Origin of the sequence: Yokenella regensburgei (assembly GCF_051486985.1) — a bacterium.
Taxonomy (GTDB): domain Bacteria; phylum Pseudomonadota; class Gammaproteobacteria; order Enterobacterales; family Enterobacteriaceae; genus CBFFRJ01.
The window spans coordinates 115,344-173,014 of record NZ_JAHVDV010000005.1; the positions used below are offsets into that span (position 1 = coordinate 115,344).

Genomic DNA, 57,671 nt, shown 5'->3' on the forward strand with positions numbered 1-57,671 from the left:
TGGAGACCTTCCAGGCGAAAGAGCGTGAAGCCACTGAAAGGCTGCTGACGCTGGACCAGCGCATGAGCGTGGCACAAACGGCGCACAGTCAGTTTGAGCAGGCTTACCAGTTGGTGGTTGCCATCAATGGCCCGCTCCCCCGCAGTGATGCCTGGAACGTTGCCCGTGAACTTCTTCGGGACGGGGTAAACCAGCGCCACCTGGCCGGTGAGGCGCAATCCTTACGGATGCGATTGAATGAGCTGGAGCAGCGTTTACGCGAACAGCAGGATGCCGAGCGGCTGCTGGCAGACTTTTGCAAACGCCAGGGTAAAACCTATGCCATTGATGAGCTTGAAGCACTACACCAGGAGCTGGAAGCGCAAATCGCAGCGCTCTCAGATACGGTTTCTGGTGCAGGCGAACAACGCATGGCGCTGCGCCAGGAGTTGGAGCAGCTGCAATCCCGTATCAAAACCCTGACCCTGCGTGCGCCCGTCTGGCTGGCGGCACAGAACAGCCTCAACCAGCTATGTGAGCAGAGCGCAGAGCAGTTTGAATCCGGCCAGGACGTCACCGAATACCTTCAGCAACTGCTGGAGCGTGAGCGTGAAGGCAGCGTAGAGCGTGACGAGGTAGGTGCACGTAAGCGTGCTGTCGACGACGAGATCGAACGCCTCAGCCAGCCAGGAGGGGCCGAAGATGGACGCCTTAATGCGTTGGCGGAACGTTTTGGCGGCGTGTTGTTGTCCGAAATCTATGATGACGTCAGCCTTGAGGATGCCCCTTACTACTCAGCGCTTTATGGCCCGTCGAGACACGCTATTGTGGTGCCGGATTTATCGCTGGTCTCAGAACAGCTGGAAGGTCTTGAGGACTGCCCGGAAGATCTCTATTTGATTGAAGGCGATCCGCAATCTTTTGATGACAGTGTGTTCGGCGTGGATGAGCTGGAAAAAGCGGTCGTTGTAAAAATTGCTGACAGACAGTGGCGTTATTCACGCTTTCCGTCCGTGCCCCTGTTCGGGCGAGCGGCGCGTGAAAGCCGGATTGAAAGCCTCCATGCGGAGCGTGAAGCGCTGTCTGAGCGTTTTGCGACCCTGTCCTTTGATGTGCAGAAAACCCAGCGTTTACACCAGGCTTTTAGCCGTTTCATCGGGAGCCATCTGGCCGTTGCGTTTGATGCCGATCCAGAAGCCGAGATACGCACGCTCAATAGCCGACGCGGCGAACTGGAGCGGGCCATCACTGCTCACGAGAACGATAATCAGCAAAATCGCACCCAGTTCGAGCAGGCCAAAGAGGGGGTGGCGCTGCTTAACCGACTGCTGCCACGTCTTAGCCTGCTGGCGGATGAAACGCTTGCCGATCGCGTGGATGAAATCCAGGAACGTCTGGATGAAGCTCAGGAAGCGGCCCGCTTTATTCAGCAGTACGGTAATCAGTTGGCGAAGCTGGAGCCGATAGTCTCGGTGCTGCAAAACGATCCTGAGCAGTTCGAACAGTTAAAAGAAGATTATGCGTTATCGCAGCAGGCGCAGCGTGATGCCCGTCAACAGGCCTTCGCGTTAGCCGAAGTGGTCCAGCGTCGTGCTCACTTTAGCTATTCCGATTCTGCCCAGATGCTCAGTGGTAATAACGATCTGAATGAGAAGTTGCGCCAGCGTCTGGAGCAGGCAGAAGCAGAGCGTAGCCGCACCCGTGAAGCGTTGCGTAGTCATGCAGCACAGCTTAGCCAGTACAATCAGGTTATGGCATCACTGAAAAGTTCGTTCGATACGAAGAAAGAGCTGCTGAACGATCTGCAAAAAGAGTTACAGGACATTGGCGTGCGTGCCGACAGTGGTGCGGAAGAGCGAGCGCGCATTCGCCGTGATGAGCTGCATGCGCAACTCTCCGGCAACCGTGCCCGCCGTAATCAACTGGAAAAAGCGCTGACGTTCTGTGAGGCGGAGATGGATAATCTGACCCGTAAACTCCGTCGTCTTGAACGCGACTATCATGAGATGCGCGAGCATGTCGTGACGGCAAAAGCTGGCTGGTGTGCGGTTATGCGCATGGTTAAAGATAATGGCGTTGAACGCCGTCTGCACCGTCGTGAACTTGCTTATCTTTCCGGAGATGAATTGCGTTCCATGTCGGATAAAGCCCTGGGTGCGTTGCGTCTTGCCGTCGCCGATAACGAGCATCTTCGTGATGTCCTGAGGATGTCGGAAGATCCGAAACGGCCTGAGCGCAAAATTCAGTTCTTCGTTGCGGTTTATCAGCATCTTCGTGAGCGTATCCGTCAGGATATTATCCGTACTGACGATCCGGTAGAAGCCATTGAACAGATGGAGATTGAGCTGAGTCGTCTGACGGAAGAGTTGACCTCACGTGAGCAGAAACTGGCCATCAGCTCCCGAAGCGTAGCGAACATTATTCGCAAAACTATCCAGCGTGAGCAGAACCGTATTCGTCAGTTGAACCAGGGTCTGCAAAGCGTCTCCTTTGGTCAGGTCAACAGCGTGCGGCTTAACGTGAACGTGCGGGAAACCCATGCCACCCTGCTGACGGTACTCTCGGAGCAGCATGAACAGCATCAGGATCTGTTTAACAGCAATCGTCTGAGCTTTTCGGAAGCCCTGGCGAAGTTGTATCAGCGCCTGAACCCGCAAATCGATCTGGGCCAGCGGACGCCGCAAACCATCGGGGAAGAGTTACTGGACTACCGTAACTATCTGGAAATGGAAGTGGAAGTAAACCGCGGTTCTGATGGATGGCTTCGTGCAGAATCGGGTGCGCTCTCTACCGGTGAGGCCATTGGTACCGGGATGTCGATTCTGGTGATGGTGGTACAGAGCTGGGAGGATGAAGCACGTCGTCTGCGTGGAAAAGATATTTCGCCCTGCCGACTGCTGTTCCTTGACGAAGCGGCACGTCTTGATGCCCGTTCCATTGCAACGCTGTTCGAGTTGTGCGAACGGCTTGAAATGCAGCTTATCATTGCCGCACCGGAAAATATCAGCCCTGAAAAAGGAACCACCTATAAGCTGGTACGTAAGGTTGTGCACAACAACGAGCACGTACATGTGGTAGGTCTGCGAGGTTTTGCTGCGCAGTTACCAGAAACGTTGCCGGGAACGGCTGACGCATCCTGATAACCTGAGCTCTCTGATGGCGGCAGATATGCCGCCATTTTTTTATCTAAAGAGGTCTGCTCAGCGTGAGTGGGTCTTTAAACTTCTTTACATTTGGTAAGGCAAATGCTTTTTTGTCTTTATATACTTAGAGAAAGAATGAAGTGATGCTGATTTACTGTGAACAGGGGGCAAGGGATGTTGCTTATGAAGTCGTATGGTCGTCGAATGTCTTCGTTGGGTTTATGCCTGACATTCGCACTCGCTCCACTGTTTAGCGCTCAGGCCGATGAGCCTGAAGTGGTGCCGGTTGATAGCTCAGCGACTCAGGGTTTTCAACCGACCGCGTTATCTCAACCGCTGGCGCAGTCTCCTGCGACAGCCATGATGGCAGGGTTAACGCCTTTCCCGAGTGAAAATGCGCCTGCTGAGGCGCGTGCATCTTTGCAGGGGATTCTTCCTGCTAACTGGTCGCCCGTTTACATGAACTCACTTGCGGCGCTTTATGCGGCACGTGAGATGAAACCGTTATGGGACAATCGCGAAGCCGTTCAGGCCTTCCAGCAACAGTTAGCTGAGATTGCCATCGCCGGCTTCCAGCCGCAGTTTACGACCTGGGTTGAGCTACTGACCGACCCTGCCGTTACCGGCATGGCAAGAGACGTAGTGCTTTCAGACGCGATGATGGGCTATCTCAATTATGTTGCCAGTATTCCGGTAAAAGGTAACCGCTGGCTTTACAGTACCAAACCCTATTCGCTGGAAACCCCGCCACTCTCGGTTATCAATCAGTGGCAACTGGCCCTGGATAATGGCGAGCTCGCCTCTTTTATTGCCAGTCTCGCACCGCAGCATCCCCAGTATGAGGTGATGCATAAGTCATTGCTGGCTTTAGTGGCCGACACCACCCCCTGGCCACAGCTGACCGGAACGGCATCCTTAAGGCCGGGTCAATGGAGCATTGATGTCCCGGCATTGCGTGAGATTTTGCAACGTAGCGGGATGATGGAAGCGCATCCGCATATTGCCCTGCCAGGCGATAACGACAGCGCGAACGTTGTCAGTCCTTCAGCTATTGCGGTTGAAGAGACAAAACCAGCCGTACCCGCGCCGGTAACGCAAGGTAAGAAAAAACCTGCTGTGGCTGCGGTACGCAGTGAATACGATCGTACGCTGGTAGAAGCAGTAAAACGCTTTCAGAGTGCACAGGGCCTGCATGCAGACGGTGTCATCGGGACAGCCACGCGTGACTGGCTCAATGTTACCCCAGCCCAGCGTGCGGGCTTGCTGGCGCTGAACATTCAGCGCCTGCGCTTGCTTCCCGGCAAGCTCTCAACGGGCATTATGGTTAATATTCCGCAATATTCGCTGGTCTATTACCTGAATGGTAATGAGGTGCTGGCATCAAAAGTCATTGTCGGTCGCCCGGATCGTAAAACGCCCATGATGAGCAGCGCGCTGAATAATGTGGTTGTTAACCCGCCCTGGAACGTCCCGCCAACGCTTGCGCGCAAAGATATTTTACCAAAAGTCTGGAATGACCCCGGGTACCTTGAACGTCACAACTATACGGTTCTGCGGGGCTGGAACAGCAAAGAGGCGATTGACCCCTGGATGGTCGACTGGGCGACGATTACCCCGTCTAACATGCCGTTTCGTTTCCAGCAGGCCCCAGGCGCGCACAACTCGCTTGGGCGTTATAAGTTCAATATGCCGAGCTCTGACGCGATTTACCTGCATGACACACCAAACCACGCCCTCTTTCAAAAGGAGGCTCGTGCGCTTAGCTCTGGCTGCGTGAGGGTGAATAAATCCTCTGAGCTTGCCAATATGTTATTACAGGATGCAGGCTGGAATGACACTCGCATTTCTGACGCATTAAAAGGGGGAGATACCCGTTACGTTAATATTCGCCAGAATATTCCGGTCAATCTCTATTACCTGACTGCTTTTGTTGGTGCGGACGGACGCACGCAATATCGTACAGATATTTACAATTATGATTTACCGGCTCGTTCGGGGGCGAAAATCCTGGCGAAGGCGGAACAATTAATCAGATAAATGAAGACGTTCTGAAAACATCGTTGTCGTCATAACCAGGAAATACGGACGGGATCTGTCCAAACGCCCGTATTTCCTGGTGTCTGGCTGCCTTGACGCAGGCGTTATTGCCCGGTAAGGTGCCTTTCGTGCCTAATAATGTGCATAAAATACGATCACTTTGCTTTCTTGAAGACCTGAATATCATGGACAAATTTGACGCTAATCGCCGCAAATTGTTGGCATTAGGTGGTATTGCCCTTGGTGCAGCCATCTTACCTCAACGTGCATTTGCAACCCTATCAACGCCACGCCCACGTATTTTAACGCTGAATAATCTTCACACCGGCGAAACTATTAAGGCCGAGTTTTTCGATGGTAAGGGCTATATTCAGGATGAATTAGCAAAACTGAACCATTTTTTCCGTGACTACCGCGCGAACAAAATAAAAACCATCGATCCTAAATTGTTTGATCAGCTTTTCCGCCTGCAGGGTCTGCTGGGAACGCGTAAGCCGGTACAACTGATTTCAGGGTATCGCTCCATTGATACCAACAATGAACTCCGTGCCCATAGCCGTGGGGTCGCCAAAAAAAGCTACCACACCAAAGGTCAGGCGATGGATTTTCATATTGAAGGGATTTCTCTGAGCAATGTTCGCAAAGCTGCGTTATCTATGCGCGCGGGTGGTGTAGGATATTACCCCAGCAGTGACTTTGTGCATATTGATACCGGGCCGTTACGGCACTGGTAATTCTCAGACGGAAAAACAGGAGCAGTATGAACTATCGTATTATTCCGGTGACGGCATTCTCGCAGAATTGTTCGTTAATCTGGTGTGAAGAAACCCGGCAGGCTGCCGTGGTCGATCCCGGCGGCGATGCAGAACGCATCATAAAAGAAGTCGATGCTTCCGGCGTAACCTTGACACAGATTTTGCTCACGCATGGTCATCTGGATCATGTGGGAGCAGCCGCTGAACTGGCGCAACACTACGGTGTGCCTGTTATCGGTCCGGAAAAAGAAGATGAGTTCTGGTTACAAGGCTTGCCCGCGCAGAGTCGCATGTTTGGTCTGGATGACTGCCAGCCTTTAACCCCCGATCGCTGGCTGAACGAAGGGGATGAGGTGAGCGTTGGCAATGTTAAATTGCAGGTGCTGCATTGCCCCGGTCACACGCCCGGCCATGTGGTTTTCTTCGATGCGCTCTCACGCTTACTGATTTCCGGCGACGTCATATTTAAAGGTGGCGTCGGGCGCAGTGATTTTCCGAAAGGCGATCACCGGCAATTGATTGATTCCATCCGGGTTAAGCTGCTGCCGCTGGGTGATGATGTGACCTTTGTGCCCGGACATGGCCCCATATCAACGCTGGGTCATGAGCGTTTGCATAATCCCTTCCTGCAGGATGAACTCCCTGTCTGGTAAATAAAAAAAGCCGCGAAAGCGGCTTTTTTATGATCACCCTGACTCAAAGCACGGCGACAATGGCTTCACATAACGGTGCCATATTATCTGGCGTCATTCCGGCGACATTGACGCGCCCCGACGCGACAGCGTACACCCCGAACTCTTCCCGCAGACGCAGAACCTGCTCTTTCGTCAGACCGCTGAACGAGAACATGCCGTTCTGTTTAGTGATAAAGCTGAAATCGCGGTTTGCACCTTTATCCTGCAGAGTATTTACGAACAGCAAACGCATACGCTGAATGCGCTGACGCATATCCGTCAGCTCCTGTTCCCAGATAGCGCGCAGAGCATCATTGCCAAGGATGGTCGCCACCACAGAAGCGCCGTGTGCGGGTGGGTTGGAGTAGTTCGCACGAATGGTCGCTTTCATCTGGCTGAAAGCGCGGTCGGCGGTTTCACTATTGGCTGTGACCAGTGTGCAGGCGCCGACACGTTCATTATAAAGGCCAAAGTTTTTAGAGAAGGAGCTGGCGACAATCAGTTCTTCATGAAGCGCAGCAAAGGCACGTAACCCTTCCGCATCCTCTTCCAGGCCACGAGCGAAACCCTGATAGGCAAAGTCAAAGAGCGGGAGCCAGCCTTTTTCTACTGACAGTCTGGCCAGCGTTTCCCACTGCTCCAGCGTCGGGTCGATCCCGGTAGGGTTATGGCAGCAACCGTGGAACAGGACCACGTCCCCTGCGACAGCACCTTCAAGGCTTGCCAGCATGCCATCAAAATCAAGCGCATGGTGTTGCGCATCGTAATAGGCGTAATCGCACACTTCCAGACCCGCGGAATTGAACACGCCTTTATGGTTTGGCCAGCTCGGATTACTTACCCACACGCGCTTAGCTGAAGTATTTTTGGCCAGGAAATCAGCCGCGACACGCAAACCGCCCGTGCCACCTGGTGTCTGTGCCGTACGGGCGCGTTTGTCACTGATAATGGCGCTGCCCTTTCCGAACAGCAGTTCCTGGGTGCAACGACCAAATTCAGGAATACCGTCTATGCCGAGGTAATTCTTGGTGGTTTCATTTTCCAGCAGATATTGTTCAGCTTTTTTTACGCTGGTCAGAACAGGGGTTTTGCCGGTTTCGTCTTTATAGACACCAATACCCAGGTTGATTTTGGTTGGACGTTCATCGGCGCGAAACAGATCGGCTAAACCCAGAATAGGGTCAGCCGGGGCAGCGGTTATAATCTCAAACATGACAAGGTTCCATTGTGATGACAGAAGGGAGGTCCGCTATCAGGGTAACGGGAGAACCAGTGATTGCCAACCGTTTGCAATAAAAAGCGTGCGTCTTTTTGCACGACAGAAGGTTGTTCTTCCATAAAGCAAAAAACAGGGCCGAAGCCCTGTTTATCATGCATATAATAACGAGGTATGCTGATTAGAACTGGTAAGTTACACCCAGAGTTACGTTATCGGAGGTACCAACCCAGGAGTAGTACTGGCTGTCTTTGTCATCCAGCAGGTTGATACGGTAGTCGCCGTATACGTTGAAGTTTTTGTTGAAGTAGTAGTACGCACCAACGGTCACGTATTTAGCCAGGTCGTTGGAAACGGTGTTGCCGTTGTTATCCAGGCCCAGTGCTTTGCCGGTGGACTGAACGTAAGATACGGACGGACGCAGGCCGAAGTCGAACTGGTACTGTGCGATAACTTCGAAGTTCTGAGTTTTGTTAGCAACAGATTTGTCGTCGTTAACTCTGTTACCAAGGATGCTGGTGTTACGGGTTTCTGCGTAAACAGTTGCCAGGTAGACGTTGTTCGCATCATATTTTGCACCAACAGCCCAGCTCTCTGCTTTCTCGCCTTTGCCGTCGTCTTTCTGGTATTTGGTACGGTTAGCGGTGCTGTATGCGCCGATCACGCCGAAGCCTTCACCGAACTCATAGCCCAGGGAGGTACCGAAACCGTCGCCGTTGCCACGTTCGATGTCGTCGCTACGATCGTTTTTGCCCTGATACTGCAGCGCCAGGCTCAGACCATCAGCCAGACCGAAGAAGTTGCTGTTACGGTAGGTCAGAACACCGGTAGAACGGCTGGTCATGTAGTTATCGGTGTTACCGCCACCCCAGGTTTCGCCGGAGAAGGACGGAGACATATCGGTGTAAGATTCTACATCGTAAACCACGCCGTAGTTACGGCCGTAGTCCAGAGAGCCCGCGTCAGTTACTTTGATACCAGCGAATGCCAGACGGGTAACGTTGTCCTGGTTGCCTTCAGCTTTGCCCGCTTTGGTACGGTATTCCCATTGGCCGTAACCGGTAACATCGCTGTTTACCTGAGTTTCGCCTTTGAAGCCGATCTGACCGTAAGAGGAGTCCTGGTTAGTAGTGCTATCGCCGGAGGTGGTGAAGCCGTGCTCACCAACAACTTTCCCGTACAGGTCCAGTTTGTTGCCGTTTTTATTGTAAACTTCAGCAGCATTTGCTGCGCCAGCTACCAGCAGGGCAGGGATGACCACTGCCAGGATATTGCGCTTCATCATTATTTATTACCCTCATTGGTTTTTTTGAACACCTGCCACTGCCTCCAATAAATTCCGTCAATAATAATTTACGGAACTATTGATGAGAGTTTGGTGTCTTTCTGTGTCTGAGAGGCATCTTTCCATTCATATAATCGTTTCGCTAGCCTGAAAGTGCTACAAATGTCTTAAAGAAGTAACAGAAAGCAATATTATGTAATAATTTATGAATTTTAAGGAACTTTGTGAACCAACTCAAAGTTCAGAGACAATCGTCGATAAAAACAGCCATTCTTATCCTATTTATATGAATTACTTATAATTAATAAAGATAACGGGATTTCTTATTCAAGAATCGTTCTCAACAAGCTTTTGCTTATGACGAGGTTCAGCCATCTGGATTGCTGTGTATATTTTATCCAAATGTGCTATTCGATGAGGAAAAACTAATCCGCAAGAAAGGTGGGGGTTATTTTTTGTTCAGGAATGTTTCAACGACAGGCAGGTAAATTCAGGTCAACATGGTAACGCGGAGTCAGTATGGCAAAGGCAAATGAAGAAACCATGACAGTGGAGTAAAAAGGCCAGCACCGGCTGGCCTTTATGTTTTTAGAAAGTGGCGCTACGCGGAGTTCGCGGGAAGGGAATTACGTCACGGACGTTCTGCACGCCGGTCACATAGGCAATGAGACGTTCAAAACCAAGCCCAAACCCGGAATGCGGCACGGTGCCATAGCGACGAAGATCGCGATACCACCAATAATCTTCTTTATTCAGGCCCATTTCCGCCATACGTGCATCCAGCACATCCAGACGCTCTTCACGTTGAGAACCACCGATGATTTCACCAATTCCCGGCGCAAGAACATCCATTGCGGCGACGGTCTTTCCATCATCGTTGAGACGCATATAGAAAGCTTTGATCTCTTTTGGATAGTTTTTCACCACAACCGGTGCTTTAAAATGTTTCTCAGCAAGGTAGCGTTCATGTTCGGAAGAGAGATCAACGCCCCAGTAAACCGGATTTTCAAACGACTGACCGCAGTTTTCAAGGATAGTGATGGCATCGGTGTAATCGACCTGAGCAAAATCCGCTGCAACAAAGCGTTCAAGACGAGCGATAGCATCTTTGTCGACACGTTCAGCGAAGAACTTAAGATCGTCCATACGTTCTGTCAGCACCGCGTTAAAGGCGTATTTCAGCATGGCTTCTGCCAGACGGGCGTTATCTTCCAGATCGGCAAAGGCGACTTCCGGTTCCAGCATCCAGAACTCAGCGAGATGGCGGCTGGTATTGGAGTTTTCGGCGCGGAAGGTTGGGCCAAAGGTGTAAATTTTCGACAACGCACAGGCATAGGTTTCGCCGTTCAGCTGACCGGAAACGGTCAGGAAAGACTCTTTACCAAAGAAATCTTTGTCAAAATCGACTTTGCCCTGTGGATTACGCGGCAGGTTTTCCAGATCCAGCGTCGACACGCGGAACATCTCGCCAGCCCCTTCGGTATCGGAAGCGGTAATAAGTGGGGTCGAAACCCAGAAGAAGCCCTGCTCGTCGAAGAAGCGGTGCAAAGCCTGCGCCAGCGTATGGCGAACACGCGCAACGGCACCAATCATGTTGGTGCGCGGACGCAGGTGAGCCACTTCACGCAGGTACTCAATGCTGTGACGTTTAGCCGCCATCGGATAGGTATCCGGATCTTCAACCCAACCGGTCACTTCGACTTTTGTCGCCTGGATTTCCAGGTTCTGGCCTTCACCAGGCGATTCCACCACAACACCCGTAACAACGACGGAGCAACCGGTAGTCAGGCGCAGTACGTCTTCATTGTAATTGGGCAGAGAATTATTAATAACGGCCTGTACAGGATCAAAGCAGGAACCGTCGTAAACGGCGAGGAAGGAGATGCCAGCTTTTGAATCTCGGCGGGTGCGCACCCATCCACGTACGGTGACTTCTTGGTCAACGGCAACGCGGCTATGGATGACGTCGGCTACAGGCACAACGCTCATAATATTCTCTCTGTTAATTGTCTGGAAAAAATAACCATTTATCCGCCCGTAAAAGGGGGGATACCTATGTTACCTGGCGAGCGCCATCAGACAAGCAGAATTAACAGTGGAAGAGGAGATTTCGGAAATTAAAGGGGAAGTTAGCCGTTTAAGGCGTCGGGTATCCCGTGCCGCCACCTAAAATGCAGGACGCCACACAAGTTATCATTGACTCAGGCACGGTGTGGGGGAGGTCGGCTGAATTAATCAATGCAGCAGAGAGCAAGGAATTATCCTGAAGAGCATCACATCAGGTGATGCCCTTCAGGGTGGTGTTCAGGCAGGCAGTTTCAGCTGGCTTTTTTGATTTGCGGCAGGTCGAAGGCCTCGCGCAGCGCACGGACAAAGGCTTTATCATGACAGATGGTTTTACCTGGGCTGTCAGACAATTTCGCGACCGGCTTACCATTACACTCCACCAGCTTGATGACAATGTTCAGCGGTTTAACGTCCGGGATGTCGCAAGTGAGGCGGGTTCCAATCCCAAAACCGAGTTTCACCCGTGTGGCAAAGTGGCAATAGAGATCAAGCGCTTTATTGAGATCCAGGTTATCAGAGAAAATCAGGGTCTTCGACAAGGGGTCGATACCGAGCTTTTCATAATGGGCAATGGCTTTTTCACCCCATTCAACCGGATCTCCGGAGTCATGGCGTAAACCCTGATAACGCTGAGCAAATTCAGGACCGAAGTCGCGCAGGAAGGCGTCCATAGTAATACAGTCGGTGAGAGCGATACCCAGTTGTGTCGGGTACTCATCAAGCCAGGCTGCCAGTGCTGCACGCTGGCTGGTCGCAAGTTCAGGGCTTATCTGCTGATGTGCCTGGAACCATTCGTGCGCCTGGGTGCCCATCGGCGTTAAGGCGAGGCGACGCGCTAAATCGTAGTTGCTGGTGCCAATAAACCACGGCTCCTGTTGAAGGCGAGCGACAATCGCGTGCTGCACCCCGGCAGAGAAGCGACGACGGGTACCAAAATCCATCAGACGGAAGCCTGACATATCCAGGTTGTCTGTTCGGGCGGCAAAATCTGCCAGTTTTGTCTCAAGGTGCACAAGCGCCTGCTGAATACCGGCTTCGGGAGAACGATAACGGTGAACCAGCTCGCTGATGACCGCAAGCAAAGGCACTTCCCACATGATCACTTCACGCCAGGGGCCCGAGAGGCGAATGTGCAACTTACCATTATCATTAGTCACAACCACCTGACGCGGGTCATAGCGGAAGTCACGTAACCAGTTGAGATAATCAGGCTTAAAGAAGGGCAGCCCGGACAACCACTGGTACTCGTCCTCCTGCAGGCGCAAATGCTGCATCGCCTCGACTTCTTCCTGAACCGCCTGTGCGTAAATCCCGAGCAGGTCGTCGCCACGGCAGCGAAACTCCGCCGTTACATGCACATCGAAGTAGTGGTGATACACCGCCTGCTGCATATGCAATTTGTAGGCATCAGTATCCAGCAGTGTCCGCAAAACAGGGTGGGCAAATTGAGTCATGGTGCGCCGTAGCATCCTCTCACAGGAGCGTTTAGTACAATAAACAAAGCAGGTGAAAACTGCCGGAGTATACCCTGTTTATTGATTTATTGAACCCCGATCACACCATATAGCGCTAAACGGGTCGAGCGCATTTTGTGCCGCATGTTAGCCAAATGTAGCAAACATGGTATTTCTGCCTGGAAAGTTAAAGATTCTGCGTGGCGGGATTCTGGCAACAGGAATAGACTGGAGACGTAACCAACAGAAGATGCTAAAGGTTTTTTATGACACAACAGCCACAAGCCAAATACCGCCACGACTACCGTGCGCCGGATTACCTGATTAGCGATATTGACTTGACCTTTGACCTGGATGCCGCAAAAACCGTTGTCACTGCGATAAGTTCCGTCTCCCGCCAGAGCGCCACTGCCGTACCGCTGCGTCTGGATGGTGAAGACCTGACGCTTGTCTCCCTACATATCGATGGCCAGCCCTGGACAGACTATAAAGAAGAAGATAACCAACTGGTCATCGACAATGTGCCGGAACGTTTTACGCTGCAGATTGTGAATGAAATCAGCCCATCGGCAAACACGGCGCTGGAAGGGCTGTATAAATCAGGCGAAGCACTGTGCACACAGTGTGAAGCAGAAGGCTTCCGCCATATCACCTGGTATCTTGATCGTCCGGATGTGCTGGCGCGCTTCACCACCACGCTGATTGCAAACAAAGCGGAGTATCCGTTCCTGCTCTCCAACGGTAACCGTGTCGATCAGGGTGAGCTTGAAAGGGGTCGCCACTGGATGAAGTGGGAAGATCCCTTCCCAAAACCCTGCTATCTGTTTGCGCTGGTTGCCGGTGATTTTGATGTCCTGCGGGATACCTTCACCACCCGTTCCGGGCGTGAAGTCGCGCTGGAGTTGTACGTCGACCGTGGGAACCTGGACCGTGCGCCGTGGGCGATGACCTCGCTGAAAAACTCAATGAAATGGGACGAAGAACGCTTTGGCCTCGAGTACGACCTCGATATCTACATGATTGTCGCCGTCGACTTCTTCAACATGGGCGCGATGGAGAATAAAGGACTGAACGTCTTTAACTCCAAATACGTGCTGGCCCGTACCGATACTGCAACGGATAAAGACTACCTTGATATTGAGCGCGTGATTGGTCATGAGTATTTCCACAACTGGACCGGCAACCGCGTGACTTGCCGCGACTGGTTCCAGCTTAGTCTCAAAGAGGGGCTGACGGTATTCCGTGACCAGGAGTTCAGCTCGGATCTGGGATCTCGAGCAGTCAACCGCATCAGTAATGTCCGCACCATGCGTGGACTGCAGTTTGCCGAAGATGCCAGCCCGATGGCGCATCCGATCCGCCCGGATAAAGTCATCGAGATGAACAACTTCTATACCCTGACGGTGTACGAGAAAGGCGCTGAAATTATCCGCATGATCCACACCCTGCTCGGTGAAGAGAACTTCCAGAAAGGGATGCAGCTCTATTTTGAACGCCATGACGGCAGCGCCGCCACCTGTGATGATTTTGTCCAGGCGATGGAAGATGCGTCAAATATTGATCTTTCCCATTTCCGTCGCTGGTACAGCCAGGCTGGCACCCCGATTGTTACCGTTCATGATGACTATAATCCGGCCACCGAACAGTACACTCTGACCATCAGCCAGCGTACGCCGCCGACGGCCGAGCAGCAGGAGAAGCATCCGCTGCATATTCCGTTCGACATTGAGCTTTATGACAATGAAGGGAAGATAATCCCGCTGCAAAAAGAGGGGCATCCGGTACACCATGTATTGAATGTGACCCAACCCGAGCAGACTTTTGTCTTTGATAACGTCTACTTCCAGCCGGTGCCGTCACTGTTACGCGAGTTCTCTGCGCCGGTGAAACTGGAATATAAATGGAGCGATCAGCAGCTAACGTTCCTGATGCGCCACGCCAGCAACGATTTCTCCCGTTGGGACGCCGCGCAGAGTCTGCTGGCAACCCACATCAAGCTTAACGTTGCCCGTCAGCAGCAGGGACAACCGCTGTCGTTACCCTTGCACGTGGCGGATGCCTTCCGTGCCATTCTGCTTGATGAGCATATCGATCCGGCGCTGGCCGCTGAGATCCTGACGCTCCCCTCGGTCAGCGAAATCGCCGAACTGTTTGATGTCATCGATCCTCTCGCTATTACGACGGTGCGGGAAGCACTGACCCGCACGCTGGCGACAGAACTGGCGGATGAGGTGCTGGCGATTTACAACGCCAACAAGCTCGATGCTTATCGTGTTGAACATGCGGATATCGGCAGGCGCACGTTGCGCAATACCTGTCTGCGCTATATCGCGTTTGGTGATGCACAGCTCGCCGATAAGCTGGTCAGCCAGCAGTATCATAGTGCCGATAACATGACAGATGCACTCGCTGCGCTCTCTGCAGCCGTTGCGGCTCAGTTGCCGTGCCGTGATGCGCTTATGCAGGCCTATGACGACAAATGGCATCAGGACGGTCTGGTCATGGATAAATGGTTGATATTGCAGGCCACAAGCCCGGCAGATAACGTTCTTGAAACGGTTCGCGGCCTGTTGCACCACCGTTCCTTCACCCTCAGTAATCCGAACCGCGTTCGTTCACTGATTGGCGCCTTTGCAGGCAGCAACCCGGCGGCTTTCCATGCGCAGGACGGGAGTGGTTACCAGTTCCTGGTAGAGATGCTTACCGAACTTAACAGTCGTAACCCGCAGGTGGCCTCAAGACTTATTGAGCCGCTGATCCGCCTCAAACGCTACGATGAGAAACGCCAGGCGCTGATGCGTGCCGCCCTGGAAAAACTGAAAGCGCTGGATAATCTTTCCGGCGATCTGTTCGAAAAAATCAGTAAAGCACTGGCGTAATCGTAAACCGGGCAGGCATTGCCGCCTGCCCGGTTTCTTCTCTCGATACCTTACGCCACTTCACGGGCGAAAGGGCTTGTTCAGGCAAGACGCTGGAAGCGGATGGTAACGTGAGCGCTCCGCTAAAGTGACCACGTTCATGGTTACGCCTTATCACCGCTGCGTCCATTGCCTGGTAACACCCAGCGCGAGAGTACGTCTGGCAGAGGGGAACTATTCCTTTAGATACATTATTCGACGTTAAAACGCGAAAAAAGGCATAAAAACAGCTGGCCAGGTAATCGATTGCGTCGAGATAGTCTTTTTTTGCCCCAGGTCAATTCCCTTTCTTCCGGTTATCACAGATAATACGCCCCCGGTTTGCACACCGGGAATCCAGGAGAGTTCATGTACTACCCCTTCGTTCGTAAAGCCCTTTTCCAGCTCGATCCTGAGCGCGCTCATGAGTTTACCTTCCAACAGCTACGTCGTGTATCAGGGACGCCCCTTGAAGCGCTGGTGCGTCAGCGCCTGCCGGAAAAACCGGTGCAGTGTATGGGTCTGACGTTTAAAAACCCGCTCGGACTGGCGGCGGGCCTGGATAAAAACGGAGAATGCATTGAAGCGCTGGGCGCAATGGGTTTTGGCGCTATTGAGATTGGTACGGTAACCCCACGCCCGCAGCCGGGTAATGACAAGCCGCGTATCTTCCGTCTGGTGGAGGCTGAAGGGTTAATCAACCGCATGGGCTTTAATAACCTTGGGGTTGATAATCTTGTTGAGAATGTGAAAAAGAGCCGTTTTGACGGCGTCCTGGGCATTAACATCGGCAAAAATAAAGACACGCCGGTGGAGCAGGGTAAAGATGACTACCTGATTTGCATGGAGAAAATTTATGCCTATGCAGGTTATATCGCTATTAATATTTCATCGCCAAATACCCCTGGGCTGCGCACACTGCAATATGGCGAAGCGCTGGATGAACTGTTAAGCGCGATAAAAACTAAACAGGCGGCGCTTCAACAAATCCACCATAAATATGTGCCCGTCGCCGTGAAAATCGCCCCTGATCTCTGCGAAGCGGAATTGATTCAGGTCGCTGACAGTTTAGTTCGCCACAATATTGATGGCGTCATTGCCACCAATACAACGCTCGAACGCTCTCTGGTTCAGGGAATGAAACATTGCAATGAAACGGGTGGGTTAAGTGGACGCCCATTACAATTAAAGAGTACTGAAATTATTCGCCAGCTCAGCGCGGAATTAAAAGGTCGCTTGCCGGTTATTGGCATAGGGGGCATCGATTCGGTGATTGCCGCACGCGAGAAGCTGGAAGCCGGTGCCTCGCTGGTTCAGATCTATTCCGGGTTTATTTTTAAAGGTCCTCCACTGATTAAAGAAATCGTTACCCACATCTGATCTTTTCTCCCGAATTACCCCGCCAGGGCTTTATTTCAGGCCCTGGTTGATTTATATTCCCTCACTGTTGCTAATTTGTACATTTTAGTCTTTTCTTAATTCTGGTAATAAGCGAAGCGGTAAAAAGGACTTTGGGATTAAGGGATGACCAAGGGCGAGGGGGAACGGTATGCGAATTAAACCTGATGATAATTGGCGTTGGTTTTATGATGATGAGCACGATCGCATGATGCTCGATTTGGCCAATGGCATGATTTTCCGTTCACGTTTTGCCCGTAAGATGCTTACCCCGGATGCGTTCTCTCCCTGCGGATTCTGTGTCGATGACGCAGCCCTCTATTTCTCCTTCGACGAAAAATGTCGGGATCTTATGCTCAGCAACGAGCAGCGCGCTGAACTGGTGCTCAATGCGCTGGTTGCCATCCGCTTTCTGAAACCACAAATGCCAAAAAGCTGGCACTTTATGAGCCACAACGCCCCCTGGTCTCCCGCACCGGGAATGGCTGCCAGCGTTTCGTTAAGTGATACCGGTGAGTCGGTGAATCTGCTGGTGGTGGAGTCCGGTGAAAACGCGGCCCTCTGCTTGCTGGCGCAGCCCGGGGTGGTGATAGCCGGACGCACCATGCAGTTAGGTGACGCAATAAAAGTGATGAATGACCGACTGAAGCCACAACTTCATGTTGATAGCTTCAGCTATGAGCAGGCGGTTTAACCTTTAAGTTTTAAGGACGTTTTCGGCACACAACAGCAGCTCAAAATGGAACCCTCAGCCGACACCGCCGATTGTTTTAACGGCTTGACGTCACCTTCAATAAGCTGAATGCGGCAAGAGCCGCAAATACCCGCCCGACAGGAATAGGGGATGCGGATGCCCTGACTCTCCAGTTGCTCAAGCAGGATCTGCTGATTGTTTCCCCGGAACCGTTTCCCTTCCCAGACAATATCCACTTCGCCTGCGGTCTGCTGTTCGGGTTCGATGGAGCCCACAACCTTACCCGCACCATAGGGTTTGGCCGGCGCGCGATCCAGCACGGCGAGCGCGTCACCAACCCTCACGACACCGCTATTGCGGGCAATTAAATTCTGCCCGAAGTCGACACTGCCGGTATCCGGTGCGGTGCGAAACCGAATTAATGTATTGAGCGGCTCGCCAGAGGGATGTTTCTGCCCGCGCTCCGGGTTAACGGTGGTCAGCACGCAGCGGTTACATGGCTTCACGACATCAAAGATAACCTCACCAATGCGCACCACCCGCCAGCTATCCTCCTCCCACGCCTGAGCGCCCGTAATCACGAGATTAGGGCGGAACTGCTCCATGCTGACACTGGCCGGGCAACGATTTTGCAAATCGCGCAGTGACGCCTCATTGGTTAGCAGGAACGGAAATCCATCGGCAAAAGAGAGCGGTACAGCATCAAAGCGTTTGACGCGCCGCGTCAGCGTCGGGCCAACCCAGCGTAACTGCACCTCGCTGTCAAAAAAGCCGCTCAACCAGCGATTAATGGTCGTTGGCGCAACCAGGGCAGTGAAGTGGTTTCCCCACACCTCGGTGGGTTCGCCCTCTGGTAAAAAATCAGCGAAACGTACCACCGCGCTGGTGCCATCCGGCGCGGTCAGATGCAGACCGTCAGGCAAAGGGGAGGGAATAAAGCGCACCATGTGCGGATACTGCCGCGCTGTAATAAAGGTGCCATCCTGTTTAGTGACCATGAAGATACGGTCAAATGACAGACCACTGCTGTCTGCCAGCGCATGCGTAAGGCCAATACCGCGCATAGATTTAACCGGATGTATAAAAAGACGCGAGAGGGTAGCCACGCCGTTTCCTCTGCCGACGAAAATAAGCCTTCAACTTTATGACATGCACGTCAGATTGGCTATAATGCGCAACAATTTTCTTTAAAGTTAAGTGACCTTATGATTTCTCTGTTTGCCAGTACGGCCCGTGGGCTGGAAGAGCTGTTAAAAACTGAACTTGAAAGCCTTGGCGCCGCAGAGTGTCAGGTGGTTCAGGGGGGCGTCCATTTCCATGGTGACACACGGCTTGTCTACACCAGCCTGATGTGGAGCCGACTGGCCTCGCGCATTATGATGCCCCTCGGCGAGTGCAAGGTTTACAGCGACCTTGATCTCTACCTCGGCGTGCAGGCGATAAACTGGACGGAGATTTTCAACACCGACGCGACCTTCGCCGTACATTTTAGCGGACTGAACGACGAGATACGTAACAGCCAGTACGGTGCTCTGAAGGTTAAAGATGCGATAGTTGACAGCTTTACCCGTAAAAACCTGCCGCGTCCCAATGTCGATCGTGAACAACCGGATCTCCGTATTAATGTCTGGCTGAATAAAGAGACGGCGCATATCTCTCTGGATCTCAGCGGTGAGGGATTACACCTGCGTGGTTACCGCGATCGCACCGGTATCGCGCCGATTAAAGAGAACCTCGCCGCCGCCATCGTAATGCGCTCTGGCTGGCAGCCGGGTACGCCGCTGTTAGATCCCATGTGTGGCTCCGGTACGTTGTTGATCGAAGCTGCAATGTGGGCCACCGACCGTGCGCCGGGTTTGCATCGTGGTCACTGGGGCTTTGGCGGCTGGGCGCAGCATGATGATGCCCTCTGGCAGGAAGTAAAAGCGGAGGCACAGGCCCGCGCACGTAAAGGTCTTGCCGACTACGCGTCTCATTTCTACGGTTCTGATAACGATGCGCGCGTACTGGAGCGCGCTCAGCGTAACGCCCGTCGTGCAGGCATTGCCGATCTGATCACTTTTGAGGTGAAGGATGCGGCGAAGCTCACTAATCCGCTGCCCAAAGGACCTTATGGCACTGTCATCAGTAACCCGCCTTACGGTGAGCGCCTGGAGAGCGAGCCGGCGTTGATTGCCCTGCATAGTCTGCTGGGTCGTACCCTGAAATCGCAGTTCGGCGGCTGGAATCTGTCGCTGTTCAGTGCCTCTGTCGATTTACTTAATTGTCTGCAATTACGCGCGGAGCGCCAGTTCAAAGCCAAGAACGGCCCGCTCGACTGCGTGCAGAAAAACTATCACCTCGCGGAAACCACCGGTGAAGTCCGTGCGCCATCTATGGCGAAGGATTACGCTAACCGTTTACGTAAAAACGTGAAAAAACTGGAAAAATGGGCGCGACAGGAAGGCATTGAATGTTATCGCCTTTATGATGCCGATTTGCCGGATTATAACGTGGCGGTTGACCGCTACGCGGATTGGGTGGTGGTCCAGGAGTATGCTGCGCCAAAAACCATTGATGCGAATAAAGCACGCCAGCGTCTGTTCGATATCATTGCTGCCACCATTGCGGTACTGGAGATTGCACCTAATAAACTGGTGCTGAAAACGCGCGAACGGCAGAAGGGCAGCAGCCAGTATCAGAAGATGAATGAAAAAGGGGAATTCCTCGAGGTCGGTGAGTACAATGCGCGCCTGTGGGTTAACCTGACGGACTATCTTGATACCGGCCTGTTCCTCGATCATCGAATTGCGCGACGTATGCTGGGGCAGATGAGCAAAGGTAAAGATTTCCTGAATCTCTTTGCTTATACCGGTAGCGCCAGCGTGCATGCAGGATTGGGCGGTGCCAAAAGTACCACCACGGTGGATATGTCCCGCACCTATCTTGAATGGGCGGAGCGTAACCTGCGCCTCAATGGACTGAGCGGGCGTGCGCACCGACTGCTTCAGACCGATGTCCTGGGCTGGCTGCGAGATACCAACGAACAGTTCGATCTGATCTTCATCGATCCCCCTACGTTTTCAAACTCGAAGCGTATGGAAGAGTCGTTTGACGTTCAGCGCGATCACCTGGCACTCATGAAAGATCTAAAACGTATGCTGCGTAAAGGCGGCACAATTATGTTCTCCAACAACAAACGCGGTTTTCGCATGGACCTTGAAGGGCTGGCTGAGCTTGGGTTGAAAGCACAAGAAATTACCCAGAAAACGCAATCGCAAGATTTTGCCCGCAACCGTCAAATCCATAACTGCTGGCTGGTTACCTCAGCCTGAAAGGATAAATAGATGTCATTAATTAGTATGCATGGTGCATGGCTGTCCTTCAGCGATGCGCCTCTCCTTGATAATGCAGAACTGCATATCGAAGAAAATGAACGCGTTTGCCTGGTCGGGCGTAACGGCGCGGGCAAGTCGACGCTCATGAAGATCCTTAACCGTGAGCAAGGTCTTGACGATGGTCGCATTGTGTATGAGCAGGATCTGGTGGTGGCGCGTCTGCAGCAGGACCCACCGCGTAACGTTAGCGGCAGCGTTTACGACTTTGTGGCTGAGGGGATTGAAGAGCAGGCTGAATATCTGAAGCGCTATCACGACATCTCCCACCTGGTGATGACCGATCCCAGCGAGAAGAATCTCAGTGAAATGGCGCGGCTTCAGGATTTACTCGATCATCACGGCTTATGGCAACTTGAAAGCCGCATTAATGAGGTGCTGGCGCAATTAGGTCTGGAAGCGGATATGCCTCTGGCATCCCTCTCCGGAGGGTGGCTGCGTAAAGCGGCGCTGGGCCGTGCGCTGGTCAGCGGGCCACGTGTGCTGCTCCTTGATGAACCGACGAACCACCTGGATATTGAAACGATCGACTGGCTGGAAGGGTTCCTGAAAACCTTCAGCGGGACCATCATCTTTATTTCTCACGACCGTTCATTTATTCGCAATATGGCGACGCGCATCGTGGATCTCGACCGCGGTAAGCTTGTGACCTACCCTGGCGATTACGACACTTACCTGCTGGAAAAAGAGGAGAACCTGCGCGTTGAAGAGCTGCAAAACGCTGAGTTCGATCGCAAGCTGGCGCAGGAGGAAGTCTGGATCCGTCAGGGCATCAAAGCGCGTCGCACCCGCAACGAAGGACGTGTTCGTGCGCTTAAAGCCATGCGCCGTGAGCGTAGCGAGCGTCGTGAAGTCATGGGAACGGCGAAGATGCAGGTAGAGGAGGCCACCCGCTCTGGCAAAATCGTTTTTGAAATGGAAAACGTCCATTATCAGGTCGATGGCAAAGTGCTGGTGAAAGGGTTCTCTGCCCAGGTTCAGCGTGGCGATAAAATTGCGCTGATTGGCCCGAACGGCTGCGGTAAGACGACGCTGCTGAAACTCATGCTGGGTCAGTTGCAGGCAGACAGCGGGCGCGTGCACTGTGGTACTAAGCTCGAAGTGGCCTACTTCGACCAGCACCGCGCTGAACTCGATCCCGACAGAACAGTGATGGATAACCTGGCGGAAGGCAAACAGGAAGTGATGGTGAATGGAAAGCCTCGTCATGTGCTGGGCTATCTGCAGGACTTCCTGTTCCACCCGAAACGTGCCATGACGCCAGTACGTGCGTTATCCGGTGGGGAACGAAACCGCCTGCTGCTGGCGCGCCTGTTCCTGAAGCCCAGCAATCTACTGATTCTCGATGAACCGACCAACGATCTGGATGTCGAAACCCTGGAACTGCTTGAGGAGCTGATTGATGGCTATCAGGGTACGGTGATGCTGGTGAGCCATGACCGTCAGTTTGTCGATAACACGGTGACCGAGTGCTGGATTTTTGAAGGCGGCGGTCAGATTGGTCGCTATGTCGGCGGGTATCATGATGCGCGGGGTCAACAGTCGTCGTCGCAGGCATTTAAAGCGCACCCTGCCAAGAAAGAGACAAAGCAACCGGCTGCTAAAGCGGATACTGTCAAACGCGGCGCGAACAAACTAAGCTATAACCTGCAGCGTGAGCTGGAACAACTGCCCCAGAAACTGGAATCCCTGGAAGCAGAGCTGGAAGCATTGCAGGCTCAGGTCGCGGACGGCAACTTCTTCAGCCAGCCTCATGACCACACCCAAAAAGTCTTAGCCGAACTGGCGCAGGCGGAACAAGCGCTGGAGGAGGCGTTTGAACGCTGGGAGTCTCTGGAGGCTCTGAAAAACGGCGCATAATTCAGGGAGCCAGTATGTGCGAACATCATCTTTCCACGCCTCACATTCTTTGTACGCAATGTGATTTGCTGGTGGCGTTACCGGCGTTGCAACATGGCCACAAGGCGGCTTGCCCGCGTTGTGGCACTACACTGACCACGCGCTGGGATGAACCACGGCAACGACCTACGGCGTATGCGCTGGTGGCACTGTTCATGCTGCTGCTCTCGAATCTCTTTCCTTTCGTTAACATGAAAGTTGCCGGGGTTACAAGCGAAGTGACACTGCTGCAGATTCCCGGCGTGATGTTCTCGGAAGATTACGCCAGCCTGGGAACCTTCTTCCTGCTTTTCGTACAATTTGTGCCTGCTTTTTGCCTGGTCACGATTTTACTGTTAGTCAATCGCGTCCCCCTGTCCTTGCGAACAAAAACCTTTCTGGCACGTGTTCTTTTCCAGTTGAGAACCTGGGGAATGGCGGAAATCTTCCTCGCCGGAGTGCTGGTAAGTTTTGTGAAGCTAATGGCTTACGGTGACGTCGGCATCGGCAGCAGTTTTATTCCCTGGTGCCTGTTTTGTCTGCTGCAGCTACGCACGGTGCAGTGCGTGGATCGTCACTGGTTGTGGGATGACTTAGCGCCCGCCCCACCCGTGTCCCGACCGCTGCAGGTAGGGGTGCCTGGGATCCGTCAGGGGCTGAGAAGCTGTCCGTGCTGCACGGCCATTGTTGAAGCGGATGAACCGGTATGCCCACGCTGCCATACGAAAGGGTTTGTACGGCGCAGAAACAGCTTGCAGTGGACGATGGCACTACTGGTTACCTCCATCATGCTGTATCTTCCGGCTAACATCCTGCCAATCATGATAACCGATCTCCTGGGCGACCGGATGCCCTCCACCATCCTGGCCGGAGTCATACTGCTCTGGAGTGAGGGATCTTATCCTGTCGCTCTGGTTATTTTTATCGCCAGTATTATGGTACCCACCCTGAAGATGATCGCCATCGCCTGGCTTTGCTGGGATGCAAAAGGCCATGGCCGTCGGGACAGTGAGCGCATGCATGTTGTCTATGAAATCGTAGAATTTGTGGGGCGCTGGTCGATGATTGATGTGTTTGTCATTGCCGTATTATCGGCACTGGTACGAATGGGCGGACTGATGAACATCTATCCGGCTATTGGGGCGCTGATGTTTGCGTTAGTGGTGATTGTCACCATGTTTGCGGCTATGACGTTCGATCCACGTCTGAGCTGGGACAGAGATCCTGAATCAAGCCATAAGGAGCAGTAAAACATGGAGAATAAAAGTGGGGAGGCCAAGGTGCAGAAAGTAAAGAACTGGTCGCCGGTCTGGATCTTCCCGATCGTGACGGCTCTCATAGGCGCATGGATCCTCTTTTACCATTACAGCCATCAGGGGCCTGAGGTTACGCTCATCACAACCAACGCTGAAGGTATCGTTGGGGGTAAAACCACCATAAAAAGCCGTAGCGTGGATGTGGGTGTGGTTGAAAGTACGACGCTTACCGATGACCTGACGCATGTTGAAATTAAGGCACGCCTGAATACCGGGATGGAGAAACTGCTCCATAACGACTCGGTGTTCTGGGTAGTAAAACCTCAGGTAGGCCGTGAGGGTATTAGCGGACTGGGTACACTGCTCTCCGGCGCCTATATTGAGTTGCAGCCCGGCAAAAAAGGCACCCAGCCGGATAACTATAAGCTGCTGGATTCACCACCGCTTGCACCGCCAGATGCGAAAGGCATCCGTGTGATTCTCGACAGCAAAAAAGCAGGGCAGCTCTCGCCGGGGGATCCGGTGCTGTTCCGCGGCTATCGGGTGGGCTCGGTTGAAACCAGTACCTTTGATACTGAAAAACGCACCATTACCTATCAACTCTTTATCAATGCGCCGAATGACAGGCTGGTAACCAGTAACGTGCGTTTCTGGAAAGACAGCGGTATCGCTGTTGACCTCACTTCAGCAGGCATGCGTGTTGAAATGGGTTCCCTGAGCACCCTGTTTGGGGGCGGTGTAAGCTTTGATGTGCCGGAGGGCAACGAAGCAGGGGAGCCGGTGGCGGAAAAAACGGCGTTTATGCTGTTTGATGACCAGCGGAGCATTCGGGAATCACTCTATACCCAGCACACTGACTATCTGTTGTTCTTCAAAGACTCTATTCGCGGTCTTCAGCCAGGGGCGCCCGTTGAGTTCCGTGGTATCCGACTGGGTACCGTTGAGAAAGTCCCGTACTTCACGCCTGAGATGCGGCAGAAACTGAATGATGATTACCGGATCCCCATCCTGATACGCATTGAGCCGGAACGCATTGCCAATCAGTTTGGTGGCGATGCCAATATCGATAGTCATCTCACTGAGCTGATGAAACGTGGTCTGCGTGCAGCCTTAAAGACTGGCAATATTGTCACCGGCGCGCTGTATGTTGATCTCGACTTCTACCCTAAAGCACCGGTGGTTAACGAAATGCCGGAATTTGGCGGGCACCGTATCATCCCTACAGTGAGTGGCGGCCTTGCACAGATCCAGCAACGGTTGATGGATACGCTCGACAAAATCAATAACCTGCCGCTGAACCCGATGATTTCGCAGGCAACCAATACGCTTTCAGAAACGCAACAAACGATGCGCCGTCTGCAGAAGACGCTCGATAATCTGAACAAACTGACCGCCAGTCAGTCAGTGCAGCAACTGCCTGCTGATATGCAGGGCACCCTGCGAGAACTCAACCGCAGTATGCAAGGCTTCCAGCCAGGCTCCGCGGCGTATAACAAAATGGTTGCTGATATGCAGCGCCTTGATCAGGTCTTGCGCGAGCTGCAACCTGTTCTTAAGACCCTGAATGAGAAGAGCAACGCGCTGGTATTTGAAGCAAAAGGCAAAGACGATCCGCAGCCGAAGAGGGCGAAAGAATGAAGAAAGGAGTAGTAGCACTGCTGGCGGTCTTGCTGACCGCCTGTAGCTCAGGGGATGACAGCAAAAACTACTATCAGCTACCGTCACCTCAATTCACCTCCACAGCCGCGGGCGATGCCCGTGGGCAGCGTTTGCTCTGGGTTGAACAGGTCAGCGTGCCCGATTATCTTGCCGGGAACGGCGTGGTATACCAGACCTCCGATGTGAAATATGTCATCGCGACTAAAAACCTGTGGGCGAGCCCGCTTGATCAACAGCTGCGAACTACGCTGGTGGCCGGTCTCAGTAAACAGCTACCGGGATGGGTTGTTGCTTCACAACCGCTCGGCAGTGTTCAGGACACCCTCAACGTGACGGTGACAGGGTTTCATGGACGCTACGACGGGCGGGTGATTGTCAGTGGCGAATGGTTGTTGAATCATCAGGGTCAGTTAACCAAGCGCCCCTTCCATGTTGAGCTGAAGCAGCAGCAGGATGGCTATGATGAAATGGTTAAAATGCTGGCGCAGGCGTGGCAGCAGGAAGCAGCCAGCATAGCCGGGGAGCTTAAACGCTTACCATAAGTAAAATTAATGCCGCGCTGAGGCCGTCATGCTGGTAAAGGTGGCGGCTTTTTTGTCTCTTTTTCTCATACAGTTACTTGTACTGGCTCACACTTTTTGTACAAACGAATTCTTTTCCAGGTCACATTTATGACACTGGCGTGAATTTTGCGCATTGACGTCAAACTTTATCCAGGGTATTCGTAGCCTGTGGTTGCACGATTTATGACCACTGTTTTCTTTTCCACCAGACCAGAAAAATGAGGGAAACGAGGCATGAAGAGACAAAAACGAGATCGCCTGGAACGGGCACATCAACGTGGATATCAGGCCGGCATTACCGGACGGCCTAAAGAAATGTGTCCTTATCAGACGCTGAATCAAAGGTCCTATTGGCTTGGAGGCTGGCGAGAAGCCATGGAAGACAGGGCCGTTATTGCTTGATTCTGTCTCTTTAGAAAAAGAAACCTCCGCCATGCGGAGGTTTCGCGCGTAGGGCGTCCGGCTATCAGAAAGCGGATGTATCCTGGAACAGACCTACTTTCAGATCGGATGCCGTATAGATTACACGTCCATCAACCAGTACTTCGCCATCTGCCAGACCCATGACCAGACGACGGTTAATGACACGTTTAAAGTGAATGCGGTAGGTGACTTTTTTCGCCGTTGGCAGAATCTGGCCGGTGAATTTCACTTCACCCACACCTAATGCGCGACCTTTACCTTCCGCACCCAGCCAGCCCAGATAAAAACCAACCAGCTGCCACATAGCGTCAAGACCGAGGCAGCCTGGCATCACCGGGTCGCCAATGAAATGGCAGCCGAAGAACCACAGGTCCGGATTGATATCCAGTTCAGCTTCTACATAGCCTTTGTCAAAATTGCCACCGGTTTCGGTCATTTTGACCACACGGTCCATCATCAGCATGCTTGGTGCTGGCAACTGCGGGCCTTTAGCGCCAAACAGCTCTCCGCGACCAGAGGCAAGAAGGTCTTCTTTTGTATAGGATTCGCGTTTATCTACCATGTTCTCAGTAAGCCTTATTGTGAGTTTCGGACGCAGGATAGCTAACACGTGTACGCTGAACAAGTCCGATCAGTTCGGACTGAACCAGCCAAGCCAGCGCAGCGGCCACGGATAACGATGACGTGCATCCTGCTGCGTTGCCTGAGCAATGCGTTCAAGTATCGTCTGCTTCAGCGTAGTCTGTCCTTCTTCATCCCACACTAATTGTGTCAGCAGGGGCAGCGCGTCCATTACATCTTCAATCGCCCAGATTGAGAACTGCCCGGCTTGTACCGCGTCAAGCAGCGACTGGCTAAGGCTGAGATGACGTACATTTGCAACCGGAATGATAACCCCTTGCTTACCATCCAGACCGCGGCTCTGGCAGACAGCAAAAAAGCCTTCAATTTTCTCGTTGAGTCCACCGACAGGCTGTGAACGACCGAACTGATCCACTGAGCCGGTGATGGCAATACTCTGCGTAACCGGTACCTCCGCGAGGGCGCTTATCAGCGCGCACAGTTCAGCCATTGAAGCACTGTCGCCATCAACTTCGCTGTAGGATTGTTCAAAGGTGAGGGACGCGGAGAATGGGATCTGCTGTTCAAGGTCGAGCTCAGACATCAAAAATGCCTGCATAATCATCATGCCTTTCGCATGAATATTGCCGCCCAGTTCAGCTTTGCGTTCAATGTCATTGAATTCACCATCGCCAATATGCACCACACAGCTGATGCGGGACGGCTCGCCAAAGGCGCGCGGATGGCCCGGGAATTCGATAACCGAGAGCGCATTGATCTGTCCAACACGCTCGCCTTCCGTTTCAATGAGGATTTGCTCAAGCAAAATCTCATCCTGCATACGTTCAGCCAGATAACCTTCCCGCCACTCGCGCTGCGTAAGCATGGTAGTAAATTGTTCGGCGCTGAAGTGGTCACTCTCCGTCAGGGCAGCAACCTCCCGCAGCTGGCGCGTAAGCCAGAGGAAACAAAGCGGTAGCGTTTCCTGATCGCCGGTATAACGCACGGCCTCACGAATGAGCAACGGCCAGGCATCGGCGGCAGGAGAGGGGAGACCAGCCTGGTGCGCTATCAGCATTACCCACTGACACCAGAGCGCCATGGTATCCGCATCGATGATTTGCAGGCTGTCTTCATACTCGCTGTAGATGGACTGGGCCGCCAGTTCAGGCTCCATCTCCTGGAAATCTGCCAGTGAATCACGTTCGCCAACCAGAATAACGTTGAGCTCAAGCGGCATGGAGGGTACAGCGACAGGCAGAGGACGAGATTCATCAAATGAAACCCAGTCGAACCGGCGTCGGGCGATCATGGATTTGAGACGCATCCACAGTAATGGCTGGGCCAGAAGCGTGCGCAAAGAGATAACAAGAACGCCCCCGTTCGCCTCATGAACCAGGCCGGGCTGCAACGTTATCTGATTGTTGAACTGACGCACGCAACCAAACAACTGCTCCGCTTCAACCCAATCGGCGATGACCACCTGCTGTTTTCCGGCAAAGCGCGCCAATTGATCCCGTGCGGGTTCAAAAGTAACCGAGGAGCCGCTTACCTGGTAATCACCACCATAGATTTGCGTTGATTCAGGAAGTATATCCTGCACCGCCCCGGCGATAACGGCCAGGTATTCTGCTTCCTCTGGGGCTTTCACCAGCATGAAGCGGCTGTCAGATGACGGGTGCAGCAACTGCTCCAGTGCATACTGTAAACGGGGTTGGGTATCGCCAAGGAAGTAGACGGAGTCGTCGGATAAGTCGGCCTGACTGAATATGTCCTGGTGACTGGCTGTCTCAGGAGTCAGTTCATTCCATTCGAGTTTTGTAATGGTCAAAGTCGTTTTTTTAGTCTGATGTAAAGGGCGGAATTATACCGTAAACGTCTGCACGGCACACACGGATTACACGTTTTCCTCGGGCAGAATTGCTGCGCTTATCTGCAGAATGTGATTTCTTTGCAGCAGACAAGGAAAAAACTGATATTCTGAAGAGAGTTACACGGTAACGCTGAGATCGCAATGAAATATCAACAACTCGAAAACCTTGAAAGCGGCTGGAAATGGAAGTATCTGGTAAAGAAGCACCGGGAAGGTGAGCTTATCACACGATATGTTGAGGCCAGCGCTGCCAAAGATGCTGTCGATTTATTGCTAACCCTCGAGCATGATCCCGTACAGGTGAATGCGTGGATAGAAAAGCATATCAACGCCTCTCTTATTAATCGCATGAAGCAAACCATTCGTGCCAGGCGTAAGCGTCATTTCAATGCTGAACACCAGCACACGCGAAAAAAATCTATCGATCTGGAATTTGTGGTCTGGCAGCGTCTTGCAGGGCTTGCACAACGTCGCGGTAAAACACTTTCCGAAACGGTGGTGCAACTGATTGAAGATGCCGAACATAAAGAAAAATACGCGACGACAATGTCATCGCTAAAGCACGATCTCCAGGCCTTACTGGGCAAAGAGTGAGTCCCATTTACTAAAGACAATAAAAAACCCCGCCAGGCGGGGTTTTTTTTAGACGGTAAAACTTAAGCCTGAGGCTGAGTTACAACGTCTTTGATACCTTTAACTTCGATCTCTACGCGACGGTCCGGCGCCAGGCAATCGATCAGCGCAGGGCGCGCTTTCACGTTGTCACAGGTGCTGCCAGTAACCGGGTTAGATTCACCCATGCCACGTGCGGAGATTTTGTTAGAAGGAATACCTTTAGAGATCAGGTAATCAACCACGGACTGAGCACGTTTCTCGGACAGACCCTGGTTGTAAGCGTCAGAACCGATACGGTCAGTGAAGCCCAGAACAACTACGGAACCGTCTTTCGGATCCAGGTTGCTCAGCTGGCTGTACATCTGATCCAGAGCCTGCTGGCCTTCAGGTTTCAGAGTTGCTTTGTTGAAGTTGAACAGAACGTCAGACTTCAGAGTGAAGTGCTTGGTCTGTACTTCTGGAGCCGGAGCCGGAGCCGGAGCAACAACTGGTGCTACGTCTTCCTGCTGGCCGAAACGGTAGGAAACACCAAGGCTCAGCAGACCGTTATCCTGACGGGTGCCAACGGTGTTAGCATCACCGATGTTGTTAACCCACTGGTATTCCAGACGAGTAGCGATATCGCGGGTCATTGCCCACTCAACACCACCTGCGAAGACCGGAGATACGCCAGTGTCGTGATCTTTGAAGTGAGCGTCTGCAGCAGGAGCATTTGCTTTAGAGTCTGCACGCCATACCATACCACCCAGACGGGTGTAGATGTCCAGATCGTCTGCTACCGGGTAGCTCAGCTTAGCGGTCAGCTGTACGCCTTGAGCTTTAAAAGCGCCGTTTACGGTATCGCCTTTATACTCTTCGCGGCCCAGCCAGTCGTAGCCCATTTCGAAGCCAACATACGGGTTAACCTGATAGCCACCGAACGCGCCAGCACCCAGTTGGTTTTCATGAGTCGGGCCATCGTTAGGAATGAAACCAGTATCATGGAACTGAGACCAGCCCAGTTTACCACCTGCATACCAGGTATTATCTTTCGGTGCGGCCTGCGCTACGGTAGCGAAACCAGCCAGTGCCACTGCAATCGCGATAGCTGTCTTTTTCATTTTTTGCGCCTCGTTATCATCCAAAAATCGCCATGGAAATCTCGGAGAGAAATCACGGTTAAATCCTTCACCGGGGGTCTTGCTCACTTATTACTCAGCAGATATCTTTTCGATATCTTTGGCTTATGCTGAGCACCCCTGGCGATGTAAAGTCTACAACGTAGTTGGAAACTTACAAGTGTGAACTCCGTCAGGCATATGAAAAAAAAGGCTTTGTATACACAATATTTAACAATTCTGCGCAAGCAATCAGCAGTCGAAACGTCAAAAAAAGGGCGCAAACCATGACCTGGCGCGGTATTTAGCTGATAACAATGGAAATGATAACTCAAGTAAATTTAATGCCAGGATTTATCTTATTTTTACTCAATGATACAAATTTGAATGAATTTTTACCCCGGAATGCTGTCTCGCATCCTGATGATCGCGTCTGACCGGACGCATAACAAACCCAATAGCATTACCTTCTTCTGCCGCCTGTGCCAGCTGCTGATGCTCATCCTGCGTCAGTTCATCTGCATGCCACCCAATAACAACACTGTAATTTCCGGTGCGTAAGGCGCGAATCATGGATTCCAGCGTCAGGCTCGGTGAGAGCTGGTTAATCTGCATCACTTTTGTAAGTGGCAATCCCGCAGACTGTACCCATTCGCGGCTCAATTTTTGCTGAGGCGTTAACCAAAGCTGCCAGCGTGACTGTTGACCAAGCTGTTGCAATAAAGGCAATAACAGTAATTGCGTCATTCCGGGCTGGTCTTCGCGATAGACCACTTCACTGATGAGCCCTGTAGAGACATTATGAGCATTCGCGTGAGGCGCGGAAATAAATTGTGTTGAACGATTTGCACGGCTTAGTGAGTGGTACATGATCAACCCAGCCCTAGTAGTTACTGTATGTTTATACAGTAACCCTCAGGCGTTTAAAGATCAACCTCATTTTCTGAAAGAGCCTCGCATTTTTGTGGCCTGATAGAGCGCAGTAATAAAATTCGCTTGCTGAGTGGCGCACACTTCCCTATGTTCCTGAGTAACGGATCCGTTAACTAAGATGCTGTTTTAGACCATGATTTAAAAGGAATAATCATGAAAAGCATATCCTATCAGAGGATCTATTTATCTCAGGAATATCTTGCAACACTGGGGGATATTCGATCCCGCGCCCTTTTCGGGGGATACAGTCTCTCTGTCGATGATGTCGTGTTTGCCATGGTGGCGAATGGAGAGTTGTATCTGCGCATGTGCGAAGAAAGTGCATCTTATACAGTGAAACGACAATCACCGTTGCTGACGTATAAAAAGCGTGGACGTCAGGTGTCACTTAACTATTATTTTGTGGATGAACATCTCTGGCACGACAGAGCCATGCTGGTCCGGCTCTCCTCATATTCCCTGAATGCCGCGCGCTCAGAAGCACAGCAGAAAAGAGCGGTTCTGCGCTTAAAGGATTTACCCAACCTCACCTTTCAGCTTGAGACCTTACTTTGCGAAGCAGGGGTCAGGGACCCGACGATGTTACGCATGTTGGGGGCAAAAGCATGCTGGTTACGCATGAAAAAGAGGAACAAAAATCTGGGTGTTAAAGTGTTACTGGCCCTCGAAGGGGCCATCTTTGGCATGCATGAAGCGGCGCTGCCTGCATGCCGGCGAAAGGAACTTATCGACTGGTTCAATACGCTCGACAGCAAAGCATGGGAGCCGCGTTAAACCAGCTGCTGACGTAAGTAACACATTTCCGGTAACAGGGATATCAGTAAGCCAATCTGTTGCAATACCAGAGGCTCTTTGCTGTCAGGCCTGGGCTCAAGATGCTTAATTCGCCGTGAGAGGTCTGCCAGCGTTAACTGCACGCGCTCCTCATCGGCAGGCTGATGATGGAGCGCATCGTCCACGTAACAGACAGCATCGTCCAGCAGCCGAAGAATTGCCGGGTGCGTTAGCTGTTCCCGATGAGCCCCAAGGGCAGAAATATAACTGATAAAAGTATGGTTCAGGCACAGCAAGCGGAAGGCAACATCGCGCTGCTCGGCAGAGGTTCCCGGTTCTGACGCCATATTGGAGACAACAGAAGCCAGTTCTGCATCGCGGTTGTAGGCGCTACGACGGGCAATACGATAAGCCAGACGGTTATCCCGTCCCTGGTGGTACTGCTCCAGAATGGCATCGAGGTAGCGACAGTTGGCATTTACGGCCTGTTCCGTGACCCGCTTAAGGTTACGAAAACGCCAGTCGGGCCAGATAAAACTCACCGCCGCCCAGGCAATCGCACACCCTATCAACGTATCGATAACGCGAGGTATGGCAACTTCAAATCCTTCGCCAAGCAAGTTAAAGCACAGTAAAACCAGAAGGGTGATGAACATCGTTGCCTGAGCATACTGCACAAGGCGAAAAGCAAAAAAGAGCACACCTGTAATAACGATGAGGATGAGTTGCCCTTCGAGCGAGGGGACGAAATAGAGTACCGGCAAACCCAGCGCGACACCGGCCAGCGTACCAATGATGCGTAGCGTCAGGCGATGCCGTGTGGCGTTATAGTTGGGCTGACATACAAACAGGCTGGTGAGCAATATCCAGTAGCCATGATGCAAACCCAGGGCCTGGATAACCCCATAACCCACGCACAATACAACAGACATACGTACCGCATGGCGGAATAGCGCCGATTCCGGCGTCAGATTGCTGCGTAAACGTAAGCAGATGTCGCTCAGTCCGTGCAGACTATCATCCGCCAGCAGGTTCTCGGTTTCATTTGACGCAGAGATGTGCGCCTGCCCGGACTCAATTGTGGCAAGTTGGGCATCTATAGCCCGCAGGTTGTCCAGCAGAAAACCCAGCGCTTTAAGCTGTTCATGCGATGTTGTACCACCGGCGCGGATCCTGTCCAGAGCGGCATCGAGATGAACAAAGGCACGCTCAAAACGCGTGTCGTGCTGGTAAGGCGTACGCAGCAGAATGGCCCGTGCCAGGTGAGCGCAGGCCAGCGACTGTTGCGATATCAACCGCTGAAAACGAAACATGACGTCGCTGTAGCGAAAATGCTCACGTAGCGCCTGGTACTGAATATGCGACGAACTGGCACGTTCGTGAATATCCTGAGCGACAAAATAGTAGCGCAGCGTTCTGCGGGTTCCGCGCTGGCCTCTGTCACCGCGAAGGCGCGTCAGTAGTGAGGCTTTAGTCTGATTCAGCGTCGTGACCAACTGACCATTCGCCAGCGCCAGTTCATATAAGGGTGCCTGACTTTCATCCTCCAGGTCAGGATCAAACAGGCGGGATTTGAGCTCAAGGTAATGCGAAAGCTGTTCATAACAGCGCGCCAGGTTGTCCTGCAGGGGACGGATAGGAAAAACCAGATGGCCTGCCAGAGTGAGCAGGTTAAACCAGACGGCGCCTGCAAGAAGCAGCAAAGGCTGCTGATACCAGATGCTATAAAGTGACGTCCCAAGCATAGTGTAGATGGCAATCAGTAGCGCGCCAAAAGCAATGGTGGCGTAACGCTGGCCCAGCCCTCCCAGCAAAATAAACCCGATCGTGGACAGGACAAGTCCAGGAGCAAACAGCCAGGGCCAGGGGAAAAGTAACTCGACTGAGGCCGACGCAATAAAAAAAGAGATCAGGGTGATAATGAGATTACGCAACCGCCCGGTGAGTCTGTCATCGAGGTCAGCCAGCGCGGCTGCAACCACACCAAGCGTCAGTGGGATGGTTAGCTTAACATCGCCCACAAGCCAGGGCAGGGCTGCAGCCCCACACAGAGCGATAAAAATGCGCACGTTATACAGCCAGGCACTGTTCCATGTATACCGGCGCAGAAGGGGACTTAACATAAACACAACATCCTGTTAAGGAAAACGCCGACGGGCGTTGGCTTCACGCGCGGCGCGAGCGACCTCGACGGAGACCACGCGACGTCCTACGGGCCAGAGAGCAATGGCGGCGATTTTGAAATTCGCCACCCCTACCGGGATGCCAATGAGGGTAATGCACTGCGTGATACCTGCCACAATGTGCATGATGCATAACCACCAGCCGAACAGCACAAACCACACCAGATTGAGCACGGTTCCGCCGGCATTGCGCAATGAACTTTTGCCTTCGGGATCAAGTTCGTCAACATGGATAGCTTCGTTGCCCCAGGGAACCAACGACAGCCGGGTGATTTCCCAGCAGGAGCGGGTCAGGGGAAGTGTAATAACCAGCATGACGCTAAAAACAGTGGCTATCAGCCAGCCCAGTGTGGTTGCAAATCCGCCAAGCACAAAATTCAGAATATTCAAAACGGTACGCATAATACCTCGCTGTAATCCATCCACTGAATGTTTTGGTCAATTGTAATGATTTTTTAAACTGGAGCACGTTTTCTCTGGCGGTTACACTGAGAATCACAGTCAGCTGAGAAACGATGTGTGATGGAACTAAAAGCAACTTCATTAGGAAAACGTCTGGCGCAGCATCCTTACGATCGCATTGCACTACTCCATGCCGGGGTGAAAGTTTCCGGCGATAAGCATGAATATTTGATTCCCTTCAACCAGTTACTTTCCATAGCGTGTAAGCGTGGGCTGGTCTGGGGAGAGCTCGAATTTGTGCTGGCGAATGATAAAGTAGTCCGTCTGCACGGTACGGAGTGGGCCGAAACCCAACGTTTCTATCAACATCTTGATGAACGCTGGCAAAGCTGGAGCGCAGAAATGAGCGACGTAGCGGCCGGTGTGCTCAGTGCGCAACTGGAGGCCATTACCGCCCGGGTTAATCACGGCGGCTGGCTGACGCGTTCCCGACTGGCCGGGTTAAAACAAGAAATTATCGAAGCGTTTGATGCGCTGCCTGTACCGCAACGCCGCCTTGTCTCTTTCGATAACTGCCGTGAGCTCTGGCAGCAGTGCCAGGCATGGTTGCAGGATACTGAAGCGCGTCGGGCTGAGCATAACCAGGCATGGACAGCGAAGATGCTCGCGGAGTATGCCCCTTTTTTCAATGATATTGAATCTTCCCCTCTTAACCCCGCCCAGGCGCGGGCGGTGGTCAACGGAGAGCGTTCCCTGTTGGTACTTGCCGGGGCTGGCAGCGGAAAAACCTCCGTGCTGGTCGCTCGCGCAGGCTGGCTGCTGGCCCGCGGTGAAGCCTCTCCCGAACAGATATTGCTGCTGGCCTTTGGGCGAAAAGCCGCACGTGAGATGGATGACCGTATCCGTGAACGCCTGCATACCGAGGACATTACGGCGCGTACCTTCCATGCGCTTGCGTTGTCCATTATCCAGCAGGGTGGGAAAAAAGCGCCCACCATCAGTGAACTGGAAAGTAATACCTCAGCGAGGGAGGCTTTACTGACCAGCACATGGCAGAGACAGTGCGCTGAGAAAAAATCTCAGGCCAATGGCTGGCGGCAGTGGCTCAGTGAAGAGTTAGACTGGGCGTTGCCGGAGGGAGATTTCTGGAATGATAAAAAGGTGCAGAAGCGTATTGCGGGGCGCCTGGATCGCTGGATAAGCCTCATCCGTATGCATGGCGCAGGTCAGGCAGAGATGATTGAAGCGGCGCCGGAGTCCATTCGTGCCCTTTTCAGCAAACGTATTAAGCTGCTGTCCCCGCTACTGAAAGCCTGGAAAGCGGCCCTGAAAGCGGAAAACGCAGTGGATTTCCCCGGATTAATTCACCAGGCCGTGGCGGTGCTGGAAAAAGGACGCTTTGTAAGTCCCTGGAAACATATCCTGGTGGATGAATTTCAGGATATCTCTCCACAGCGTGCGGCGCTGCTTGCGGCATTACGTCGGCAGAATTCAGAAACCACCTTGTTTGCTGTCGGGGATGACTGGCAGGCCATCTACCGCTTCAGTGGGGCGCAGCTTTCGCTCACGACCGCGTTTCACGATGCTTTCGGGGAAGGGGATCTCTGCGCGCTGGATACTACCTATCGCTTCAATGGTCGGATTGGCGAAGTCGCCAACGGATTTATCCAGCAGAACCCGCACCAACTGGCGAAGCCGTTAAACAGCATCAGGGCGGGCGACAAGAATGCGGTGATGTTACTGGCGGATGACCAACTGGATGCGCTGTTTGACAAGCTCAGCGGGTTTGCCACCCCCGACGATCGCATTCTGGTGCTGGCGCGTTATCACCATAGTAAGCCGGTCAGTCTCGACAAAGCCGCAACGCGCTGGCCCAGGTTAAATCTTGATTTTATGACCATTCATGCCAGTAAAGGGCAGCAGGCGGAATATGTCATTGTGCTCGGTCTTCATGACGGGCAGGATGGTTTCCCGGCTCCCGCGCGCGAGTCACTGATTGAAAAAGCCCTGCTGCCCGTGCCGGAAGATTTCCCTGATGCGGAAGAGCGACGTTTACTTTATGTGGCGCTGACGCGGGCCAAAAAGCGCGTATGGGTACTCTTTGATAAGGCAAACCCCTCGCGATTTGTTGAGGCATTAAAAAAGCAGAATGTTCAGGTAGCCCGAAAGCCATGAGAGCAGGCGGCATTGCCGCCTGATAACGCTTATTTAAGACGTTCAGCAAGGTAGCGCTGATAATCCGGAATCAGGATCTCAACACTGTCATTGAAGTGGGGCGACTGAATAATAAAATCTGCCGTTGAGAGGTTGGTGGCAACCGGAATATTCCAGACGGTTGCAAGACGCAGCAGCGCTTTGACATCGGGATCGTGCGGCACCGCATTTAGCGGATCCCAGAAGAAAATCAGCACATCAATTTTTCCCTCAGAGATAAGGGCGCCCACTTGCTGGTCGCCGCCCATCGGGCCACTCAGCATGGCGTTGACGGTAAGGCCGGTAGCACGCTGGATAAGATTCCCCGTCGTGCCCGTTGCGTAGAGCTCATGTTGTGCCAGTTGAGCCTGATGACGTTCAACCCAGGACATCAACATCTGTTTGCAGTGATCGTGCGCCACCAGCGCAATGTGCTTGCGCACCGGTAAAGAGCGTGTAGTGAGTTCCATGATTAACTTCCGTTATTTAATTTCGCTACAGATTACTGGAAGCGCCTGATGCTGCAAGAGAAGTCGACGAAAAAAAAGGGAGGTCGGGGATTCTGTTAACTGGCGCACATTCAGGACGGTGGCTGTTGCCTGATCCATTGCATAAAGCGATCCCGTGTGGCGGGGTCAGCCTGTTGATACCAGTATCTGAGTCGCTGTTCGGTCAGGTTTTGGGATTGCGCAGGCGGCATATCAAGCTCAGAAATGCCCGACAGCAGGGTACTGTCATCAGCCGTTGTGGTTGAAAATTGTGCAAGGGAGGCATACTTGCCGGCGTTATTATAGCCTTCTGCTGCTCTCTCGTAGTCCCCCTCTTTCAGGGGCGAATTGATGTCAAGGATATCGAGCTTAACGGGAATGGGCGTTGCGTTGCCATCCAGTAATGCCATATGCGGAGTAGCATTAAATCGTTCGGCCTCTTTTTGAGAGTCCAGTAATGGCAGGCTGAAATTGACCTGTCCGATGTGCTGCGTATTAAAGGTGGCAATCAATGCCACGGATGTAAAAAGGCGTGATTCATGATCGCGGGTACTAATCGTTTTTTCGACCCGGAAAACGACCTGATGCACTCCTTCTTCAAGTTCAATGCTCTCCGCGCCGCGTAATAACGAACTGGACACTTTTTTGCCATCCAGGACCAGCAGATCCACCTCGCCAGATAACCTCAGCGTGGTTGCCAGCAGTGGAATGGGTAAGAAAGCAATCATCATCACGACCGCACACCCGCCTCTCATTTCGCGCTCCTGTTTACGTGCCTTGCGGATAACCGGAACCTTCAGGTTTTAGCTCGTTATTACTATACAGAGATAACCAGGCGGAACGCTCTCATGCTTATGTATGGATAAATGGTTGCAACGGCATGTTTGGCGTACACTTTCAAAAACCGTAGGAGGAAACATGAAAGAGACAGACATCGCTGAAATCCTTACCACGACCCATACCATTGCTCTGGTCGGCGCGAGTGACAAACCTGACAGGCCGAGCTACCGCGTGATGAAATACCTTCTTGACCAGGGTTATCACGTCATCCCTGTTTCGCCAAAAGTGGCAGGAAGCACGTTGCTGGGACAAAAGGGGTACGCCACCCTCGCGGATGTGCCGGAAAAGGTCGATATGGTGGATGTGTTTCGTCATTCAGAAGCCGCCTGGGGTGTGGCGCAGGAGGCGATTGCCATTGGCGCGAAAACCCTCTGGCTGCAGTTGGGTGTGATAAACGAACAGGCAGCGGTTTTAGCCAGTGAGGCGGGAATGAAAGTGGTAATGGACCGGTGCCCGGCTATTGAGATACCGAGACTGGGGCTGACTAAATAAAAAACACCCCGCGATGCGGGGTGCTGTTAATGGCGGAGGCGAGGGGCCTGAAGTTGCTTACGAATGGATCGTGAGAGCTCGTCCATTGAGGATTGCTCAGGGTGTTCATCCGCGGTTTCACGCGTCAGCTGTGCTTCAGCGAGATAGGTATGGACTGGCTCGCCGTCATCCCCTTCCATAATCACATGGTACCAGGGCGCTGCGCGTAGTTCATCGTTCACCGCCACTTCATCAACCGGCGGTTCATCCAGAGAGTACTCTGCATCAATATCAAGCACGACGCCCAAATAACCCAGCAACGAGTGACGTACCTGCTGACCAATGCCGAATTTGCTGGCTATCATAGTCACCTCCTTAAAACAGTTACCTACATTGATATGTGGGCAACGTTCCAGAAATCAAGTTACATGACGCGACAGGCAAACCCTTTAAGATACAGCCCTTCCGGGTAAGGGGCGATCACCGGGTGATCGGCGGCCTGACGGAACTGCTCTATAAATTGTACATCACGACCAGCATCTATTGCGGCATCAGCGATAATTTTCTGGAACAGATCGGTCGTCATCAGCCCGGAGCAGGAGAAGGTCATCAACACGCCGCCGGGGTTGAGAAGTTGGATTGCCAGCATGTTAATGTCTTTATAACCGCGGCAGGCACCCTGAAGCTGACTTTTGTTTTCAACAAATTTTGGCGGGTCCATCACAATGACATCAAAGGTCTCACCCTGATCACGATATTTACGCAGTAACTTAAACACATCATCACGAACGAACTCCGCTTTGCTGAGGTCGAGCTGGTTAAGTTCGACATTCTTTTTCGCTACGTCCAGCGCTTCCTGTGAGGTATCAACACTCACAACCTGACGGCAGTTTCCCATCAGGGCAGAGACAGCAAAACCGCCGGTATAAGAGAAGCAGTTGAGGACACGTTTGTCGGCGACATAGCGACGGGTAGCGAGACGGCTGTCCCGCTGATCGAGGTAGTAACCAGTCTTGTGACCCGCCTGGATATCGACGTACAGCTTCATGCCATTTTCTTCAATGGGCAACAGTGTCGGCGGCAATTCACCCAGAACCGGACCTTGCGTGAGCTCCATACCCTCTTTTTTACGCACGGCAACGTCACTGCGATCATAAATTGAACAGGCCGGATAGAGCGCCTGCAGCGCCGATAAAAGCGCAGGGCGCTGATATTCCGCGCCCGCGCTCAGAAGCTGTAGCACCAGAAAATTACCAAAACGGTCGATTGTCACCCCAGGTAAGCCATCCGATTCGCCCGCGACGAGACGATAGCTGTCAAGGCCATCACGCTGCGCCAGCCAGTCACGCCAGGTCTGCGCCTGCTCAATACGGCGGGTAAAGAAATCGATGTCAATCGCTTCGTTTTTATCGAAAGTCCAGACACGAGCACGGATTTGCGAAGCAGGCGAGAAAGCGCCGCGCGCCAGCCATTTGCCCTGGGCATCCACGATATCAACGGTTTCACCCAGGCTGGCTTTCCCTTCCATACGGGCGACAGCGCCAGAGAAAACCCACGGGTGGCGGCGCAGCAGCGATTTTTCGCGGCCTTTGGTCAAAATTAAACGTGCACTCATAGTTAATTATTCAGCTAAACGGGAGAAATTGGGCGCTATTGTCAGGGGTTCATGCTGTAATTGCAACGCACCACGTATTAATCTGAATGTTCACTTTCAAAAACCACAACCCCAAGCGTGCCGGCAATTGCGCTGACGTTGCTGTCACCGTGTCGGATCCAGTTCTTGATATAGTCAATGAGATTTTTATCTCCGGAAGCATCCCAGAGGTTCAGGTAGCCCACCGCTTTCCAGCGCTGAATTTCTCGGAAAAAAACATGTTCACACAGATAATAAGAGACGCCGTGGATGTGCTTTAAACTGGCTCGGTCCCAGATGCGGGTAATGCTTTTCAGTTCAAGCATCGTGATATTGTCATTGATAAACTGCAGGATGGCGGAGGCAGGAATATTTTTCGGCACATCCCTGAGTACCTCCTGAAGATAGCCAAAGACCCGTGTGTTGTTCTCATTTATCGTGGGGTGATGGGCGAGTGGCAATGAGTTCCAGTGGTCCTGAATATAGTAGAGGTTACTCATTGCAGCCGCTTCACAGATAGCCTCTTCAAACCAGTGGTGTTTATGAACGTTCGCTCTGTCATACCGGCAATATGCGTGGCACAGCATGTGGGTAAACTGATACATGATCATCCCCCAGTTTGTGGCATCCGTGATATTGAGACAAACACGGTAATTATCTTTTTCTTTAATGATGAACTGAGGCGAAAAAACCATTGGGCAGGAGGAGCGCATTGCATTGGTCAGAATAATATTTTTCTCCAGCCCGTAGCCCACCATTTCGGCAAAGGTACGGTAGGTTTCGGCGAGTATAACGTCCAACACCTCTGCCTCAATGCCATGCCACTGCCTGATATCGCTTACAGCAATGCGGATGTGCGCCATTTATCTTCCTGTAGAGTAAAGGGTTAACAAGAGTCCATCTGAAAACGATTACGTGGTACATAGCACCCGTGATGCCTGAGTCATAATGTCACACGGAAATTGCTTATCCTCAAACGAATCAGAAGCTTAGTCTTGTTTTTGTCGCCAGAGGTACAGTTTACTAAAATTAACAGTACTAAAGGCTAACACAGAAGCAAAACCACAAAAATAAGGGGGATTTATGACCAGCACCGCACCATCTTGCACAATCTGTTGGGTACATGGGCGTGTTCAGGGGGTGGGATTTCGCTACAGCACACAACATGAGGCACAACGCCTGGGCTTGACGGGGTACGCCCGGAATATGGATGACGGGAGTGTCGAAGTGGTTGCCTGCGGACATCAGGAAAGGGTTGATCAACTGATTACATGGTTAAAGGCGGGCGGGCCACGCAGTGCCAGAGTTGAGCGAGTTCTTACCGAACCGCATCAACCCGACAGTAAGTGGTCAAATTTCAGTATCCGCTACTAAATACACTTTACCGGCTTAGGCAGGCCAGCAATTTTGGTCGCCTGCTTTGCCGGCCCTTTTGGAAAGAGGCGATACAAATATCGACTGTTGCCTTTCTCTTCACCAAACTTATTGGCCATCGCTTTTACCAGCATACGTATGGCTGGCGACGTATTAAATTCCAGATAGAAATCGCGGACAAAGCGCACCACTTCCCAGTGCTCTACAGAAAGGGTAATGCCTTCGTTTTCAGCGATAGCCAGCGCCAGCCCATCACTCCAGAGCGTAGTATCTTTCAGATAGCCTTCGCTATCGGTCTCTATTTCTTTGCCTTCAAAAATCATGATGTATCGCAATGTTAGTCAGTCACGGCGAGGCAGTGTAACAAAAAACAAAGCCCCGCTTAAGCGGGGCCTGGAAGTGATGTCCTAAGAGGATCAATCTCGGCTGGCGAAGCCAAGGATACTCAACAGGCTGACAAAAATGTTGTAGATAGAGACATACAGGCTGACGGTGGCGCGGATGTAATTGGTCTCGCCGCCGTTAATGATATTACTGGTTTCATACAGGATGGCACCTGTTGAAATCAGGATAAACACCGCGCTGATAGCAAGGTGCAGGGCAGGCAACTGCAGGAAGATGTTCGCTACCATCCCGATAAGCACAACCACGATGCCCGCCATCAGCATACCGCCGAGGAAAGACATGTCTTTACGGGTAGTCAGAACATAAGCCGAGCAGCAGAAGAACACCAACGCGGTGCCACCAAGTGCCAGCGCAATCACATCCCCCATACCGGCGGAGAGATAGGCATTCAGAATGGGGCCCAGGATGTAGCCAAGGAAGCCCGTAAACGCAAAGGCCGAAACAATACCGATGGGCTGATTAGCAGTTTTATAGGTCAGGAACATCAGACCATACATTCCCACCAGCGTCAGGATCAGTCCGGGCGAAGGCAGCGCCAGCAGCGTGCTTGCCGTGGCGGTGATAGCAGAAAACGCCAGGGTCAGGCTAAGAAGAAAATAGGTGTTACGCAGCACTTTATGGGTGCTAAGCAACGATGTACGGTCGCGCGAGGAGGTAATTATACGATCCATGAGGCACTCTCTTTAAATAATGTCATATGTGCAGAGGATAGAAAATCCCGGTTTCCTTACCTAGCTGTTTTACCCATCTTTACTCTGAATACTTCCCGGTTAACATAGTTATTTATCCTGCATTTTTAACAAATATCGATACTAGCGCGCATTTGTTAAAAATAACCCTACCTGTGTCTTATATGTAGCTGAAAAATATTGCCCTGACCTGAATTGGCAGCTAAGAGTGTAAGCGCACCGTCATCATAAAAAACCTTCAGGGCGTAGGATATGAAATCACATACTTTGACGCATGTAGCACTGAGCCTGTTTTTAATCAGTGGGTTAGGGAGTGCCACTTACTCTTTTGCGGCCAGCGTACCACCGGGTACTGTACTGGCCGCGCAGCAGGAACTGGTTCGTAATAATGGAAGTGAGCCTGCATCACTGGATCCACATAAAGTAGAAAGCGATGTTGAATTCACTATTATCAGTGATTTATTCGATGGGCTTGTTGCGGTAAAAAATGATGGCTCAATTGAGCCCCGACTCGCACAAGCATGGGAAAACAAAGACAATACGGTCTGGATTTTTCATCTTCGTCCAAAGGTGACCTGGTCAGATGGTACTGCCATTACCGCTAAAGATTTCGCCTGGAGTTGGCAGCGGCTGGTGGATCCTAAAACGGCATCGCCCTATGCGAGCTATCCGGGAAACATGCATATCGAGAACGCCCGCGAGATTGCGCTTGGTAGTAAACCTGCTGAGAGCCTGGGTGTAAAAGCGCTGGATGACAACACCCTGGAAATTCGTCTGACGCAGCCTAACGCTGCCTTTCTGGCCATGCTCGCGCACCCTTCGATGGTGCCTGTCGACAGGATCCTTATCAATCGCTTTGCTGAGAAATGGACGAAACCGGAACATATTGTCACCAGTGGCGCATACAAACTGAGTGAGTGGGTGGTAAATGAAAAAATTGTCGCCCAGCGCAATACGCGTTACTGGAACAATAAAGACACCATCATTAATAAAGTAACCTACCTGCCGATTACCTCAGAAACCGCTGACGTAAACCGTTTCAGGGCGGGTGAAATTGATGTCACCTACAGTGTGCCAGTGAATCAGTTTGCCCAGTTGAAAGCGACCCTGGGCGACCAGATGAAAGTGCTGCCGTTGCTCTCAACCTATTACTATGAACTCAATACCACCCGGCCTCCATTTAATGATGCGCGGGTCAGGCTGGCGCTGAACATGGCGCTCGACAAAGATATCATTGCACAGAAGGTGATGGCGCAAGGGCAACGCCCCGCCTGGTTAATCAGCCAGCCTGAGATCGGCGGCATCACATTGACCGCCCCGGAGTATGCCTCATGGCCACGCGAAAAGCGTATTGACGAGGCCAGGAAACTGCTGAACGAGGCCGGGTATAACGATGCCCATCCCCTGTCGTTTTCTCTGCTCTATAACACAATGGAGACGCATCAGCGGCTGGCCATTGCCGTCAGTTCGATGTGGAAGAAAAATCTGGGAGTAGAGGCAAAACTGCAAAATCAGGAATGGAAAACCATGCTGGATACCATGCATACCGGCAACTTTGATGCCGTCCGATATTCCTGGATTGCGGATTACGATGATGCTGCCACCTTTTTAAATAACTTCCGCACCGACGATAGCGAAAACACGTCGAAGTACAGTAACCCTGCCTATGACGACGCGCTCCGGAATGCGGCTAAAGCCGGGGATGTCACTGAACGCGGCCGCTTTTATCAGCAGGCGGAGGATATACTGGCGAAAGATGTTCCGGCCATTCCGCTCTATCACTACGTTCGTGCACATCTTGTGAAACCCTGGGTAGGGGGATTTGCGCCCGATCGGCTGGGATATTTCTTTACCAAAGATCTTTATATCAAAAAACATGAGCAGTAAGGTGAGGTGAAAAGTGCTGGTTTAATAGTCAATTTGTTTTAATTTCAGACGATTAAATCACATTTGTCTGTTTTTCAGGCAAACGGTGCATAACGGGCTTTACAGACGTCATCGGGATGTTTATAGTGCGCCTCATTCCGGAAGTGTGGCCGAGCGGTTGAAGGCACCGGTCTTGAAAACCGGCGACCCGAAAGGGTTCCAGAGTTCGAATCTCTGCGCTTCCGCCAGATTAAACAAGGGGTTACCGAAAGGTAACCCCTTTGTTTTTTGGCCTCTTGGTATGGTGTAGGTATATTCACTTGGTATATTTTCCGACCCTCCATCCTCATTCTTCCTCTGTATCACTCAAAAATGGCAGGTCCAGCGACGGAGAAATTTTTATTTTCCTATCGTAAACCAGCACCTGACTCTCTGTTTTGTGACCACTGAATAACTGCTTATCTTTACCAGATCCTTCGTAGTCTGAAATAGCCTTAGCTTTAACGTCATGGTAAGTACCCGGTATGGTTTTACCCAGGGAAACTTCCGCAGCTTTCTTCGCTTTATTCCACCAGTTGTTAAAAGTTTTACGGTTGAGTTTCCCTCCATCCGGTCCAGCGATTACCAGTCCATTGGACCGATCACCGGGTAGCCACTGGAACAGCTTTTGAAGAAGTTCAGCCAAGTTGGCGTGGAGTGCCGGGAGGAATACTATCAGGAGATTGGTGAGAAAAAGGCTCATAAATTGGGGGCCAAGAGGTTACAACAGTTGCTTGAGTAAATGGGGCTTGATCGTGTATCACCGAAATATTTATATAGATGAACATCAAATGCATACTGATATATCATCAATATGGGATTGATGAATATAATTTTTCTTACTTCTATACAAAAGACATTTATCAAACAAATATAATGAAATTAATAACTCACTGAAAGCATTGGGTTAATAAAAAATATAAATGAGAGTATGATTCGTGAATACTTTATAATATTAAGAATAAGCATAAATTTTAGTTATGATGTGGCTCTGCTTTTAATGATTCAGGTAGGGTTATTCCTAATTTCAGGTTGTACATAACTAACGGTTTTCTCGCGATAATATGAAGGAATATAATAAATTGTCTCACTAATTTTTTACTCAATGATGATAATGTGGCATTAAGTTGCCTGAAAGTAGGAGGGACTTTGCGATCTAATCGAACAAAACCACATATATTTCGACTGACAAATTCAGTGGGGGCTTGTGGTACCAACGAGGTAAAAGAAGTTAAAAATCTACAGTTAATGTTAGATGCTGCAGGTTATACCTTGAGTACAGGACGGCCATTACCCCTGACGGGACACTGTTCAACTGATATTATTGAAGCAATACGCTGGTATCAGTCGCTATTAAGAATGTTTCCAACAGGGCGTGTATAACCCACTGACATCTGGTTTGTGGAGGCAATGCGCAATGCCTCAAGCACTGAATGGCGACCTAAGCATAGTGGCGGTATCTTGACAGTGAAGGAAGGGCAGTTGACTTTCGACTATGAAGGTGCTGATTATATCACTGCGGTGGAACCTTTTCGACAACCTGCTCGTATGCCGTGGTTCTCTCGTATTTTACACAACCCTACCAATAACTCTGGTGTAACGTTAGGACGTGGTTTTGATATGAAGAAGCGAAGTGCTGGCGAAATACTCTCAATTCTAAGACAGGACGGGATTGAGGAGTATAAAGCGCAGCTTTGTGCTCTGGCATCACATCTATCAGGACGCGAGGCTGATATTTTTATTGAAGTTTATGGCCCATTGGTAGGGGAGATTAGCCATTATCAACAGGTCAGGCTTTTTGAGTTATCATATGCTGAAAAAGTCAGTTACGCTCAACACCTTTATCTAAAATTTTCAGCAAAAGTGCCATCACCTCCATCATGGGATAGTATAGACCAGAAAATTAAAGATACTTTTGTTGATACACTATTCCAGGGGAATGTTACAGCGAGTGATATGGTAGCAGTAATGGCTAAAAATGGCAGTAAACAAGATATTATTACATATCTGAATAATGATATTTATCAAAAGAATGATCCTCGTCGGTTAACTTTACGGTTGAATTACTTAAAATGAAAATAATATTTTTATTAGCTTTCCTGTTAGCATTTCAGTTTAGTGCGCTAGCTGACTCACTTCCAATATTGAAAAATAAAGCGGTTGAAAATTGTGTCGCAAAATATGGTGAGGAAGATGATGAATGTCTTGGTTCTCTGAATGATAAGACAAACAATGAACTACAAAGCATCTATAATGAAAAGTTTCATGAGTTAGAGAAAGCTGATTATACAAAATGGTGGATGGGAACTAAGGAGCAAAAACAGAATATGTTATCTGCTTTCAAAAAAAGTCAAGATGAATGGATTCAATATAGAGATAATTTTTGCCAAGTGCTAACAACAAGTGAGCAGGGTGGTCATGCTTTTGGTGAAGTGATGTTGAGTTGTCTGATTAATATGAATAATAACAGGATTACAGAGATAAAAAACATCAATCCTTAGAATATTCTATTTTCATTACACGGAGATGTTTTTATCTTCCGCTATTATTCAGGCATGATTCTATACAGAAAAGTTCATGGATAAAAGATTATAAAATATAACGGGGTTAAATATGCATCTTGCTTTTTTCTTATTTGAATTGTCTATTCTAGATGAAATGAATGAAGGTTTATTAATGCTATTCTCAACAGAACATTAAAAATCAAGCACGGCCTTTGTGCATTTTTATCACCAGAGTAATGATTTCAGCATCAATTTTTTTGCAGTGGCTTTCCTATAAAGTATTCGTTCATTTATTAAGCCTGGACTTCCTGACGATTTAGCAGCGGTGTTAGCTGTTGAGTGACTTACAGGATTGAACTCACTAATAAAACTACTCAAAAGACATTGTCTTTTCTTATCTGGTCTGCGCAGCGTAGTATGTGCGGATCTATATTTTTTTTATTTCATATGCAAATGCATCATCATCACGTAGCTTACGATATCCTGCTCTAAACGCCTTTATTGATGGATGGTTTTTGAATTCTTCAACCGTATTAAAATATGCTAATAAATCACTGTTGTCTACCTATGCTTTCCTCATATATACCTCGTTAATAAATAGTAGATATAGTTTTATGTTAAGTTATATAGAGAAAGTGTCAAATTAATGAGTAGGTTAAATATTTTATTTCTACTTTGGTAGCATAAAAGAATTCAGGATGTTTTTACTTATTATTGTCGTGTTTTAAGATGCAGCTTTTAGATTGGTGTCGATTTCAGACACGTTTTTTATTGCTGCCTCATTTTCTTTTATTCTTTTATATACCTTTCGCGGTTTATCGATCTGGACACTGTTTTTAGTATTAGGAACAGCATTATTTTTCTTCTTCGTGCTAAAAACAAATGCATCTGTGTACTGATCTGCTCCCCATTCATTAACACACGCCGATGTAAGTAATGTCTTCATAAGCCACATGAGGTCATCCCCATGAAAAAGCTTTTTTCCGAGGAACAGATCATCAGTATCCTCCGCGAGGCTGAAGCCGGGCTTTCTGCCCGTGAGCTTTGCCGCAAGCACGCCATTTCCGACGCCACCTTTTACACCTGGCGTAAGACGTATGGCGGTATGGAGGTGCCCGAGGTTAAGCGACTGAAGTCGCTTGAGGAAGAGAACGCCAGACTCAGGACGCTGCTTGCCGAAACCATGCTGGATAAGGAGGCACTTCAGGTGGCTCTGGCGCACGTACTGACGACAGGCCAGAAGCGGGAAGCCGTTGAGTTTATGTGTGATGCGACCGGTCTGACGCAACGTCGTGTCTGCAGGCTTACAGGTTTATCCCTGTCGACCTGCCGCTATGAGGCTCAGCGTCTGGCGGCTGATGCATATTTATCAGGGCGTATCACTTAACTGGCACCCGAACGAAGGCGTTTTGGTTACCGGCGCATCTGGCAGTTATTACGTAGGGAGGGGCTTCACGGCAACCACAAGCGGGTATACCGCATTTACCACCTTAACGGCCTGAGTGTGAAGCGCAGACGACGTCGTAAGGGTCTGGCTACTGAGCGGCTTTCGCTTGTCCGGCCGGATGTGCCGAACCAGACCTGGTCGATGGATTTTGTCATGGATGCACTTGCCAGCGGCCGCCGGATTAAGTGCCTGACTTGTGTGGATGATTTCACGAAGAAGCGTCTGACGATCAGCGTTACTTTCGGGATTTCAGGCGTTCAGGTCACGCGTATTCCAGACAGTATCGCGCTCTTTCGTGGCTGCCCGTCGGCAATAAGAACCGATCAGGGCCCGGAATTTACCTGCCGTGCGCTCGGTCAATGGGCCTTTGAGCATAGTGTGGAGCTGCGGCTTATCCAGCCAGGTAAACCAACGCAGAACGGATCTCCATAAAATGTCGGATTTTTTCGGATGTAGCAACACGTCCTCGAACAATCGATTTTGACAACATATTGTTTATTAATGATAAAATGAACGATTTCTGACATTTTCGGACATCAATTTGCGGGCTGCGCTTCCGCCAGATTAAACAAAGGGCTTACCATCAGGTAAGTCCTTTGTTTTTCTGGCAAAGCAAATCTAATCCCCTTGCTACAGGCGTAGCGAACGCAGCTGCAGCACAACATTTTTCTCCCACTACGCTACATCTACTTAAGTATATAACGCGCAACGAGCCTTCAGTCGGACACCGCCTCTTGCTATTACCTGTTAGCTTCGTCCCTTCGCCCGACGCCCGGAGAAAACTCGCTATACTCATCCAACGCGTCCCGTACGCTCTGCGCTAACCAACCATGATGAGTCTGATGAAAACCCTTTATCTGAGCCTGCTTTGCCTCATTTTTCTGGCGATATTTTTAAGCCTTGCCCTTTCACTACACCAGCGGGAATCCCTGGCGCAGGATGGATGGTGGTCTGCCAGACGTGATTCCACAGGCATGGCGCCGGATGCACGGCGTTACGCCAGTCAGGCCGTTGTCCAGATCTATGCGGCCCCCACCTGGGGCTGGAAGGGGGTAGTGGCGGTGCACCCGTGGATAATCTTCAAACGTGCCGGTGAAACCGACTATAGCCGCTATGAAGTAATTAGCTGGGGAGCAGGGCAAAAAGTGCGACGAAACCAGAACACCCCGGACGGTTACTGGTACGGGGCAAAGCCGCGCCTGCTGGTGGAACATCGCGGGGCCGCTGCCGGGGCCATGATCCCTAAGATAGAAGCGGCTATCGCCTCTTACCCCTGGCCTGAGACTTATCGCGCCTGGCCGGGCCCGAACAGTAATACTTTTATCGCCCATATCGGGCGCGAAGTTCCGGAGCTGAGACTGGATATGCCTGCCAATGCGCCAGGAAAAGATTTTCGGGGGCTGCTCAATCCTGTCGGTTTACCACCCTCCGGGCGAGGGATCCAGGTTTCGCTGCTGGGCGTCGCGGGCTTCACGCTGGGGAGAGAGGAGGGGCTTGAGCTCAACATCCTCAGTGTAAATATCGGTGTGAGCTTTTCACCGCTACGCCTGCGTCTGCCATTTATTGGCGGGCTTGGTGGGGATAATTTACAAAAAAACAGCGCTCCGGATGCGGAATAGGGACGTTGTTGCTGAATGGGCCACGCGATTCGCCGCCCATTCAGAGGGGAGCCAGACTCAGCCGCGCCCCACGAAAGGCATCGTGGTGGCCATTACGGTGATAAACTGCACGTTAGTATCGAGCGGCACGCCGGCCATATAGACCACGCTGTTCGCCACCTGCGAGACATCCATCATCGCCTCCACCATCACCTCCCCGTTGGCCTGTTTTACCCCTTTCGCCATTCGCTGAGAAAGTTCGGTATGGGCATTCCCAATATCTATCTGACCACAGGCAATGCCATATTTACGCCCATCGAGCGAAATGCTTTTAGTCAGGCCGGTCACGCCATGTTTCGTGGCTGTGTAAGCCGCAGAATCCGGGCGGGGGGCATGCGCCGAAATCGAACCATTGTTTATGATGCGCCCGCCCTGTGGAGATTGCTCCTTCATCAGACGGAAGGCACCCTGAGCGCAAAGGAACATCCCTGTCAGATTGACGTCAACGACCGCGGTCCATTTTTCATAGCTCAGCTCCTCGAAAGGGATACCCGGAAAGTTGGTGCCTGCATTGTTAAAGAGCACATCAAGATGACCACATTTTTCTTTGATTCGGTTAAACAATGCCGCTACGGATTCAGGGTCGGTGACATCGGTGGGAACCACCATCGACTGCTCACCGCCGCCGAGCGCCGATACCGTTTCCAGCATGGGCTCAAGACGTCGCCCGGCCAGGACGATAAAATATCCCGCGTGAGAGAGCGCAATGGCTGTCGCTCTGCCTATCCCGCTGCCCGCGCCGGTCACCAGCGCAATCTTTGTTGAAGCGAACATAGTTACATCCTTTGTTATTCAGTGATTTCAAATGCCCCACTCAGGGGGCTTAGCTTGTCAGGCTGGCATCAGGACGCTGCCCACTCAGCGCCTGGGCAAGGCTTGCCAGCACCATTTCACCCATCGCGGTTCGCGTTTCGACCGTAGCGCTGGCACGATGTGCCTGCAGCACCACATTATCCATGCCACAAAGCGGGGCCGGAACGTTTGGCTCGTCAACAAACACGTCCAGTCCCGCCCCCTGAATCTTACCTGACACCAGGGCTTGTACCAGATCCGGCTCATTAACCAGTTTTCCCCGGGCAATGTTTATCAAAAAGCCCTGTTCCCCGAGCGCCGCCAGTACAGGGGCGTTAACAATGCCTTCCGCTTTGTCGGCAGAGGCGGAGAGGATCAGCGCGTCACTCTTACCTGCCAGCTCCTGCAGATCGGCGATAAAGGGGTAATCCAAATCGGCCATAGCATGGAGATCGGTGTAAGCAATCGGGCAACCGAAGGCTGACGCGCGAGTCGCTATCGCACGTCCCACTCGGCCCATCCCCACGATGCCGATACGCATTCCGCTAAAGCGGCGGGAGAGGGGAATGGCGCCAGGATGGGGGTTCTTCGCCCACTCACCGTTACGTACCACGCGGTCGCCCGAGCAAATACCACGGCAGGTGGCAATCAGCAGGCCAATGGCGAGATCTGCAACATCTTCTGTCAGGGCGCCGAGGGTAGCGGTGACGTGGATCTTACGCTTGCGTGCATACTCAAGGTCGACAGCGTCTACGCCTACGCCGTTGATGGCGACCACTTCCAGCGCCGGAAGTTGTTCCATTAAGGCATTGCTGATGCCGGTATGTCCTCCTGAAACCACGCCGCGAATACTGTTACCGTACTCCTTAATAAAGGCTGCTTTGTCTTCTATTTCAAAATAGCGGTGAACGGTATAAAGCGCGTTTAGTTTCTCGCTGATGGCGGGAATAAGAATGGGATTTAACTGCAGGATGCTGGGTTTCATAACAATATGTCCATAGTTGCGGCCAGGCGTGGCAGGCTAATGTTTTCGTTGTGCTGAACAGGAGAGGCGAATTAACTCAGCCGTCTCTCAAGTATTTCAATTGAGATATTTTGCGGCCCACGGATAAAACAACCGCGCACGCCGGGACGAATCGTAACGGGCTCCTGCGTGAAGACTACCCCTCTGCTTTTCAGGGTACTGGCGACTTCATCAAGGTTGTCCACGGTCAAACCAAAATGGTCCAGACCCTGGTAGGGAGGCAAAGGGGGTGGAGCAACGCCGTCACCGTCAGTGACGGGGGCAATAAATATGTTTATCCCCGCGAGGCGAATATCGACTTTTCCGGAGTGACGGATGATCCGGGCATCCAGGCAACGTTCGAACCATTCGGCGGTTGCTTCAGGATCCGGACTGCGTAACTGCAAATGATCCCAGGTAAATTCAGACACAGTTTCCTCTCTTTTGATAATGCCAGCCCGGGCGACCAACCCGCTACACGCGGCGTGAAGGCTGCTCAGGCCTGGTTGTAACACTCACGCAAGACCGCAAACGGCACGGGTTCCGGCGTGGTTAATCCATTTCAATACGCGACAAAGGCCCCAGCAGGAAGGAGTAAGCAAATGCACCAATCAGGCACATGATGCCCATCATATTGAGCGCCCAGAAAAACTGCCCGGTGACATGAAGAATATAACCAATCATGATAGGGGTGGTGACGCCGGCAATATTCGCCGCAAGGCTGGTGATACTGCTGGTTAATCCAATATATTGCCGGGGCGCTATTTCTGAAACCGCGGCCCATGACGAGGAACCTACGCCCTGCGCAAAGAAAGAGATAGTTAAAATAACAATTATCAGTTCATTGGAGGTCACGAAATTTACTAATAAAATGGAAGAGCCAAGTAGCGTCCCAATAATCAAAGGCGCTTTACGGGCAACCGACATAGAGTAGCCACGGCGAATAAAGAAGTCAGAGAAAAAGCCTGCCAGCAATATTCCTGCGGTGGCGCCAATAAACGGCAGCGCCTGGAATATACCGACTTTGATCATCGTCATCTGACGCTCTTCCACAAGATAGGTCATAAACCAGGTGGTAAAGAACACCAGAATCGCGTTATTACAGAACTTACCCAGGCAGATAGCCAGGATCTGACGATGTTTGAGCAATCTGAGCGCGTTTTTCCAGTCAAAACGATCGCGCTCTTTTTTGCCAACAAGACCACCACCTTCCTGAATATGTTTTAATTCAGCTTCGTTAACCGCACGGTGATTTAAAGGGTCGCGATACCAGATGTACCATAAAATACCAAACAGTACCCCTGCGCCACCGGTCAGATAAAAGGCGGAGCGCCAGCCAAATCCATTGGCAATCCAAAGTAAAAGACCGGTAAATAAAGGGGTGCCGATATACTGCCCCATCACATACACGCTGGTGGCAAAACCACGTTCGGTAGTGGGGAACCACATGGTGACGGCCCGGGCGTTTGACGGAAAAGCGGGTGCTTCCAGCGCGCCAATCGCCAGGCGCGAGCCGAACAGCATAGTAAAGCCGCTGGCAATACCCTGTGTCATGGTGGCTAACGACCAGGTTATCAGTGAAAAAGCATAGGCAATACGGGAACCCAGTACGTCAGCGATAATGCCACCGGGCACAAGTGCAATAGCGTAGGTAAGGCCAAATGCCGCAAATATTTGCCCCATTTGTACTTTATCCAGTGCCAGATCTTTACTGATGAATGGGGCTAAAATACCCAGGCTCGATCGATCAACGAAATTGATAATTGTCGCGAACAGGATCAGCGCTAGCATGTAATAGCGAATACGTGTGGCTTTTTTTTGTGGAACTACTCTGGCATCTATTGATGCCTCGGTAAGTTCTTGTTGTTGAATGCTATTCATATTTTTGTCCTTCATGCATTTGTAGGTATACGTAATAATTACCAACCGGTACCACGGGTGTTAATTATTTTGTAAGGTGTCTTCTCGACCAGGTGCCCATAGAGTTTTGTGAGCAACGGTTCTGTTAATAAAAAATCCAATGCGTTTTTCAGGCCGGTTATTAAAACCGTAAAACACCCTTTATTTTTTATGCTGTACCGCTGCGTGCTATTTTGCATTTCTTATTGGGCATCAATTTGTCAGGCTTCACTGCATATGACCATTGATAAAAGTGACGTTAGAATATCGTTTTGCCAGGATCAATCTTGATTAAAATAATCAATACTCATCTTTGCATTACAGATTAAGGAGTGTGACGCAATAGCAAAAGATCGCATTTATTTATTGACAGGCAAAAATAATAGGGAATGAAAGTTTCGCACCCTCCGGTAAAACGTCCCGGAGGAAGGGAAAGGGGAGTGAAACTTCCCCGCGTTAGGCTAAAGGGGCAATTTTGCGATCTGTCTATCAGTTGATTTGCAAAATCAATCTTGATAGGCCAAAAATGCATATATAGAGTTATTTGATTCGCTTTGATTTTTCTTAAGGTGCCCTGAAGGGGGCCGCACTCCGCGCTCATCAGAAAGCTAACCGGACAGACTTATGCAACCAAAGACGACCCACTCCCCCTGGCTTACGCTGGACGAGGTTCAGGCCTATCTCGGCGTCAGGGCGCAAACCATTTATGCCTACGTCAGCAGGGGGCTGATCGCTTCCCATCCGGACCCGCAAAATACCCGACGCAGCCTGTACAGCGCAGAAAACATACAGAGCCTGAAGCAGAAGAAGCAGCAGGGACGCAAACGAGAGACTCTCGCGGTAAATACGCTGTTTGGCACTGAACCCAGCATCCCGACCGCTATTTCGACCTTTGCAAAAGGGCATCTGTACTACCGGGGCAGAGATGTTATCGCTTTTTCAGAGCAGGCGACGCTGGAGGAGACGGCGCGCCTGCTCTGGAGCGCGGAGAGTGACGCAGGGTTTTCCGTCCCGACCAGGGACTATCCACCTGCCGCACCTGAGCGTTCTCATGCCTTTATCGCGCTGGCGACGGCAACAGCGACCGGACACTCAACTCATGGCCGCACCGCCAGAGTATTGCATGCTGAAGCCGCCACACTGGTGGGGCATCTGGCTGCGACCTTTGGTGCGCAAAATCATCCGGCGCTGTTGATTCATGAGCGTCTGGCCCTTGGTTGGGGAGTGAACGAGGAGGTGGCCGATATTTTACGCAGAGCAATGGTTCTGCTGGCCGATCATGAACTGACCAGTTCGGCGTTTGCGGCGAGGATCGCCGCCTCAAACGGAGCCTCCCTTCCTGCCTGCCTGCTGACCGGACTGGCGACCTTTACCGGGCCGCTGCATGGCGATGCCACTCAGCGCGTAAGAGCCCTGTTTGATGAGGTCGAGCGGTCCAGCGCCGATCAGGTGGTCAACCGCTATCTCTCCTCCGCCATTCCCATTCCGGGCTTCGGTCACCACCTCTACCCGGACGGTGACCCACGGGCAGGTGCCCTGCTTGCACAATTCACTCCGCCGGAGGAGATTGCGAAATTTATTGAGAAAGTGATCACCCTGACCGGGCTGCTGCCCAACATCGATGTGGTGCTGGCGGCGCTGGTCACGCGTTATCGCCTGTTGGGTGATGCAGCCTTCGCGCTCTTCTCCATCGCCCGCAGTGTGGGACTACTGGCGCATGCTATGGAGCAGATCAACACGGGTAAAGTTATCCGCCCGCGTGGCCGCTACGTTGGTCCTGCGCTTGAACTCCCCTGACGCCTGCAACCGCCGCGCAGAGCGTGCTGTCACTTCTGCGCGCGGCTTCGCAGCAAACCTTCACAAATATGTCACACTTTCTTTTCCCCTATCAGGATGAGGATGTCAGGATGAAGCTTTCACTTTGGGCGCTTGCCGCAGCTGCTACGTTACCTTTTGCTGCCGGGACTGAGGCGCAAACCACGCCAGCGGGTTATCAGCTTGAGCAAGTGCTGATCATGAGCCGGCATAACCTGCGCGCACCGCTGGCTAATAACGGCAGCGTTCTCGAACAATCGACAGCCCGACAGTGGCCTGAATGGGATGTACCCGGCGGGCAGCTCACCACCAAAGGCGGGGTACTGGAAGTCTACATGGGCCATTACCTGCGTGAATGGCTTGTAGAGAATAAGCTGGTAACATCCGGTGAATGCCCGGCACCGGGTGCCGTTTACGCCTATGCCAACAGCCTGCAACGCACGGTGGCCACCGCGCAATTCTTTATCACCGGCGCGTTTCCCGGCTGCGATGTGCCCGTTCATCACCAGGAAAAAATGGGCACCATGGATCCGACGTTTAATCCGGTGATAACTGACGGGTCGGCAGCGTTCAGCGAGCAGGCGGTGAAGGCAATGGAGACGCAGCGCCAGAAGGATGCGCTTGATGAAAGTTATCAGTTGCTGGAAAAGATTACCCAGTTTGATCAGTCTCCCTCCTGCAAAGAAAAACAGGTTTGCGACCTGACCAGCGGCAAAGAGGTATTCAGTGCGAAAGTGCAGCAGGAACCTGGCGTATCGGGGCCGCTGAAGGTCGGTAACTCGCTGGTGGATGCCTTTACGTTGCAGTATTACGAAGGTTTTCCACTGGACCAGGTGGCCTGGGGCGAAATCAAATCTGACCAGCAGTGGCGCGTGCTGTCGAAGCTGAAAAATAGCTATCAGGATGCGCTCTTCACTTCACCCGCCGTGGCGCAAAATGTGGCGAAACCGCTGGTGAAATATATCGATAAAACCCTGGTGAGCGAGGCGGCGAAGGCAGCGAAAGTGACCCTGCTGGTCGGGCACGACTCCAACATTGCATCGCTACTGACGGCGCTGGACTTTGCTCCTTATCAGTTGCATGACCAGTATGAGCGTACGCCGATAGGGGGCAAAATTGTGTTTCAGCGCTGGAATGATCCAACGGCGAAACGTGAGCTCATGAAGATTGAGTACGTTTACCAGAGTAGCGAGCAACTGCGTAATGCAAACCCGTTGACGCTAAAAGAGCCTGCCCAGCGCGTGACCCTGGCACTGAAAGGGTGTCCGGTAGACGATAACGGTTTTTGCCCGCTGGAGAAATTTAATGCGCTGTTAAACGCGGCGGCGAAATAAAAAAAAGCCCCCGCTCAAGCGGGGGCGTGTC

General features: G+C 51.6%; 47 protein-coding genes, 1 tRNA gene and 5 pseudogenes (1 of these 53 only partly in view). 27 read left to right on the plus strand and 26 right to left on the minus strand.

What is annotated here, in order from left to right; translation table 11 throughout:
• From mukB to KXR87_RS05800, 4 genes are all read left to right on the plus strand, one after another.
• Positions 1 to 3,119 carry the 3' portion of a chromosome partition protein MukB gene (gene mukB, locus KXR87_RS05785; protein ID WP_437431313.1) on the plus strand. 1,330 nt of this gene lie to the left of the window's left edge, so the window shows 3,119 of its 4,449 coding nt (coding positions 1,331-4,449); its start codon lies off the left edge, out of view; its stop codon occupies positions 3,117 to 3,119.
• A gap of 177 nt (positions 3,120 to 3,296) precedes the next feature.
• Positions 3,297 to 5,159 (plus strand): L,D-transpeptidase, encoded by a 1,863-nt coding sequence (ldtD, locus tag KXR87_RS05790; protein WP_437431314.1) that lies wholly within the window; start codon positions 3,297 to 3,299, stop codon positions 5,157 to 5,159.
• A gap of 185 nt (positions 5,160 to 5,344) precedes the next feature.
• A complete protein-coding gene (locus KXR87_RS05795) occupies positions 5,345 to 5,893 on the plus strand; it encodes a DUF882 domain-containing protein (protein WP_437431315.1) in 549 nt (182 codons plus the stop codon).
• Positions 5,894 to 5,919: 26 nt separating this feature from the next.
• Positions 5,920 to 6,567: an MBL fold metallo-hydrolase gene (locus tag KXR87_RS05800; RefSeq protein ID WP_437431316.1), complete on the plus strand. Its 648-nt coding sequence runs from the start codon at positions 5,920 to 5,922 to the stop codon at positions 6,565 to 6,567.
• 43 nt (positions 6,568 to 6,610) lie between these two features.
• Here the strand turns inward: KXR87_RS05800 and KXR87_RS05805 are convergent, their stop codons facing one another.
• The 4 genes from KXR87_RS05805 to pncB form a co-directional block, all read right to left on the minus strand.
• Positions 6,611 to 7,801 carry an amino acid aminotransferase gene (locus KXR87_RS05805; RefSeq protein ID WP_437431317.1) on the minus strand — a complete coding sequence of 397 codons (1,191 nt, stop codon included), beginning with the start codon at positions 7,799 to 7,801 and terminating at the stop codon, positions 6,611 to 6,613.
• A gap of 184 nt (positions 7,802 to 7,985) precedes the next feature.
• Complete coding sequence (locus KXR87_RS05810) at positions 7,986 to 9,089, minus strand: porin (protein ID WP_437431318.1); 1,104 nt, start codon at positions 9,087 to 9,089, stop codon at positions 7,986 to 7,988.
• A gap of 588 nt (positions 9,090 to 9,677) precedes the next feature.
• Positions 9,678 to 11,078, minus strand: a complete 1,401-nt coding sequence (gene asnS / locus KXR87_RS05815; RefSeq protein ID WP_437431319.1) for an asparagine--tRNA ligase — start codon at positions 11,076 to 11,078, stop codon at positions 9,678 to 9,680.
• 329 nt (positions 11,079 to 11,407) lie between these two features.
• Positions 11,408 to 12,610 carry a nicotinate phosphoribosyltransferase gene (gene pncB / locus KXR87_RS05820; protein WP_437431320.1) on the minus strand — a complete coding sequence of 401 codons (1,203 nt, stop codon included), beginning with the start codon at positions 12,608 to 12,610 and terminating at the stop codon, positions 11,408 to 11,410.
• Positions 12,611 to 12,876: 266 nt separating this feature from the next.
• Here pncB and pepN point away from each other — a divergent pair, with 266 nt between their 5' ends.
• The 3 genes from pepN (at position 12,877) to zapC (ending at position 17,599) form a co-directional block, all read left to right on the plus strand.
• On the plus strand, positions 12,877 to 15,489 hold the full coding sequence (gene pepN, locus KXR87_RS05825; protein ID WP_437431321.1) for an aminopeptidase N: 2,613 nt from the start codon (positions 12,877 to 12,879) through the stop codon (positions 15,487 to 15,489).
• 387 nt (positions 15,490 to 15,876) lie between these two features.
• Positions 15,877 to 16,887 (plus strand): quinone-dependent dihydroorotate dehydrogenase, encoded by a 1,011-nt coding sequence (pyrD, locus tag KXR87_RS05830; RefSeq protein WP_437431322.1) that lies wholly within the window; start codon positions 15,877 to 15,879, stop codon positions 16,885 to 16,887.
• A 169-nt stretch (positions 16,888 to 17,056) separates the two neighbouring features.
• Complete coding sequence (gene zapC / locus KXR87_RS05835) at positions 17,057 to 17,599, plus strand: cell division protein ZapC (protein WP_437431323.1); 543 nt, start codon at positions 17,057 to 17,059, stop codon at positions 17,597 to 17,599.
• Here zapC and KXR87_RS05840 read toward each other — a convergent pair.
• Positions 17,596 to 18,705 (minus strand): YcbX family protein, encoded by a 1,110-nt coding sequence (locus tag KXR87_RS05840; protein WP_437431324.1) that lies wholly within the window; start codon positions 18,703 to 18,705, stop codon positions 17,596 to 17,598. The two genes, zapC and KXR87_RS05840, sit on opposite strands and share 4 nt — an antisense overlap.
• A 99-nt stretch (positions 18,706 to 18,804) precedes the next feature.
• Here KXR87_RS05840 and rlmKL point away from each other — a divergent pair, with 99 nt between their 5' ends.
• The 6 genes from rlmKL (at position 18,805) to rmf (ending at position 26,731) form a co-directional block, all read left to right on the plus strand.
• Positions 18,805 to 20,913 (plus strand): bifunctional 23S rRNA (guanine(2069)-N(7))-methyltransferase RlmK/23S rRNA (guanine(2445)-N(2))-methyltransferase RlmL, encoded by a 2,109-nt coding sequence (gene rlmKL, locus KXR87_RS05845; RefSeq protein ID WP_437431325.1) that lies wholly within the window; start codon positions 18,805 to 18,807, stop codon positions 20,911 to 20,913.
• Positions 20,914 to 20,925: 12 nt separating this feature from the next.
• Positions 20,926 to 22,833, plus strand: a complete 1,908-nt coding sequence (locus KXR87_RS05850) for an ABC transporter ATP-binding protein (protein ID WP_437431326.1) — start codon at positions 20,926 to 20,928, stop codon at positions 22,831 to 22,833.
• 14 nt (positions 22,834 to 22,847) lie between these two features.
• Positions 22,848 to 24,101 (plus strand): membrane integrity-associated transporter subunit PqiA, encoded by a 1,254-nt coding sequence (pqiA, locus tag KXR87_RS05855; RefSeq protein ID WP_437431327.1) that lies wholly within the window; start codon positions 22,848 to 22,850, stop codon positions 24,099 to 24,101.
• A gap of 3 nt (positions 24,102 to 24,104) precedes the next feature.
• Positions 24,105 to 25,745 (plus strand): intermembrane transport protein PqiB, encoded by a 1,641-nt coding sequence (gene pqiB / locus KXR87_RS05860; RefSeq protein WP_437431328.1) that lies wholly within the window; start codon positions 24,105 to 24,107, stop codon positions 25,743 to 25,745.
• Complete coding sequence (gene pqiC, locus KXR87_RS05865) at positions 25,742 to 26,308, plus strand: membrane integrity-associated transporter subunit PqiC (RefSeq protein WP_437431329.1); 567 nt, start codon at positions 25,742 to 25,744, stop codon at positions 26,306 to 26,308. The genes pqiB and pqiC overlap by 4 nt, the downstream gene beginning before the upstream one ends.
• A gap of 255 nt (positions 26,309 to 26,563) precedes the next feature.
• Entirely contained in the window at positions 26,564 to 26,731 is a 168-nt protein-coding gene (gene rmf / locus KXR87_RS05870; RefSeq protein ID WP_437431330.1) for a ribosome modulation factor, read from the plus strand.
• Positions 26,732 to 26,795: 64 nt separating this feature from the next.
• On the opposite strand, the gene fabA is transcribed toward rmf, so the two are convergent.
• Both fabA and KXR87_RS05880 read right to left on the minus strand, forming a co-directional pair.
• Positions 26,796 to 27,314, minus strand: coding sequence for a bifunctional 3-hydroxydecanoyl-ACP dehydratase/trans-2-decenoyl-ACP isomerase (gene fabA / locus KXR87_RS05875; protein WP_437431331.1), 519 nt, complete (start codon positions 27,312 to 27,314; stop codon positions 26,796 to 26,798).
• Between the two features lie 69 nt (positions 27,315 to 27,383).
• On the minus strand, positions 27,384 to 29,144 hold the full coding sequence (locus tag KXR87_RS05880) for an AAA family ATPase (RefSeq protein ID WP_437431332.1): 1,761 nt from the start codon (positions 29,142 to 29,144) through the stop codon (positions 27,384 to 27,386).
• Positions 29,145 to 29,327: 183 nt separating this feature from the next.
• Here KXR87_RS05880 and matP point away from each other — a divergent pair, with 183 nt between their 5' ends.
• Positions 29,328 to 29,780, plus strand: a complete 453-nt coding sequence (matP, locus tag KXR87_RS05885; RefSeq protein WP_437431333.1) for a macrodomain Ter protein MatP — start codon at positions 29,328 to 29,330, stop codon at positions 29,778 to 29,780.
• Positions 29,781 to 29,842: 62 nt separating this feature from the next.
• Here matP and ompA read toward each other — a convergent pair whose 3' ends face one another.
• Together ompA and sulA are read right to left on the minus strand one after the other, a co-directional pair.
• Complete coding sequence (ompA, locus tag KXR87_RS05890; protein WP_437431334.1) at positions 29,843 to 30,901, minus strand: porin OmpA; 1,059 nt, start codon at positions 30,899 to 30,901, stop codon at positions 29,843 to 29,845.
• A gap of 366 nt (positions 30,902 to 31,267) precedes the next feature.
• Positions 31,268 to 31,768 carry an SOS-induced cell division inhibitor SulA gene (gene sulA, locus KXR87_RS05895; RefSeq protein WP_437431335.1) on the minus strand — a complete coding sequence of 167 codons (501 nt, stop codon included), beginning with the start codon at positions 31,766 to 31,768 and terminating at the stop codon, positions 31,268 to 31,270.
• 216 nt (positions 31,769 to 31,984) lie between these two features.
• Between sulA and KXR87_RS05900 the strand changes: the two genes are divergently transcribed.
• Positions 31,985 to 32,605 (plus strand): TfoX/Sxy family DNA transformation protein, encoded by a 621-nt coding sequence (locus tag KXR87_RS05900; RefSeq protein ID WP_437431336.1) that lies wholly within the window; start codon positions 31,985 to 31,987, stop codon positions 32,603 to 32,605.
• Here the strand turns inward: KXR87_RS05900 and yccS are convergent.
• Both yccS and KXR87_RS05910 read right to left on the minus strand, forming a co-directional pair.
• Positions 32,602 to 34,728: a YccS family putative transporter gene (gene yccS, locus KXR87_RS05905; protein WP_437431337.1), complete on the minus strand. Its 2,127-nt coding sequence runs from the start codon at positions 34,726 to 34,728 to the stop codon at positions 32,602 to 32,604. The genes KXR87_RS05900 and yccS overlap by 4 nt on opposite strands.
• 15 nt (positions 34,729 to 34,743) lie before the next feature.
• Entirely contained in the window at positions 34,744 to 35,190 is a 447-nt protein-coding gene (locus KXR87_RS05910; protein ID WP_437431338.1) for a YccF domain-containing protein, read from the minus strand.
• A gap of 120 nt (positions 35,191 to 35,310) precedes the next feature.
• On the opposite strand from KXR87_RS05910, the gene helD reads away from it, so the two are divergent.
• Positions 35,311 to 37,365 (plus strand): DNA helicase IV, encoded by a 2,055-nt coding sequence (helD, locus tag KXR87_RS05915; RefSeq protein ID WP_437431374.1) that lies wholly within the window; start codon positions 35,311 to 35,313, stop codon positions 37,363 to 37,365.
• A 29-nt stretch (positions 37,366 to 37,394) separates the two neighbouring features.
• Here helD and mgsA read toward each other — a convergent pair whose 3' ends face one another.
• Together mgsA and csgI are read right to left on the minus strand one after the other, a co-directional pair.
• Positions 37,395 to 37,853 carry a methylglyoxal synthase gene (mgsA, locus tag KXR87_RS05920; protein ID WP_437431339.1) on the minus strand — a complete coding sequence of 153 codons (459 nt, stop codon included), beginning with the start codon at positions 37,851 to 37,853 and terminating at the stop codon, positions 37,395 to 37,397.
• 110 nt (positions 37,854 to 37,963) lie between these two features.
• The gene (gene csgI, locus KXR87_RS05925) at positions 37,964 to 38,626 is read right to left on the minus strand and encodes a curli synthesis inhibitor (RefSeq protein ID WP_437431340.1); all 663 of its coding nucleotides are present in this window, start codon (positions 38,624 to 38,626) and stop codon (positions 37,964 to 37,966) included.
• 163 nt (positions 38,627 to 38,789) lie between these two features.
• On the opposite strand from csgI, the gene KXR87_RS05930 reads away from it, so the two are divergent.
• Positions 38,790 to 39,203 (plus strand): CoA-binding protein, encoded by a 414-nt coding sequence (locus KXR87_RS05930; protein WP_437431341.1) that lies wholly within the window; start codon positions 38,790 to 38,792, stop codon positions 39,201 to 39,203.
• A gap of 26 nt (positions 39,204 to 39,229) precedes the next feature.
• Here the strand turns inward: KXR87_RS05930 and hspQ are convergent, their stop codons facing one another.
• From hspQ to KXR87_RS05945, 3 genes are all read right to left on the minus strand, one after another.
• Positions 39,230 to 39,547 carry a heat shock protein HspQ gene (hspQ, locus tag KXR87_RS05935; protein ID WP_437431342.1) on the minus strand — a complete coding sequence of 106 codons (318 nt, stop codon included), beginning with the start codon at positions 39,545 to 39,547 and terminating at the stop codon, positions 39,230 to 39,232.
• Between the two features lie 59 nt (positions 39,548 to 39,606).
• Positions 39,607 to 40,797 carry a 23S rRNA (cytosine(1962)-C(5))-methyltransferase RlmI gene (gene rlmI / locus KXR87_RS05940; protein ID WP_437431343.1) on the minus strand — a complete coding sequence of 397 codons (1,191 nt, stop codon included), beginning with the start codon at positions 40,795 to 40,797 and terminating at the stop codon, positions 39,607 to 39,609.
• Positions 40,798 to 40,874: 77 nt separating this feature from the next.
• A complete protein-coding gene (locus KXR87_RS05945; protein ID WP_437431344.1) occupies positions 40,875 to 41,678 on the minus strand; it encodes a hypothetical protein in 804 nt (267 codons plus the stop codon).
• A 220-nt stretch (positions 41,679 to 41,898) separates the two neighbouring features.
• Between KXR87_RS05945 and yccX the strand changes: the two genes are divergently transcribed.
• Complete coding sequence (yccX, locus tag KXR87_RS05950) at positions 41,899 to 42,189, plus strand: acylphosphatase (protein ID WP_437431345.1); 291 nt, start codon at positions 41,899 to 41,901, stop codon at positions 42,187 to 42,189.
• On the opposite strand, the gene tusE is transcribed toward yccX, so the two are convergent.
• A complete protein-coding gene (gene tusE, locus KXR87_RS05955) occupies positions 42,186 to 42,515 on the minus strand; it encodes a sulfurtransferase TusE (RefSeq protein ID WP_437431375.1) in 330 nt (109 codons plus the stop codon). The genes yccX and tusE overlap by 4 nt on opposite strands.
• Positions 42,516 to 42,605: 90 nt before the next feature.
• Entirely contained in the window at positions 42,606 to 43,265 is a 660-nt protein-coding gene (gene yccA, locus KXR87_RS05960) for an FtsH protease modulator YccA (RefSeq protein WP_437431346.1), read from the minus strand.
• Positions 43,266 to 43,535: 270 nt separating this feature from the next.
• On the opposite strand from yccA, the gene KXR87_RS05965 reads away from it, so the two are divergent.
• On the plus strand, positions 43,536 to 45,170 hold the full coding sequence (locus KXR87_RS05965; protein WP_437431347.1) for an ABC transporter substrate-binding protein: 1,635 nt from the start codon (positions 43,536 to 43,538) through the stop codon (positions 45,168 to 45,170).
• A gap of 139 nt (positions 45,171 to 45,309) precedes the next feature.
• Positions 45,310 to 45,397, plus strand: a tRNA-Ser gene (locus KXR87_RS05970).
• A gap of 98 nt (positions 45,398 to 45,495) precedes the next feature.
• Here KXR87_RS05970 and KXR87_RS05975 read toward each other — a convergent pair.
• Positions 45,496 to 45,774, minus strand: a pseudogene (locus KXR87_RS05975) (integrase); the annotation flags it as partial.
• A 30-nt stretch (positions 45,775 to 45,804) separates the two neighbouring features.
• On the opposite strand from KXR87_RS05975, the pseudogene KXR87_RS05980 reads away from it, so the two are divergent.
• The 3 genes and pseudogenes from KXR87_RS05980 to KXR87_RS05990 form a co-directional block, all read left to right on the plus strand.
• Positions 45,805 to 45,930, plus strand: a pseudogene (locus KXR87_RS05980) (DNA-binding protein); the annotation flags it as partial.
• A 668-nt stretch (positions 45,931 to 46,598) separates the two neighbouring features.
• Positions 46,599 to 47,264 carry a peptidoglycan-binding protein gene (locus KXR87_RS05985; RefSeq protein WP_437431348.1) on the plus strand — a complete coding sequence of 222 codons (666 nt, stop codon included), beginning with the start codon at positions 46,599 to 46,601 and terminating at the stop codon, positions 47,262 to 47,264.
• Positions 47,261 to 47,689 (plus strand): lysozyme inhibitor LprI family protein, encoded by a 429-nt coding sequence (locus tag KXR87_RS05990; protein WP_437431349.1) that lies wholly within the window; start codon positions 47,261 to 47,263, stop codon positions 47,687 to 47,689. Before KXR87_RS05985 ends, KXR87_RS05990 begins: the two co-directional genes overlap by 4 nt.
• A gap of 228 nt (positions 47,690 to 47,917) precedes the next feature.
• Here KXR87_RS05990 and KXR87_RS05995 read toward each other — a convergent pair whose 3' ends face one another.
• The 3 genes and pseudogenes from KXR87_RS05995 to KXR87_RS06005 all read right to left on the minus strand — a co-directional run.
• Positions 47,918 to 48,070: a DUF4756 family protein gene (locus tag KXR87_RS05995; RefSeq protein WP_437431350.1), complete on the minus strand. Its 153-nt coding sequence runs from the start codon at positions 48,068 to 48,070 to the stop codon at positions 47,918 to 47,920.
• A gap of 49 nt (positions 48,071 to 48,119) precedes the next feature.
• Positions 48,120 to 48,197: pseudogene (locus KXR87_RS06000) on the minus strand (DUF4756 family protein); the annotation flags it as partial.
• Between the two features lie 219 nt (positions 48,198 to 48,416).
• Positions 48,417 to 48,587, minus strand: a pseudogene (locus tag KXR87_RS06005) (DNA-binding protein); the annotation flags it as partial.
• A 72-nt stretch (positions 48,588 to 48,659) separates the two neighbouring features.
• On the opposite strand from KXR87_RS06005, the pseudogene KXR87_RS06010 reads away from it, so the two are divergent.
• Together KXR87_RS06010 and KXR87_RS06015 are read left to right on the plus strand one after the other, a co-directional pair.
• Positions 48,660 to 49,562: pseudogene (locus KXR87_RS06010) on the plus strand (IS3 family transposase); the annotation flags it as partial.
• A gap of 410 nt (positions 49,563 to 49,972) precedes the next feature.
• Positions 49,973 to 50,758, plus strand: coding sequence for a DUF3750 domain-containing protein (locus tag KXR87_RS06015; protein WP_437431376.1), 786 nt, complete (start codon positions 49,973 to 49,975; stop codon positions 50,756 to 50,758).
• 57 nt (positions 50,759 to 50,815) lie between these two features.
• Here the strand turns inward: KXR87_RS06015 and KXR87_RS06020 are convergent, their stop codons facing one another.
• The 4 genes from KXR87_RS06020 to KXR87_RS06035 form a co-directional block, all read right to left on the minus strand.
• Entirely contained in the window at positions 50,816 to 51,571 is a 756-nt protein-coding gene (locus tag KXR87_RS06020) for an SDR family oxidoreductase (protein WP_437431351.1), read from the minus strand.
• Between the two features lie 49 nt (positions 51,572 to 51,620).
• On the minus strand, positions 51,621 to 52,574 hold the full coding sequence (locus KXR87_RS06025; protein WP_437431352.1) for a 2-hydroxyacid dehydrogenase: 954 nt from the start codon (positions 52,572 to 52,574) through the stop codon (positions 51,621 to 51,623).
• Between the two features lie 71 nt (positions 52,575 to 52,645).
• Positions 52,646 to 53,023 carry a VOC family protein gene (locus KXR87_RS06030; protein WP_437431353.1) on the minus strand — a complete coding sequence of 126 codons (378 nt, stop codon included), beginning with the start codon at positions 53,021 to 53,023 and terminating at the stop codon, positions 52,646 to 52,648.
• A gap of 121 nt (positions 53,024 to 53,144) precedes the next feature.
• Positions 53,145 to 54,473 (minus strand): MFS transporter, encoded by a 1,329-nt coding sequence (locus tag KXR87_RS06035; RefSeq protein ID WP_437431354.1) that lies wholly within the window; start codon positions 54,471 to 54,473, stop codon positions 53,145 to 53,147.
• 642 nt (positions 54,474 to 55,115) lie between these two features.
• Between KXR87_RS06035 and KXR87_RS06040 the strand changes: the two genes are divergently transcribed.
• Positions 55,116 to 56,288, plus strand: a complete 1,173-nt coding sequence (locus tag KXR87_RS06040) for a citrate synthase family protein (RefSeq protein WP_437431355.1) — start codon at positions 55,116 to 55,118, stop codon at positions 56,286 to 56,288.
• A gap of 110 nt (positions 56,289 to 56,398) precedes the next feature.
• Entirely contained in the window at positions 56,399 to 57,640 is a 1,242-nt protein-coding gene (gene agp / locus KXR87_RS06045) for a bifunctional glucose-1-phosphatase/inositol phosphatase (RefSeq protein WP_437431356.1), read from the plus strand.
• Positions 57,641 to 57,671: the final 31 nt, after the last annotated feature.

Coding starts and splice junctions, on each gene's coding strand:
- ldtD (WP_437431314.1), top strand. CDS start 3,297: ATGTTGCTTATGAAGTCGTATGGTCGTCGAATGTCTTCGTTGGGTTTA.
- KXR87_RS05795 (WP_437431315.1), top strand. CDS start 5,345: ATGGACAAATTTGACGCTAATCGCCGCAAATTGTTGGCATTAGGTGGT.
- KXR87_RS05800 (WP_437431316.1), top strand. CDS start 5,920: ATGAACTATCGTATTATTCCGGTGACGGCATTCTCGCAGAATTGTTCG.
- KXR87_RS05805 (WP_437431317.1), bottom strand. CDS start 7,801: ATGTTTGAGATTATAACCGCTGCCCCGGCTGACCCTATTCTGGGTTTA.
- KXR87_RS05810 (WP_437431318.1), bottom strand. CDS start 9,089: ATGATGAAGCGCAATATCCTGGCAGTGGTCATCCCTGCCCTGCTGGTA.
- asnS (WP_437431319.1), bottom strand. CDS start 11,078: ATGAGCGTTGTGCCTGTAGCCGACGTCATCCATAGCCGCGTTGCCGTT.
- pncB (WP_437431320.1), bottom strand. CDS start 12,610: ATGACTCAATTTGCCCACCCTGTTTTGCGGACACTGCTGGATACTGAT.
- pepN (WP_437431321.1), top strand. CDS start 12,877: ATGACACAACAGCCACAAGCCAAATACCGCCACGACTACCGTGCGCCG.
- pyrD (WP_437431322.1), top strand. CDS start 15,877: ATGTACTACCCCTTCGTTCGTAAAGCCCTTTTCCAGCTCGATCCTGAG.
- zapC (WP_437431323.1), top strand. CDS start 17,057: ATGCGAATTAAACCTGATGATAATTGGCGTTGGTTTTATGATGATGAG.
- rlmKL (WP_437431325.1), top strand. CDS start 18,805: ATGATTTCTCTGTTTGCCAGTACGGCCCGTGGGCTGGAAGAGCTGTTA.
- KXR87_RS05850 (WP_437431326.1), top strand. CDS start 20,926: ATGTCATTAATTAGTATGCATGGTGCATGGCTGTCCTTCAGCGATGCG.
- pqiA (WP_437431327.1), top strand. CDS start 22,848: ATGTGCGAACATCATCTTTCCACGCCTCACATTCTTTGTACGCAATGT.
- pqiB (WP_437431328.1), top strand. CDS start 24,105: ATGGAGAATAAAAGTGGGGAGGCCAAGGTGCAGAAAGTAAAGAACTGG.
- pqiC (WP_437431329.1), top strand. CDS start 25,742: ATGAAGAAAGGAGTAGTAGCACTGCTGGCGGTCTTGCTGACCGCCTGT.
- rmf (WP_437431330.1), top strand. CDS start 26,564: ATGAAGAGACAAAAACGAGATCGCCTGGAACGGGCACATCAACGTGGA.
- fabA (WP_437431331.1), bottom strand. CDS start 27,314: ATGGTAGATAAACGCGAATCCTATACAAAAGAAGACCTTCTTGCCTCT.
- matP (WP_437431333.1), top strand. CDS start 29,328: ATGAAATATCAACAACTCGAAAACCTTGAAAGCGGCTGGAAATGGAAG.
- ompA (WP_437431334.1), bottom strand. CDS start 30,901: ATGAAAAAGACAGCTATCGCGATTGCAGTGGCACTGGCTGGTTTCGCT.
- sulA (WP_437431335.1), bottom strand. CDS start 31,768: ATGTACCACTCACTAAGCCGTGCAAATCGTTCAACACAATTTATTTCC.
- KXR87_RS05900 (WP_437431336.1), top strand. CDS start 31,985: ATGAAAAGCATATCCTATCAGAGGATCTATTTATCTCAGGAATATCTT.
- yccS (WP_437431337.1), bottom strand. CDS start 34,728: ATGTTAAGTCCCCTTCTGCGCCGGTATACATGGAACAGTGCCTGGCTG.
- KXR87_RS05910 (WP_437431338.1), bottom strand. CDS start 35,190: ATGCGTACCGTTTTGAATATTCTGAATTTTGTGCTTGGCGGATTTGCA.
- helD (WP_437431374.1), top strand. CDS start 35,311: ATGGAACTAAAAGCAACTTCATTAGGAAAACGTCTGGCGCAGCATCCT.
- mgsA (WP_437431339.1), bottom strand. CDS start 37,853: ATGGAACTCACTACACGCTCTTTACCGGTGCGCAAGCACATTGCGCTG.
- csgI (WP_437431340.1), bottom strand. CDS start 38,626: ATGAGAGGCGGGTGTGCGGTCGTGATGATGATTGCTTTCTTACCCATT.
- KXR87_RS05930 (WP_437431341.1), top strand. CDS start 38,790: ATGAAAGAGACAGACATCGCTGAAATCCTTACCACGACCCATACCATT.
- hspQ (WP_437431342.1), bottom strand. CDS start 39,547: ATGATAGCCAGCAAATTCGGCATTGGTCAGCAGGTACGTCACTCGTTG.
- rlmI (WP_437431343.1), bottom strand. CDS start 40,797: ATGAGTGCACGTTTAATTTTGACCAAAGGCCGCGAAAAATCGCTGCTG.
- KXR87_RS05945 (WP_437431344.1), bottom strand. CDS start 41,678: ATGGCGCACATCCGCATTGCTGTAAGCGATATCAGGCAGTGGCATGGC.
- yccX (WP_437431345.1), top strand. CDS start 41,899: ATGACCAGCACCGCACCATCTTGCACAATCTGTTGGGTACATGGGCGT.
- yccA (WP_437431346.1), bottom strand. CDS start 43,265: ATGGATCGTATAATTACCTCCTCGCGCGACCGTACATCGTTGCTTAGC.
- KXR87_RS05965 (WP_437431347.1), top strand. CDS start 43,536: ATGAAATCACATACTTTGACGCATGTAGCACTGAGCCTGTTTTTAATC.
- KXR87_RS05985 (WP_437431348.1), top strand. CDS start 46,599: ATGCGCAATGCCTCAAGCACTGAATGGCGACCTAAGCATAGTGGCGGT.
- KXR87_RS05990 (WP_437431349.1), top strand. CDS start 47,261: ATGAAAATAATATTTTTATTAGCTTTCCTGTTAGCATTTCAGTTTAGT.
- KXR87_RS06015 (WP_437431376.1), top strand. CDS start 49,973: ATGAGTCTGATGAAAACCCTTTATCTGAGCCTGCTTTGCCTCATTTTT.
- KXR87_RS06020 (WP_437431351.1), bottom strand. CDS start 51,571: ATGTTCGCTTCAACAAAGATTGCGCTGGTGACCGGCGCGGGCAGCGGG.
- KXR87_RS06025 (WP_437431352.1), bottom strand. CDS start 52,574: ATGAAACCCAGCATCCTGCAGTTAAATCCCATTCTTATTCCCGCCATC.
- KXR87_RS06035 (WP_437431354.1), bottom strand. CDS start 54,473: ATGAATAGCATTCAACAACAAGAACTTACCGAGGCATCAATAGATGCC.
- KXR87_RS06040 (WP_437431355.1), top strand. CDS start 55,116: ATGCAACCAAAGACGACCCACTCCCCCTGGCTTACGCTGGACGAGGTT.
- agp (WP_437431356.1), top strand. CDS start 56,399: ATGAAGCTTTCACTTTGGGCGCTTGCCGCAGCTGCTACGTTACCTTTT.